This is a genomic window from Alloscardovia macacae, from assembly GCF_002259705.1.
Classification (GTDB): Bacteria; Actinomycetota; Actinomycetes; order Actinomycetales; family Bifidobacteriaceae; genus Alloscardovia; species Alloscardovia macacae.
In genome coordinates this window covers 460,621-518,291 of the sequence record NZ_MWWT01000005.1, presented here as the reverse complement: position 1 = coordinate 518,291, position 57,671 = coordinate 460,621, and the positions used below count along the sequence as shown (strand labels likewise).

The 57,671-nt window shown below is 54.9% G+C and carries 47 protein-coding genes and 4 tRNA genes (2 of these 51 only partly in view); 40 read left to right on the top strand and 11 right to left on the bottom strand.

Translation table 11 applies throughout. The features are described from left to right. The 5 genes from ALMA_RS04960 to ALMA_RS04935 form a co-directional block, all read left to right on the top strand. A protein-coding gene (locus tag ALMA_RS04960) for an ABC transporter ATP-binding protein (RefSeq protein ID WP_094726601.1) crosses the window boundary here: on the top strand, positions 1–1,097 show its 3' portion. Its footprint begins 667 nt before the window's first position; 1,097 of the gene's 1,764 nt are visible here — the last part of the coding sequence; its start codon lies off the left edge, out of view; it ends in the stop codon at positions 1,095–1,097. Between the two features lies 1 nt (position 1,098). Next, complete coding sequence (locus tag ALMA_RS04955; protein WP_094726600.1) at positions 1,099–3,063, top strand: ABC transporter ATP-binding protein; 1,965 nt, start codon at positions 1,099–1,101, stop codon at positions 3,061–3,063. 542 nt (positions 3,064–3,605) lie between these two features. Beyond that, positions 3,606–4,691 (top strand): tRNA (adenine-N1)-methyltransferase, encoded by a 1,086-nt coding sequence (locus tag ALMA_RS04945; protein WP_094726598.1) that lies wholly within the window; start codon positions 3,606–3,608, stop codon positions 4,689–4,691. 26 nt (positions 4,692–4,717) lie between these two features. After that, positions 4,718–5,272 carry a SixA phosphatase family protein gene (locus ALMA_RS04940; protein ID WP_094726597.1) on the top strand — a complete coding sequence of 185 codons (555 nt, stop codon included), beginning with the start codon at positions 4,718–4,720 and terminating at the stop codon, positions 5,270–5,272. A 28-nt stretch (positions 5,273–5,300) separates the two neighbouring features. Further along, entirely contained in the window at positions 5,301–8,399 is a 3,099-nt protein-coding gene (locus ALMA_RS04935; RefSeq protein WP_094726596.1) for a bifunctional [glutamine synthetase] adenylyltransferase/[glutamine synthetase]-adenylyl-L-tyrosine phosphorylase, read from the top strand. Positions 8,400–8,917: 518 nt separating this feature from the next. Here the strand turns inward: ALMA_RS04935 and ALMA_RS04930 are convergent. Next, positions 8,918–10,084 (bottom strand): hypothetical protein, encoded by a 1,167-nt coding sequence (locus tag ALMA_RS04930; protein WP_094726595.1) that lies wholly within the window; start codon positions 10,082–10,084, stop codon positions 8,918–8,920. A gap of 506 nt (positions 10,085–10,590) precedes the next feature. Further along, the gene (locus ALMA_RS04925) at positions 10,591–12,798 is read right to left on the bottom strand and encodes a cation:proton antiporter (RefSeq protein WP_158520659.1); all 2,208 of its coding nucleotides are present in this window, start codon (positions 12,796–12,798) and stop codon (positions 10,591–10,593) included. A 176-nt stretch (positions 12,799–12,974) separates the two neighbouring features. On the opposite strand from ALMA_RS04925, the gene pyrB reads away from it, so the two are divergent. From pyrB to ALMA_RS04890, 7 genes are read left to right on the top strand one after another with little or no spacing between them, the layout of a single operon-like run. Next, complete coding sequence (pyrB, locus tag ALMA_RS04920; RefSeq protein ID WP_094726593.1) at positions 12,975–13,982, top strand: aspartate carbamoyltransferase; 1,008 nt, start codon at positions 12,975–12,977, stop codon at positions 13,980–13,982. After that, the gene (locus ALMA_RS04915; protein ID WP_094726592.1) at positions 13,982–14,413 is read left to right on the top strand and encodes an aspartate carbamoyltransferase regulatory subunit; all 432 of its coding nucleotides are present in this window, start codon (positions 13,982–13,984) and stop codon (positions 14,411–14,413) included. The genes pyrB and ALMA_RS04915 overlap by 1 nt, the downstream gene beginning before the upstream one ends. Before the next feature lie 2 nt (positions 14,414–14,415). Then, on the top strand, positions 14,416–15,822 hold the full coding sequence (locus tag ALMA_RS04910; RefSeq protein WP_094726591.1) for a dihydroorotase: 1,407 nt from the start codon (positions 14,416–14,418) through the stop codon (positions 15,820–15,822). Continuing rightward, the gene (pyrF, locus tag ALMA_RS04905) at positions 15,810–16,748 is read left to right on the top strand and encodes an orotidine-5'-phosphate decarboxylase (protein WP_094726590.1); all 939 of its coding nucleotides are present in this window, start codon (positions 15,810–15,812) and stop codon (positions 16,746–16,748) included. Before ALMA_RS04910 ends, pyrF begins: the two co-directional genes overlap by 13 nt. Next, positions 16,745–17,563, top strand: coding sequence for an iron-sulfur cluster-binding protein (locus tag ALMA_RS04900; protein WP_094726589.1), 819 nt, complete (start codon positions 16,745–16,747; stop codon positions 17,561–17,563). Before pyrF ends, ALMA_RS04900 begins: the two co-directional genes overlap by 4 nt. Next, on the top strand, positions 17,564–18,544 hold the full coding sequence (locus tag ALMA_RS04895) for a dihydroorotate dehydrogenase (RefSeq protein ID WP_094726588.1): 981 nt from the start codon (positions 17,564–17,566) through the stop codon (positions 18,542–18,544). A gap of 31 nt (positions 18,545–18,575) precedes the next feature. Next, a complete protein-coding gene (locus tag ALMA_RS04890; protein ID WP_094726587.1) occupies positions 18,576–19,340 on the top strand; it encodes an orotate phosphoribosyltransferase in 765 nt (254 codons plus the stop codon). A 527-nt stretch (positions 19,341–19,867) separates the two neighbouring features. Here ALMA_RS04890 and ALMA_RS04880 read toward each other — a convergent pair. Beyond that, positions 19,868–20,050 carry a hypothetical protein gene (locus ALMA_RS04880; protein WP_094726585.1) on the bottom strand — a complete coding sequence of 61 codons (183 nt, stop codon included), beginning with the start codon at positions 20,048–20,050 and terminating at the stop codon, positions 19,868–19,870. Positions 20,051–20,224: 174 nt separating this feature from the next. On the opposite strand from ALMA_RS04880, the gene ALMA_RS04875 reads away from it, so the two are divergent. Then, complete coding sequence (locus ALMA_RS04875; RefSeq protein WP_094726584.1) at positions 20,225–20,410, top strand: hypothetical protein; 186 nt, start codon at positions 20,225–20,227, stop codon at positions 20,408–20,410. 87 nt (positions 20,411–20,497) lie between these two features. Here ALMA_RS04875 and ALMA_RS04870 read toward each other — a convergent pair whose 3' ends face one another. Both ALMA_RS04870 and ALMA_RS04865 read right to left on the bottom strand, forming a co-directional pair. Then, positions 20,498–21,424 carry a LysR family transcriptional regulator gene (locus tag ALMA_RS04870; protein ID WP_094726583.1) on the bottom strand — a complete coding sequence of 309 codons (927 nt, stop codon included), beginning with the start codon at positions 21,422–21,424 and terminating at the stop codon, positions 20,498–20,500. Between the two features lie 9 nt (positions 21,425–21,433). Continuing rightward, complete coding sequence (locus ALMA_RS04865; protein ID WP_094726582.1) at positions 21,434–23,035, bottom strand: ABC-F family ATP-binding cassette domain-containing protein; 1,602 nt, start codon at positions 23,033–23,035, stop codon at positions 21,434–21,436. 189 nt (positions 23,036–23,224) lie between these two features. On the opposite strand from ALMA_RS04865, the gene uvrA reads away from it, so the two are divergent. From uvrA to secG, 8 genes are all read left to right on the top strand, one after another. Beyond that, positions 23,225–26,116, top strand: coding sequence for an excinuclease ABC subunit UvrA (uvrA, locus tag ALMA_RS04860; protein WP_094726581.1), 2,892 nt, complete (start codon positions 23,225–23,227; stop codon positions 26,114–26,116). A gap of 62 nt (positions 26,117–26,178) precedes the next feature. After that, complete coding sequence (uvrC, locus tag ALMA_RS04855) at positions 26,179–28,599, top strand: excinuclease ABC subunit UvrC (RefSeq protein WP_094726580.1); 2,421 nt, start codon at positions 26,179–26,181, stop codon at positions 28,597–28,599. Further along, entirely contained in the window at positions 28,586–29,593 is a 1,008-nt protein-coding gene (locus ALMA_RS04850) for a shikimate dehydrogenase family protein (protein ID WP_148140259.1), read from the top strand. The genes uvrC and ALMA_RS04850 overlap by 14 nt, the downstream gene beginning before the upstream one ends. A gap of 84 nt (positions 29,594–29,677) precedes the next feature. Continuing rightward, a complete protein-coding gene (gene rapZ, locus ALMA_RS04845) occupies positions 29,678–30,550 on the top strand; it encodes an RNase adapter RapZ (RefSeq protein ID WP_420807210.1) in 873 nt (290 codons plus the stop codon). Between the two features lie 112 nt (positions 30,551–30,662). Next, complete coding sequence (whiA, locus tag ALMA_RS04840) at positions 30,663–31,622, top strand: DNA-binding protein WhiA (protein WP_086105795.1); 960 nt, start codon at positions 30,663–30,665, stop codon at positions 31,620–31,622. Positions 31,623–31,655: 33 nt separating this feature from the next. Beyond that, a complete protein-coding gene (locus ALMA_RS04835; protein WP_086105796.1) occupies positions 31,656–32,852 on the top strand; it encodes a phosphoglycerate kinase in 1,197 nt (398 codons plus the stop codon). A gap of 155 nt (positions 32,853–33,007) precedes the next feature. Then, positions 33,008–33,793, top strand: a complete 786-nt coding sequence (tpiA, locus tag ALMA_RS04830) for a triose-phosphate isomerase (RefSeq protein ID WP_275542027.1) — start codon at positions 33,008–33,010, stop codon at positions 33,791–33,793. A 65-nt stretch (positions 33,794–33,858) separates the two neighbouring features. Then, positions 33,859–34,110 carry a preprotein translocase subunit SecG gene (secG, locus tag ALMA_RS04825; protein ID WP_086105931.1) on the top strand — a complete coding sequence of 84 codons (252 nt, stop codon included), beginning with the start codon at positions 33,859–33,861 and terminating at the stop codon, positions 34,108–34,110. 144 nt (positions 34,111–34,254) lie between these two features. On the opposite strand, the gene ALMA_RS08360 is transcribed toward secG, so the two are convergent. Together ALMA_RS08360 and ALMA_RS04815 are read right to left on the bottom strand one after the other, a co-directional pair. Continuing rightward, positions 34,255–34,848, bottom strand: a complete 594-nt coding sequence (locus ALMA_RS08360; protein WP_094726578.1) for a transposase — start codon at positions 34,846–34,848, stop codon at positions 34,255–34,257. Continuing rightward, on the bottom strand, positions 34,739–35,509 hold the full coding sequence (locus ALMA_RS04815; RefSeq protein WP_094726577.1) for an ISL3 family transposase: 771 nt from the start codon (positions 35,507–35,509) through the stop codon (positions 34,739–34,741). The genes ALMA_RS08360 and ALMA_RS04815 overlap by 110 nt, the downstream gene beginning before the upstream one ends. Positions 35,510–35,803: 294 nt before the next feature. On the opposite strand from ALMA_RS04815, the gene ALMA_RS04810 reads away from it, so the two are divergent. Then, positions 35,804–37,039, top strand: coding sequence for a hypothetical protein (locus ALMA_RS04810; protein WP_094726576.1), 1,236 nt, complete (start codon positions 35,804–35,806; stop codon positions 37,037–37,039). 105 nt (positions 37,040–37,144) lie between these two features. On the opposite strand, the gene tal is transcribed toward ALMA_RS04810, so the two are convergent. Together tal and tkt are read right to left on the bottom strand one after the other, a co-directional pair. Beyond that, the gene (gene tal / locus ALMA_RS04805; protein WP_094726575.1) at positions 37,145–38,257 is read right to left on the bottom strand and encodes a transaldolase; all 1,113 of its coding nucleotides are present in this window, start codon (positions 38,255–38,257) and stop codon (positions 37,145–37,147) included. Positions 38,258–38,373: 116 nt separating this feature from the next. Further along, positions 38,374–40,476, bottom strand: coding sequence for a transketolase (gene tkt, locus ALMA_RS04800; RefSeq protein WP_086105799.1), 2,103 nt, complete (start codon positions 40,474–40,476; stop codon positions 38,374–38,376). A 252-nt stretch (positions 40,477–40,728) separates the two neighbouring features. On the opposite strand from tkt, the gene dnaJ reads away from it, so the two are divergent. Beyond that, positions 40,729–41,877: a molecular chaperone DnaJ gene (dnaJ, locus tag ALMA_RS04795; protein WP_094726574.1), complete on the top strand. Its 1,149-nt coding sequence runs from the start codon at positions 40,729–40,731 to the stop codon at positions 41,875–41,877. Positions 41,878–42,473: 596 nt separating this feature from the next. Here the strand turns inward: dnaJ and ALMA_RS04790 are convergent. Further along, positions 42,474–43,295: a fructosamine kinase family protein gene (locus ALMA_RS04790; RefSeq protein ID WP_094726658.1), complete on the bottom strand. Its 822-nt coding sequence runs from the start codon at positions 43,293–43,295 to the stop codon at positions 42,474–42,476. An 83-nt stretch (positions 43,296–43,378) separates the two neighbouring features. Here ALMA_RS04790 and ALMA_RS04785 point away from each other — a divergent pair, with 83 nt between their 5' ends. From ALMA_RS04785 to ALMA_RS04775, 3 genes are all read left to right on the top strand, one after another. After that, on the top strand, positions 43,379–45,130 hold the full coding sequence (locus ALMA_RS04785; protein ID WP_338023187.1) for a malolactic enzyme: 1,752 nt from the start codon (positions 43,379–43,381) through the stop codon (positions 45,128–45,130). 236 nt (positions 45,131–45,366) lie between these two features. Continuing rightward, positions 45,367–46,329: an AEC family transporter gene (locus tag ALMA_RS04780; RefSeq protein WP_094726572.1), complete on the top strand. Its 963-nt coding sequence runs from the start codon at positions 45,367–45,369 to the stop codon at positions 46,327–46,329. 83 nt (positions 46,330–46,412) lie between these two features. Further along, positions 46,413–47,651, top strand: a complete 1,239-nt coding sequence (locus tag ALMA_RS04775; RefSeq protein WP_244568867.1) for a multidrug effflux MFS transporter — start codon at positions 46,413–46,415, stop codon at positions 47,649–47,651. 86 nt (positions 47,652–47,737) lie between these two features. On the opposite strand, the gene ALMA_RS04770 is transcribed toward ALMA_RS04775, so the two are convergent. Continuing rightward, positions 47,738–48,622 (bottom strand): PAC2 family protein, encoded by an 885-nt coding sequence (locus ALMA_RS04770; protein WP_244568866.1) that lies wholly within the window; start codon positions 48,620–48,622, stop codon positions 47,738–47,740. A 180-nt stretch (positions 48,623–48,802) separates the two neighbouring features. Between ALMA_RS04770 and ALMA_RS04765 the strand changes: the two genes are divergently transcribed. From ALMA_RS04765 to sucC, 14 genes are all read left to right on the top strand, one after another. Beyond that, positions 48,803–48,875 (top strand) — tRNA-Gly (locus ALMA_RS04765). 26 nt (positions 48,876–48,901) lie between these two features. Continuing rightward, a tRNA-Cys gene (locus tag ALMA_RS04760) sits at positions 48,902–48,972 on the top strand. A 10-nt stretch (positions 48,973–48,982) separates the two neighbouring features. Further along, positions 48,983–49,055 (top strand) — tRNA-Val (locus ALMA_RS04755). A gap of 30 nt (positions 49,056–49,085) precedes the next feature. Then, positions 49,086–49,158, top strand: a tRNA-Val gene (locus ALMA_RS04750). A gap of 162 nt (positions 49,159–49,320) precedes the next feature. Further along, complete coding sequence (gene thrS, locus ALMA_RS04745; RefSeq protein WP_094726569.1) at positions 49,321–51,384, top strand: threonine--tRNA ligase; 2,064 nt, start codon at positions 49,321–49,323, stop codon at positions 51,382–51,384. A gap of 95 nt (positions 51,385–51,479) precedes the next feature. Continuing rightward, a complete protein-coding gene (locus ALMA_RS04740) occupies positions 51,480–52,136 on the top strand; it encodes an HIT family protein (RefSeq protein WP_338023182.1) in 657 nt (218 codons plus the stop codon). Between the two features lie 5 nt (positions 52,137–52,141). Beyond that, entirely contained in the window at positions 52,142–52,783 is a 642-nt protein-coding gene (pgsA, locus tag ALMA_RS04735) for a phosphatidylinositol phosphate synthase (protein ID WP_094726568.1), read from the top strand. A gap of 69 nt (positions 52,784–52,852) precedes the next feature. Further along, positions 52,853–53,608 carry a YebC/PmpR family DNA-binding transcriptional regulator gene (locus tag ALMA_RS04730; protein ID WP_086114592.1) on the top strand — a complete coding sequence of 252 codons (756 nt, stop codon included), beginning with the start codon at positions 52,853–52,855 and terminating at the stop codon, positions 53,606–53,608. 39 nt (positions 53,609–53,647) lie between these two features. After that, positions 53,648–54,229, top strand: coding sequence for a crossover junction endodeoxyribonuclease RuvC (ruvC, locus tag ALMA_RS04725; RefSeq protein WP_094726567.1), 582 nt, complete (start codon positions 53,648–53,650; stop codon positions 54,227–54,229). Between the two features lie 174 nt (positions 54,230–54,403). Then, a complete protein-coding gene (gene ruvA / locus ALMA_RS04720) occupies positions 54,404–55,072 on the top strand; it encodes a Holliday junction branch migration protein RuvA (RefSeq protein WP_094726566.1) in 669 nt (222 codons plus the stop codon). Then, complete coding sequence (gene ruvB / locus ALMA_RS04715; RefSeq protein WP_094726565.1) at positions 55,072–56,133, top strand: Holliday junction branch migration DNA helicase RuvB; 1,062 nt, start codon at positions 55,072–55,074, stop codon at positions 56,131–56,133. The genes ruvA and ruvB overlap by 1 nt, the downstream gene beginning before the upstream one ends. 42 nt (positions 56,134–56,175) lie before the next feature. Further along, entirely contained in the window at positions 56,176–56,568 is a 393-nt protein-coding gene (yajC, locus tag ALMA_RS04710; RefSeq protein ID WP_086105810.1) for a preprotein translocase subunit YajC, read from the top strand. Between the two features lie 81 nt (positions 56,569–56,649). Continuing rightward, positions 56,650–57,228 carry an adenine phosphoribosyltransferase gene (locus tag ALMA_RS04705; RefSeq protein WP_094726656.1) on the top strand — a complete coding sequence of 193 codons (579 nt, stop codon included), beginning with the start codon at positions 56,650–56,652 and terminating at the stop codon, positions 57,226–57,228. Between the two features lie 79 nt (positions 57,229–57,307). After that, positions 57,308–57,671, top strand: partial view of an ADP-forming succinate--CoA ligase subunit beta gene (sucC, locus tag ALMA_RS04700; protein ID WP_094726564.1) — the 5' portion only. The gene runs 851 nt beyond the window's last position; the window shows 364 of its 1,215 coding nt (coding positions 1–364); its start codon is at positions 57,308–57,310; its stop codon lies beyond the right edge, outside the window.

Sequence of the window (57,671 nt, the reverse complement as noted above, 5' to 3'; positions counted from 1 at the left end):
ACAAGGATCTCTATTCCATCGTTCTGAACATCGGACGCTGGATGGGCGTGGCCATTCCGTCCATGTTCTTCATCATTAACGTGTCCACCGTGGCCATCATGTGGTTCGGCGGCCACCGTATCGAATCCGGCGAGATGGGGATCGGCTCTCTGCAGGCCTTCATTCAGTACCTGCTCATCATGCTCATGGGCCTGATGATGGCCACCATGATGTCCGTGATGCTGCCGCGCGCCTCCGTGTCCGCGAAGCGCATTAACGAAGTTCTCGAGGCGACGAGCTCGATTAGCGCTCCTGAACACCCGTTCGTGAACGAGCATCCGCAGGGCGTCCTCGAATTCCGCCACGTGAGCTTCTCCTATCCGGGAGCCGAAGAGCCTGTACTGGAAGACGTGAGCTTCACCGCTCGCCCTGGCCAGACGACCGCATTCATCGGCGCGACCGGCTCGGGTAAGAGCACCATCATCCGTTTGGCATCCCGCATGTTCGACGTGACCAGCGGCGAGGTCCTCGTGGATGGTCATAACGTGAAGGAATACGACCCGGCCGCGCTCGCTCAGCTGTTCGCTCCGGTTCCGCAGAAGTCCGTCCTGTTCGCGGGAACCATCCGTTCGAACCTTCTGTATGGCAATTCTTCCGCTACTGACACAGACCTCTGGCATGCATTAGAGGTCGCTCAGGCTGCAGACTTCGTACGTGAGCTTCCTGACGGACTCGACTCCCACGTGGCGCAGGGTGGCACGAACTTCTCTGGTGGTCAGAAGCAGCGCTTGAGCATCGCTCGTGCCATCGTGCGCAAGCCATTCATTTACTCCTTCGACGATTCGTTCTCTGCTCTGGACATGGCCACGGATGCGAAACTTCGCGCAGCACTGGCACCTATTACCCAGAATGCCACGCAGCTTCTCGTCGCGCAGCGCGCCTCGTCCATTCGCCACGCTGAAAACATCATCGTGATGGATAACGGAAAAATTGACGCCATGGGAACGCATGACGAACTGATGGCCACAAACGATACGTATCGCGAAATCGTAGAATCTCAGGGCGGACAGGGTCCGGACATCGAATCCCTGAGCATAGACGCAGAAAAGGAGGCGTAACATGCCAGCAAATACCTCGCTGTCTTCACGCCTGAAAAAAGGTGAGCGCGCGCGCACGCTCGGCCGCCTCGTCGGCTATCTTATGCGCGACTCCTGGCGGATGATCATCATGATCCTCTCTGGCCTGATCGGTGTGACGCTCGTCGTCCTCGCACCGAAAGTCATGGCGCGCGGCACCGACGTGCTCTTCAGCGGCATCCTCGGATCCATGCTGAAAAATCAGATGCATCTGCCAGACGGAACGCCGATGAGTACTGTCGTGGACCTGCTCAAGCAGAACGGTCAGGGTAACCTCGCCTCCATGCTCAGCAACTACGATGTAACCGTGGGCAAGGGCGTGGACTGGACGCTCTTCGCACAGATTATGCTCATGACCGTGGGCATCTACGTCATCTCCATCATCTTCCGCTACGTGCAGAACTTCGTCATGGCGCGCATCACCACAAATGTGGTCTACACTATGCGCTCCGAGATCGTGCAGAAGGTGGACCGCCTGCCGCTGAGCTACTTCGACCGCGTGCCGCGTGGTGAAGTGATGAGCCGTACCACGAATGACATCGATAATGTGCAGCAGTCGCTTCAGCAGATTTTGGGCGAATTCTTCTTCTCGGTGTTCCAGTTCATCGCTACCGTGGTGATGATGCTCACCATCTCGCCACTGCTGACAGGCATAGCGATGATAGTGATTCCGGTCCTGCTGCTCATCATCGGCGGTATCCTGAAGCTTTCGCAGCCACAGTACGTCAAGCAGTGGGATAACACCGGTCGTGTAAACTCGCACGTGGAAGAAATGTTCTCTGGGCACATGGTGGTCCGCGCCTACGGGCAGGAAGCGTCTGCTGAGGAGAAGTTCGACGAGTATAACGAGGGGCTGTATAAGTCCAGCTTCTTCGCCTCCTTCATGTCGAGCCTGATGAATCCACTGACCTCCTTCGCAGGAAATATGTCCTTCGTGATCGTGGCCATCTTCGGTGGTTTGCGTGTGATTAACGGGCAGCTCACTCTCGGTGATCTCCAGGCCTTCACGCAGTACTCGCGCCAGACCACGCAGCCACTGGGGCAGCTGGCATCCATGGGGTCCATGCTTCAGTCTGCACTGGCGAGCTCGCAGCGCATCTTCGAATTCCTCGATGAGGATGAGGAAGAGCGCGAGAATGAGGGTGATACTGCGGTAGTGTCCGGCGATATGTCGGGTCATGTATCCGGACATGTATCCGGACATGTGGAGTTCGACCACGTCTCCTTCTCCTACACGCCAGACAAGCCACTGATTAAGGATCTGACTCTCGAGGCGCAGCCTGGTCAGACTGTGGCCATCGTAGGACCGACGGGCGCAGGTAAGACTACTCTCGTGAACCTGCTCATGCGCTTCTATGAGATTACTGGCGGCCAGATTCGACTGGACGGCACAGATACTCGCGGTATGACGCGGCATGAGCTGCGCAGTCACTTCGGTATGGTTCTGCAGGATACGTGGCTGTTCGAAGGAACTATCCGCGATAACCTCTTCTATGGTGTGCATGACCCAGCTCTGCGCACGGAAGAACGCTTGCTCGAAGCAGCACGTGCGACGCATGTGGACGAATTTGTGCGCCGCCTGCCGAACGGGTATGACACGATTCTGGATGACGACTCTACAGAGCTGTCTCAGGGTGAAAAGCAGCTGCTGACCATAGCACGTGCGTACCTCGCTAATCCAGATATCCTCATCCTCGATGAGGCGACGAGTTCGGTGGATACGCGTACCGAAGTGAAGGTACAGACTGCTATGAACACTCTGCGCACTGGTCGCACCGCCTTCGTCATCGCGCACCGCCTGTCCACCATCCGCGACGCAGACATCATCGTGGTGGTCAACCACGGCGACATCGTGGAGCAGGGAAGCCACGATGAGCTCCTGGCCAGCGACGGAGTGTACGCATCCATGTATAACTCCCAGTTTGCTGGGCAGAGCGAGGATAACTAAAGGAACTAAAGGCCTCAGAGAGCGGCTAGTATGAAATGTGCCCATCCATTCTGTCATCACGACGAATGGGTGGGCACATTTTTTGTACGATGGCGGGGCGGGCTGGGTGGCTGGGCAGGGCAGGGTAGGACAGGAGCGCGCAGAGGGGAGCGAAGTTTTGGGCGGAAGTGACTGGGGAGGCGGTCACTTCCGCCCAAAAAGTGCGGAGATAAGGATCCGTGTGGTCACTTCCGCCCAAAAGGCAGAGGTTTGAGCTCCTGAGTGCCCCTCTTCTCGAGTTTTGGGCAGAAATGACTACGCAGATAATCACTTCCGCCCAAAACCCCTCGTCTCCACGCCCTCGCTAGTCATTCTCGCCCAAAACTTCACAGTACGACTCTCAGAGCATCCCCAGCCGTGGTTTTTGCGCGAAAATGACCATATCGCCGAGTCACTTACGCCCAAAATCCGCGCCATCCGCGCCCCTCCAGCACTCTCATAAACCCCTGAGGGTAGAATGGCACGGTAGTACGATATCAAGCTAAAGAGGGGAGCGCGCACAGATGACTCAGGACCGCGACCACACCCGAGACCATACTCACACTCACACCCACGCCCGTGGCCCACTCGCTCCAGGCGAGAAAGTCCAGCTTACGGACCGCAAGGGGAACATGCTCACCTTCCAGCTGGTCGAGGGTGGCGTGACAGATACGCAGCATGGGCAGATTCACCACGATGACATTCTCGGCCAGGGTGAGGGACGTGTTATCGAGACACATGCGGGCAGTTCTACCCAAGCCCAGGATGCGAAGCGTGTGGATAAGCCGTGGAAAACGAGTCGAAAGATAGGTGGGTGGCAGTATGTGGTCATGCGTCCTCGCATGGCTGATTATGTGCTTTCTATGCCGCGTGGCGCGCAGATTATGTATCCGAAGGACATCGCCACGGTCCTCGAGCTGGGGGATATTCGCACCGGCCAGCGCGTGCTCGAGTCGGGCGGCGGCTCGGGTGCGATGAGTCTTCATCTGCTGGAGGCTGTGGGCGAGTCGGGCGAGCTGACGACTATCGAGATGCGCCCGGATTTTGCGCGAATCTGCGCGGCGAATGCGAGCTTGTTCTTCGGCTTTAGTCCGTCCTGGTGGCGCGTGGACGTGGGGGATTTTGATTCGCGCATTTCCGCGTATCCGGACGGGTATTTTGATCGCATCGTCTTAGACCAATTAGACCCCTGGAACCGCCTCGATGAGGCGTATCGTGTCATCGCTCCAGGCGGCGTTCTGACGTGCTATGTTACGACGACGACACAGCTGAGCCGTGTGGTGGAAAAATTGGCAGAAAGTGGACACTGGACTCAGCCGCACGTTCAGGAAAGCCTCGAACGCAGCTGGAAGGTGGACGGACTCGCGGTGCGGCCGGACCACAGCATGATAGGCCATACGGGATTCCTCGTCTTCGCGCGTGCGATGGCGCCCGGCTTTACAGCGCTGAAGAAGCGCGAAAAGCCGACGAAAGCGAACGCGACGGATATAGACGAAACGGGCATAAACGTCGAGGAGCTCGAGCTGCGAGACATGTCTGATCGGAAAATGAGAAAAGTGCTGCGCGATTTGGACTCCCAGCTGAATGTTCTGAACGAACGCAGCATGTAGCCGCGCGAACTGGTAGGATACGAAGTATGGCAGTAAATCTGACGAAAGTAGCGAAAAAAGCGCGTGACTACGAGTACATTCTGCTCATGATGCGACACGCTAAGACGGAAAAAGTCTCACATGATGGAGATGATGCGGCGCGCGAGCTGACTGACAAAGGGCGAAAACAGGCGAAACATGTAGCGAAAGCGCTGGATGGGCTGGGGCTCGTTCCGGATGTCATGGCCGTTTCGGGGGCGAAGCGCACGCGCCAAACTGCCGAGCGTATGCTGAAAGTGTTCGGGGATAAGCCAGAAGTCACCTACCATAAAAAGCTGTACACGGATGGGCTGAGCGAAGTGTCGAGCATTCTTTCCGCGCAGAAAAAGAAGAAGAAAATCCTCATGATTATCGGCCACGAGCCGACGATGAGTGAGGGGTCGCTGTGGTGGTCTGAGGGCAGCTCACATGCGCTCGAAGCGCTGGAGATAGGCCTATCTCCAGCATCCGTGGCGGTACTCGGTGCGCATAAGCCTTTCGAACAGTGGGATATCCATGAGGCGGATGTTCTGGCGGTGATAACAGCGAAGGATTGCGACTAGGTGGCCTAGATGGCCTAGGAGGACGACGATGAGCGAGGATACTGCCAGTCTGAGCACGAGCGATCTTATACGCGCCGGATTTACGTCTGTAAGCCGCGCAGGGCGCGATGTAGAGCGTCTTCGCTTAACGCTCGATGCGCTGGAAAAGACGGGGAACGCAGCATCCTGGTCCCTCGATGATTTCCTTCGCGTGTGCTCTCGCGTAGACGACCCGGACGGTGCAGTCTGGCATGTAGCGGACGTAGCGGAAAAACTCGCTGAAAAATTCGCTGAAAAAGGTCTGGACGCAGCTGGATCTGCAGCTTCGAGCACAGATCCTGCGCGTGCATTCTTCAGCGCCAGCATCGACGAACTCAGCCGTATCGTGGCCCTATGTGGTGTCTCCGACTTTCTCGGGCGTATACTCAGCGCTCGCCCAGAGCTTCTCTTCGATGTACTCGACGGTGCTTTGCCGCAGTTTGATTATGATATCGATTTTTCTGGTTCGTATGCCCAGCAGGTTCAGTACGTGCGCACTGTGTACTGGCGTAACCTTCTCCATATAGCCACGGATGATGCCGTCAGCGAGACGCCGCTGGAGATACAGCCTGTGATATCGAAGCGTCTTAGCGCCCTCATCGATGCCACTCTTCGCGCTGCTCTCCGTGTGGCATATGCGAAAGTGCCTGCTTCCGGTGGATGTCGTTTCGCAGTCTTCGCCATGGGAAAGCTCGGCGCACAGGAAATCAACTACATTTCTGACGTGGATCTCGTCTACATCGTGGACAAAAGTCCCGAATTCCAGGGCGACCTTACCGCTCTCGGCACGCAGATAGGGTCGGTTCTTCACACCGTGTGTTCCGGTATCGTACCGGGAGTAGATGTGCCCGCATTATGGGATATCGATACTGCGCTTCGCCCAGAAGGAAAAGCTGGTGCGCTTGTCCGCACTGTGGAATCTGCTCAGGCGTATTATGAGAATTGGGCAGAAAACTGGGAATTTCAGGCGCTGCTTAAAGCGCGATTCGTGGCCGGGGACGCAGACGTGGCACGTGCGTTCAGCCAGATGATAGAACCGCTTATCTGGTCAGCTTCCGCACGACCAAACTTCGTCTATGACTGCCGCGCCATGCGCACGCGAGTAGAGCAGCTCATTCCTCTCGATCAGAAAGACCGTGAAATCAAACTCGGCAAGGGCGGTCTTCGCGATGTGGAATTCACCGTCCAAATGCTCCAGCTCGTGCACGGTCGCACAGATGAGAGCCTGCGCATCCGTGGTACTCTCGACGCACTGAAACTCCTCGCACACGGAGGATATATTAACCGCCAGCAGGCTCGCGCACTGTCCGAAGATTACCGATTCCTCCGTGTCCTCGAACACCGTCAGCAGCTGAAATCTATGAAACGCACGCATCTGTTTCCGAAGATTTCGAGTGTTCAGGAGGACATTTTTACGCGCTCGCGGCATGTGTCTGAGCGTGACATCGCTCAAAATGCGGACATCGTGCGGCTCTCACGTGCTGTCTCACTCACGCCTGTCCAACTCGTGGAACGTTTCGATTCCGTACGTCGAGAAATCAGACATTTGCACATGGACATCTACTACCGTCCTATGCTGCCAAACATCTCTCAGCTCAGCGATGATGACATCACACTGTCGGAAGATGCGATGCGTGAACGCTTCGAATCTGTGGGATTCGCTGACCCGGAAGCTGCTATGCGTCATGTCGAGTCCCTCACCTCAGGTATTTCTCGCTCCAGCCGTATCAATCGTATCCTGCTTCCTACGGTGCTTTTGTGGATAGGCAGTGGTCAGAATCCGGACATGGGCCTGATGATGTGGCGCCGATGGGTGGACACTTTCGGCGGGTCGGGTCCCTACCTCGGATTTTTGCGCGATTCTCCCACAGCGCTACGCCGCATGTGTCACATTTTGTCGAATTCTCGCTATCTGAGCGACGCGCTCATGAAGTCCTCCGAATCCACGTTCTGGCTGGGGGACGATGTCGCTCTACAGCCTCGCAGCACTGCGAGTTTAAGAACCCGTACGAATGTTATGCTCACGCGCTTTTCGTCGCTCGACACGCAGAACGAATTCGCTACACTTTTGCGCGCACTTCGCCGTCGCGAGATAGAGCGCGTAGGCCTCGGCTGGATGAGTTCTGTCATCTCATCTGAGGATGCACTGCACGCCATGACTCGCGTATACGACGTCCTCATCGACGCTGCTGTCCGCTGGGCGGCTGCAGTATCCGGGCCGAGCGCGCCGGCTCGTCTGTCCGTCATCGCCATGGGGCGCTATGGCGGAGAAGAGGTCAATTTTTCCTCTGACGCCGACCTCATGTTCGTCTACGAAGCCTGTGAAGGGCATGACGAGGAGGAAGCACGCACTTTTGCGCTTCGCCAGGTGGACCTTATCAGGGCAGTGCTGATGGGGGTCGCTGGCACGGAGCAGAAACTCGAACTGGACATGGATCTTCGTCCCGAAGGGAAAAATGGTCCACTCGTCCGTTCCTTCGAATCCTACCGCGACTACTACGCACGCTGGTCAGAGACATGGGAGCGCCAGGCACTCCTGCGCGCTCGCTATGCTGCTGGCGATGAAGAACTCGGGACCCGGTTCATTCACGATATCGTTGATCCTTTGCGCTACAGCGAGAATGCTGTGAGTGATGCAGAAATCCAGAGTATCCGCAAGCTTAAAGCACGCATGGAAGCCGAGCGCCTTCCACGTGGAGTACGCAGTGACCGCCACATCAAGCTCGGCCGTGGAGGTCTATCCGACGTGGAGTGGACCATTCAGCTCCTCCAGCTCAAGCACGCTCACGAATGGTCTGACATTCGCACCACCCATACGCTCGACGCACTCACAGCGCTCGAGCATCATGGTGCAATGAGTGCTAAAGACGCTGCAGCCCTGCGCGACGCCTGGGCTCTGTGCACGAACCTTCGTAATGCTTCCTTCCTCTGGTCTGGTCGAGTAAGGCAGGCTGACATCATCCCCGATGACTTCTTCGACATGGGTGGGCTCGGCGTGGTCCTCGGCCACCCCGCGCACCGCGGAGCCCAATACCTCGATGACGTTATGGGCATCATGCGCAAATGCCGCGACGTCGTGGACCGACTCTTCTACGGGCAGGAGGAGTAGGAGCAGGAGGAGTAGCTGAGGTGGAGGAGGGGAGGACGAGGGAGCGGGATGCTGGTGTACTCTCGCGTGCTTTGTCTCTCGCGGTTTTTGGGCGGGAATGACTAGCTAGCTTATGAACGAGGCATATTTTGGGCGAGTATGACGAAGAGAATGGTCATTTCTGCGCAAAAGCTCATTAAGACTCCACGCGCATAGGATTTTGGGCGTATCTGACTGTATGGAGCGTCATTCACGCCCAAAAGAGTCATACAGAGAGCTCCGGATGGTCATTCTCGCCCAAAATCTTCAGATGTACGCATATGACCTCACATCGCACGGAAAGTACTCCCCCCTAGGGGGATATAAGATTCAGCTCAGTCATCACGCACGCGAGCATGCTACCGCGCAGGCCACCAGCCAGGAAAACAGATAAGAGACGCGGCTACTCAGGCACGCTTAGTGGCGCGCTCACTCTACAGAAAAGAGAGCAGGCTCATAACACGCCTAGCAATGGCTCGGGCTCACAGGACCCCCTCAGGTCATAAGATAAATCTCTTCAGCGTGGTATCGCGCATATCCCACGCCAGCCATTTCCGTCGCCGTGCCTGTTCGCGCGCATCCACCTTCGGCACCCCCAGCATCTCAAGCTTTGCTATCATGATACGCCCGAGCTCATCACGGACCTCATTAAACCTGAAGCGAGCAAACGCATATCCCACTGCACACAGAGCGGATTCACGATCCTTTTCTTTAAAAACCACATCCTCCCCAGTTCCGCCAGACGCAGCGAGAATCTTCGGATCAGTGTACTTGCCCTGGCCATCGAGCTCAGCTGCGAGGTGACGAACATTACCCGCAGGATCAGCGACATCCCAGCAAAAATCTGGCCGCACAGTGGCACTCGTCTGCACCGACGGTCCCGCAGTGCGCTCCAGCCCGGCATAGGGATTTGGCACGACGCGCTGCAGCTCCGGAGTTACAAACCCCGCTCGAATCATGCGCGCTCTGGCGAACGACTCGCCGCCATTCTCAGCGCGAGCATCGATAAAATTGGCCTTAAAGCGCGTAATTCGCCCACGCCATCGCCGGATATTCCCATCCATAAACGTATCGAGCTCGTCGCGCGCGATGCCGAACGCGCGGGCGAGGTCGTCACAGATGATCATGGCCTGCTCGAATACGATACTGCGCAAACACTCGAATATGGTCTGCAGCGGCGTTGTGACGAGTAAGCCGTTCACGAGCCCAAGCGTATCTGTCAGCGGAGTGTACGCGCGGACGCATGCGAGCGGGTCGTCGAGAATCTCACGTGGCGCGCTCGCGGATTCCATCGCCTGCGCGATGAGCTCTTTCGGCCTGGAATTCGGGATGTAATGCGAGGTATAGGGTACTCGCGTGCGCGGACTGCTGGACGTGTGTGCGTCATGCGCGAAATGCACATGCGTGTGATACCGTTCGTGCACGACTGATCCGAGCACCGCGGCTGCAGAGACGCCCGTGAGCGGTTTATCTCGGTGCATGCGGGCGACCGCGTAGATTTTCGCGAGAGTTTTCGCGGATTTGGACAATTTTTTCCACTCCTGCGCATCAGCGAAATTCATGGGAACGGGCTCGACAAGCTCGCCTGAGCTGACTCGTCGGCGTGCTTTACGACGCGCGTTCAAGTTCTGGGTTCCAGAAAGGTCCTGGAGGATATCCGTGTTCATGGTATGCAGCTCCCTGTTCTCTTCGTTTCTATGTCTGTCGCGATATCGCCGCGGACATGCATATCTCAGTCTTACCGCATACGTGGCTAGAAGGCTAGCGTGAAAAGCAATTGTGACCCGATGTGGATAAGCGTGTCGAACCATGGTGAATAACTATGTTTGTATCCACAACTCTGGGGATAACTGGGACAGATGGGATGTGTGAAGATGAGGGCGCGGGTTTTTGGGCGAGAGTGACCGTCTCTGTCCTCTCCTCTACATGTTTTGGGCGGAAATGACTGTTCTTCTGGTCACATCTGCACAAAACTAGGAATCCTTGAGATCCGTATGATCACTTTCGCCCAAAAACCAGGTGAGCGGAATTCCCGTCACTACTTTTGAGCGAAAGTGACTATGGCTCGTCAGAATACATAAACTTTTGGGCGGAAATGACCGCTCAGATGATCATTCCCGCCCAAAAGTTACTCGGATGTTTCTCCACGGCACTAGCGCACCGAGTCGCCTACTTACACAGCCGAGTCAGACTGCATAATGAAGACATTACGACGCATGGTCTTCGCCTGGTCGCGGGTAATCTCCTGATTTTCAGCCATGGTACGAATGGTCTCGAGCTCGATGGCGTACGCCTGCGAAAGCACAGTATTAAACTGATGAAGAACGGTATCGCGGCGCCCCGAAGTCCCGCCCACGCCAGCAGATGCCCCAGCCCCAGCCCCAGCACCTACGCCAGCCACTGGCCGCGATGGCGCCTGAAGGCTCCGCAGGATGGTGCGCAGCTCGCTCACGATGGTGGAGCCCACGATAGGTGGAATCTGGTCGTAGTTGATGAGAGTGAAGAGGTGGTGGATAGAGTCCTGCAGCATCTGAATCTGAATGCGCGTGATTTGCGAGCGACCATACTCCACATCATCGGAGCCAGTAGTCACTTCCACTGTGCGGTTCCAGGTAAAGCGCAGGGCAGCACGTGCAGCGCGCAAGGCCACAGTGATTTTCAGACGCATGAAGTACAGGCGCGTGCGCAGATGCTTCTTCCATCCAGCTTCATCATAAGACAGGGAAAACTCGATAGGGGCCAGGAGCCTCTGGCATGCATCCTTTGCTTCCGGATGGCAGCGCACATAGTTTTCCAGCCACAGACTCTGCCACTCGCGCATTTCTATACGCGCAGCCTGGAGGATAGCGAGCTCGTCCTGGGAGAGCACATTTCCACGCTGGCGAGCGATGCGCGAGTTATAGGAGCGCATGACTGCCTCGATGGCGAGGTGCTCCTCCGGCGACGACGAAGTATTATCGAGCCGAGAGATAGTTATGAGTGTGCGGTTCAGCATCTCGAGGTTCGCGAGCGCGAACTTGTGCCCATCCTCATCCTTTTCTGGAGGAGCGAGAATAGGAACGAGGATATTTGCCACGAGAAGCGACAGGACGATGTACACGGCTGCGATGAAGAGGCCAGCCGTGCGGACAGGAAAATTGGTCATAGTATCCAGCTCGGATGGAAGGCTGAACGCCAGAATGAGCGAAATGGTACCCTTCGCGCCGCCGAACGTCATCACGGCAGCCGAATGCCAGCGTTCACGCGTCATGCGGCGGCGCTCACCCGTATCTTCGGAACGAGCGGTGCGCAGCATGGCCGCTATCCAGAGGAACCGCACGAGAAGCAGTATGATGAAGACGATGGTGGCCGCTGCTATGGCTCCGAGTGTGTTAATCCGCGCACTGATGATGCTCTGACGCATGGCCAGAGGTAGCTCGATGCCCAGCAAGACGAAGACTGAGCCATTCAGAACGAAAGTAAAGACCTCCCAGACGGCACCAGAGACGCGGTTCACTTCGGCGAGGTCTTCGCCTACGCCCACGCGGTGGTAGACGGCCATGAGTCCCGCGCACACCACAGCGATAACGCCAGACACGCCGAGCTCCTGACCTATCCAGTACGTGGCGAACGGGAAAATAAGCTCGATGAGAATGCGGTTCGTCGTCGTTTCTAAGCGCATACGACGCAGCCAGCCGATGAGGCGGTTCATGCACCAGCCCAGTGCAGCTCCCACAAGTGCTCCGCCCACGAAACTGAGAGCCACATTTTCGACGAAGACCACGGGGGAGAAGACCCCGGTGGTCAGCCACACGAGCGCGAACTGGAAGCTGACGATGCCGGCCGCGTCATTAAAAAGACTTTCTGTCTCCAGCACCGTAGTCTGACGACGCGTGAGCTGCGCGTCGTTTCCCAGCTGCGCCACCGCTACTGCATCCGTAGGGCTGAGTGCTGCACCAAGTGCACATCCTGCTGCCACTGGTATAGCAGAGAAGAGAATATTTATGGTAAAACCGGATATGAAGACGCTGAGTAACACAAGTCCCACAGCTAGGGACAGGCTGATTCCGAAGTTTTTCCTCAGTCCCGAACGCGATAGATGCATGGCTTCGAAGTACAGCAGCGGTGCGATGAACAGCAGCAGGAAGAGCTCAGAATTGATGTTAATGATGGGCAGGCCTGGGATGAAGAACCACATGACGCCGAGCAGAATCTGCACAAGTGGCATGGACACGCGCGGAATATAAGGGCTAAGCAGTGACGAGACGACGACTGCGATGCCGATTTCGAGAATAAGCAGAAGTGATTCCATAATCCAGCGGTTCTCCGTAAAGCGTTCTGGCGCGACGAGGCGGCGCGACGGCGTGCGGTGTACGTTAGCGTTTCTTTTTTCTAGGGTCAATTTTAATGATACCTGAGCACGTCTCGCCCCGGTGAGCGTTTCGCCACGAGCGGTGGATAGAGGCGCACAGATGTCTGACGAAACGGCTAGGCTATATGAGGTCACGGCGTCCAGTTTTATGAACCCGCAGTGCCCGTACATTCCTTCATGTTCAGCGAATCCAGGAAGGCGTGCTTATGTCTGCACAGTTGAGCTCTTCTCTCGTAGGAAAGAGCGTCGTTACTCTCGATGATTTATCCGTTCCTCAAATCGATGACCTGCTACTGAAAGCCCGGTACATCGATTCCCACAGACGTGAGGTGGCCCACACATGCGATGGTCGTGTGCTGGCCACTTTATTTTATGAGCCATCCACGCGCACGCGCCTGAGTTTCGAGACGGCCATGCTGCGCCTCGGAGGACAGGTCATAGGCTTCGCTGGAGCGAATCAGTCTTCCGCGTCGAAGGGTGAGACCATAGCAGACACGCTGAAGACCGTGTCGAATTATGTGGACGTGGTGGCCATGCGTCACCCGAAGGAGGGCGCGGCACTGGTGGCCTCCCAGGCGGTGGATACTCCTGTGATTAATGCGGGAGATGGTGGCCATATGCATCCTACGCAGACTCTGGCAGACCTCGCCACCATTTATAATCGCTTCGGCCGCGTGCATCATCTCACTGTGGGGCTGTGCGGCGACCTCACGTTCGGACGCACTGTGCACTCGCTCATCGAGACACTGTGCCGCTTTGGGGACATCACGTTCGTCCTCATCTCTCCTCGTGAGCTGCGCACTCCGCAGTATGTCCTCGACCGCATTAACGACACGCCATCCTGCTCCTACGTCGAGGTGCAGGATATGACTGATGTCCTCGGAGACCTCGACGTTCTGTACATGACTCGAGTTCAGCAGGAACGCTTCTTTAACGAAGACGACTACCTGCGCCTGCGTGACACATACATCCTCGACCGCGAAAAGCTCGCGCTCGGAAAAGACAGCCTTGCGGTACTCCACCCTCTTCCTCGCGTAAACGAGATAGCCTTCGACGTGGATGAGGACCCACGCGCTGCCTACTTCGAGCAGGTGAAGAACGGTATGCTCATGCGCATGGCTCTCGAAAGCTCAGTCGTGGGCGATGAGCTTCCAGGCTATGACCCAGAAGTTATGGAAAACGACATTCAGACGATTCAGGAGGTGCACGCATAATGCAGGTGACGAGCATAACCGACGGCATCATCATCGACCATGTGCCAGCAGGGCGTTCTCTCAAAGTCCTCGACTTCTTAGGCATAGACCCACGAAAAACTCGCCTGGCGCTCATCATGAATGCGCAGAGCCCCACCTTCGGTACGAAAGATATCATTAAGATAGAAAGTGACGTGGTGGTGGATCTGAACATTCTGGCTCTCGTAGCGCCTTCTGCCACGGTAAATGTGGTGCGTGAAGGGGAGATTATCTCGAAGGAAAAGCCAGCGCTTCCTCTGCACGTGACGAATGTCATCACCTGCGTAAATCCGCGCTGTGTGACGTCCACGGAGCGCGGCATCAAGCAGCAGTTCCACCTCGTCAGGGGGCATGAGGACGCGCGCGGAATGCAGTACCGGTGCGATTACTGCGACGAAGAGGCTAAACTATAACCATGACCACTATAATTACAGACATCCGCATCTGGGATACCGGCGAGACCATCACGGTACGTATCCCAGATGAACACGCAGACGCGGAGCGCGTTCTCGACGGCAGCGCGTGGGTCATCGCCCCGGGCTTCGCTGACCCGCATGTCCACTTCCGCGACCCTGGCCAGACAGATAAAGAAACCATGGCTACGGGTGCCGCTGCAGCGGCTGCAGGCGGGTATACGAGTGTACTCATCATGCCGAATACACTGCCAGCACTCGATGGCGTGTCTTACGACGGCATGGACGCTCTCGAAGACCTCGAAAACCGTGAGGATCTGCCAGTGCGCTACGCTTTGTGCGCTTCAGCATCGAAGCAGCGGGAGGGCTCGGCAGCCTCTGACTTCGAGGACTGGAAAGACCGCCTGCGCAAAGGATCGAAGCACTATAAGCATCCTGTCGTGGCTGTCTCGGACGATGGTGCCGCTGTGACGAATTCTACGCTGGAGAGCGTGGTACAGAACTGCCTCGAGGCGCATATTCCGTTCATCGACCACTGCGAGCATCATACGACGGGTGTGATGAATGAGGGGCCAGTCTCGCGGAAGCTCTCACTTCCGGGGATTCCTGCCGATACGGAGCTGAACATCGTGGAACGGGACATCCGTATGGCACGTGCCACCGGAGTGCATCTCCACCTCCAGCATGTGTCCACTGCCGCCGCATTTGACGCTATTCGCCGAGCGAAGGATGAAGGTGTACAGGTGACGTGTGAGACCGCACCGCATTACCTCGCTCTGAATGATAGTGCTGTAGAAGAGTATGGCACGTACGCGAAGATGAATCCGCCTCTGCGTTCTGCTGCCGATCAGCTGGCTACCCTCGAGGCTGTGTGCGACGGGACCGTGGATATGATAGCCACGGATCACGCCCCACATACCGCTGAAGAGAAGGGATTCGGCGCGCTTGATGCGATGATGAGCGCTCCGAATGGCATCATCGGTCTCGAAACCGCATACCCGGTTCTGCGTCAGGTGCTCGTAGAGGAAGGCTACATCGACGACACTCGGCTTGTGGAGATGCTGTCTGTGGAGCCGCTGCGTCTTCTGGGCGCTCAGGCCTTCGACATCGCTGCGTTCGCTCGTGCTCATGACGGCGAGCTGGACTTCGCGTCGCCGGATATTCACGCTTTGGAGACGCATGAATTGTCCCAGACGGATATACCGGGCCAGCATCCGGACGTCGTCATCCTCGCGCCGTCCGAGCAGTGGACCATCGACGCCGAAAAGTTCGCCTCGAAAGCGCGGAACACGCCGTTCGACGGATGGCATGTGCGCGGACGGGTGGTCGCGACGCTCTGTAATGGTCAATTGACGCACTCGCGACTGAATGATTACGACGATAAAGGACTCACCTCGTGCGAAAACTGAGAGAAGCCATACGCGCTACCGGAAATCCCAGCGTCGTAGGACTGGATCCTACAGATGCTCTGCTACCAGCCGTTCTCCTGCGCGATGCGGGAAGTCTCGAGGATAAGGCAGAAGCGTACTATGCGTTTAACTGCGCGATTATCGATGCTGTGGCAGACATCGTTCCTGCAGTCAAACCGCAGATAGCTATGTATGAAGCGCTCGGACCCGCCGGTGTGGCAGTCTACGCGCGCACGAATGCGTATGCTCAGGCGCAGGGACTTTATGTTCTCGGCGACATCAAACGAGGAGACATCGGCAGTACAGCAGCAGCATACGCCGCTCATCTGAGTGTAGACGTGTGGCACGAGGACGCGGTGACGGTGAATCCGTATCTCGGCTCGGACGGCATCACGCCGTTTGTGGATGCTGCTGAGGAGTACGATAAAGACATCTTCGTGCTCGCGAAGACGAGTAATCCGAGCTCGAGTGAACTGCAGGATCTGCCAGTTTCCGATGGGGGGATGACGCTGGCTGAGCACGTGGGGGGTCTCATCGAGCAGTGGGGCGGAGCGTCTTCATCTTCTTCGTCGTCTTCATCGACCGGATACTCGCGCGTGGGCGCAGTCGTGGGCGCCACGCATCCTGAAGCGGGTGCACAGCTGCGCGCTCTCATGCCACATACCTTCTTCCTCGTACCGGGGTACGGTGCACAAGGGGGAACTGCTGCAGGACTTGCTGGATTCTTCGACTCGGCGGGCTCGGGAGCACTGATTAATTCCTCGCGTGGCATTATAGGAGCGTGGCGTGCTCGGCCTGAAGCGTTCGACAGCCTTTCGACATCGGCAGCACTTGAGATGGTCGGTACTGCTGCACGAGAAGCAGCAGTCGCTATGCGCGAGGACATCACGACGGCTTTACGAGAAAGGACTAAGGAGAGCGCATGAGCTGTGCGAGGACATTTCTTCAGACAAATCCTGAGGGGCGCGCATACCTGCCATCGCGGCGTACCGTGGAGATAGTGGGACATGAACTGCTGACGGAGAGCATCGTGCAGCTGACGGTGCGTGACGAATACATCGCTCAGCATGCGCAGGCTGCACAGTTCGCAAACCTCTACAGTTCAAACTCCTTGCAGATCTCTCCACGTCCCTTCGGCGTGGCCGAAGTGCATGATGACGAGGTGACGTTCCTTTTTGCAGTAGTGGGGCGCGGTACTGAGGAATTTCGGGATAAGCAGGTAGGGGACACTATCGACATCTTAGGACCTCTCGGAAAATCTTTCGACCTGTCTGAACCGGGGCGCTATCTGCTCGTGGGTGGCGGTCTCGGTATACCTCCTATAGCTCACGCTGCGCAGAAGCTTTCTGGGCGTTCAGATGTTCAGGCCACTGCGCTGCTGGGCTACCGTGATGTTCACTTCGCCGATGAGATGCTTATGCGTCACTGCTCGGATGTCCGCGCGATAGAAAATGAGCAGGGTAATGTGATTACTTTGCTGGACCAGTGGCTGGCCGAACAGGACGGGGATGCACGTAATCTTTCGGACGTCCACATCCTGACCTGTGGGCCACATCCGATGATGAAGGCCGTCGCATCCTGGGCTTTTAAGCGTGACGTGAAAGCGCAGATGAACCTCGAAGAGCGCATGGGCTGCGGCTACGGCACCTGCGTGGTGTGCATTACGCCGACCATTCATGGAAACCAAAAGGTGTGCATAGAAGGACCTGTCTTTACTCGAGAAGAATTAGGGTGGGAGTAGATGAGCGCGAGAGAAACGACGACTGAGCTGCAGCACGTCCACTTCGATGCGACTGAGCCTCGTACATTTCGGCATGGTACCGTGGTGGCAGGCGTGCCGTGGAAGAGTCCTATAGGCACGGCAGCAGGAACCTATAATCTCGATGCCTGCTCCGTCTACTATAACCCAGCCATTCTCGGAGCAGTGTCCACGAAGGGCGTCTCTCCCGTACCCTGGGAGGGGAATCCTGCGCCCCGCACTGCGGAAACCCCTGCGGGGACAGTGAACTCTGTGGGTCTGCAGAATCCTGGAGTGGACCACTACCTCGAGGATGACCTGCCTCGTCTGAAGGCTATGGGCGCTACAGTCGTCTCGAATGTGGCGGGGCATAGTGATGATGACTTTGCCGAAGTAGTGGAAAAATTGGCAAAATCTGAAGCAGACATGCTCGAAATAAACGTCAGCTGCCCGAACGTGAAGTCCGGAACGTCCGTGGGAAAAGATCCCGTGGCGCTCTGCACGCTGCTCAAGCGCCTGCGGCCACTGACCGACAAGCCACTCATCATCAAGCTCACACCAAACGTGGATGATGTGGTACCCATCGCGCGTGCTGCCATAGAAAACGGTGCGGATGCTGTCTCACTCATTAATACTTTCGTGGGAATGCGCATCGACACGCACACCGGTCGGCCAATTCTCGCGAATGTGACGGGCGGCGTGTCCGGGCCGGCTGTCCACCCGATGGCCGTGGCCATGGTCTATAAGATTCGTCAGGCATTCCATGATTTTCCTATCATCGCCATGGGAGGAACGTTCAGCGGGGACGATGCGCTGGAGTTCCTCTACGCTGGGGCAAATGCGGTAGAAGTGGGCTCTGCAGCTCTCGTCGATCCAGCAGCGCCAGTGCGCATAGCGACAGAACTCGACGAACTGCTCGACTCTCGACCTGAGCTGGCTGACGCGCTAGCTGTGGGGAAGAACTGGATACACGTACAGGACTAAGACGACTACAGGATAAGAAGGGGATAGAACCATGACACAGAACTTTACGCGCGACTTTACAGCTTTTCTGCTGGAGAGCGAAGCACTGAAATTCGGCAGCTTCACGCTGAAATCTGGACGACAGTCACCTTACTTTATTAATGCTGGGTCCTTTAATACGGGCTCTCGCGTAGCACGACTCGGCTCCTTCTATGCGCAGGCTATTCGCTCCGCGCAGGAGCGGGGGATTTTGGGCGAGTTTGACACGGTGTTCGGGCCAGCCTATAAGGGCATTCCTCTGGCGGTGACTACGGCGATGGCCCTGAGTGAGGCTGGGGGAGAAGCTGGGTCAGGGGCGTCTGACAGTGGAGCTGACGGTGAGTCTGTCAGTGAATCTGGGGGCGCTGCACGAGCGGAGGTGGGATACACCTTCGACCGCAAGGAAGTCAAAGACCACGGCGACGGTGGCATGTTCGTGGGTACGCAGCTGACGGATGGTATGAAAGTACTTCTCGTCGATGATGTGATGACTGCCGGAACTGCTGTACGCGAAGTGGTACCGAAGCTTCAGGCTGCAGCGAATGTGGAGATAGTGGGACTGGTTCTGTCTGTAGACCGCATGGAAAAAACGAAGGACTCGGATATGTCTGCCGTGGCTGCCGTGCAGAAAGAGTTTGGTTTCCCTGTGCTCGCCATAGCGAACATCCACGATATCATCGATGCTGCGCGAGGCATGAGAGATGAAGATGGGCAGCTACTCATCGACGCTTCTCGAGACGAGCATATTCGCGAGTACTTTGAGAAGTATGGGGCGTAGGAGCGAGCTCAGGGAGTGGAGTAGTGGCGAAAGGCCATGTCGACCTTCTGAGGTTTGAAGTTCATACGTTTTCAAGGGGCTGGAGCGATAGTTTCCAGCCCCTTTTTTCTATGCTCTGCGAGGGGGGGGCGGGGGAGTGGAGGTGGAGCTGGGGATGAGCTTCGGGAGTGGCGGGTGTGGGGNGGAGGATAGGGGGGTGATGCGCGGATGGTCAATCCTCAGCCGAGGCAGATTTTGGGCGGAAGTGACTGTCCGAAGTCTCAGAACGGATTATTTTGGGCGGAAATGACTACGGGGATGGTCATTCTCGCCCAAAAAGATATGGAGAGTATTTCCTCTCCTCGTTTTGTGCGAGAATGGCTGGAGTTCGACCAGACGAAACGACTTTTGCGCACAAATGACTATGACGTACGCGGGTCAACCTACTTTTGGGCGGAAATGACTACCTTCACAGTCATTTTCGCCCAAAAGCCGAGCATCACAGCCCTCTATCACGCCGAATAAAGTCAGACGCTCACCCTCCATAATTAGTCCTTAGCTCCAGTCATCGTCCAGGGCGTAACTGCCTGCGTGGCCGCTGCATACTGCGTGAGAACGAAGTCGCTGTCTGTAGATATGCTGCAGACAGCGCGGATAGTCGGCAAGTCTTCGAAGAGGGCGAGTCTTCGAAGTGGGCGTGGCGCGCACTGCATGGAGTGCTGATCATACATAGGTCTCGTGCCTTTTAGCCTCGCTCTCGTTCCGAATATCTCGCTCGTCATCATGAATAAATTCTCACCGATCTACGGAGGGAAGAGGCCATCGCGCGCATCACCACGGCGAGCCTGTACGCTACAGAACAGACGACGCTCGCGTATATACTGACGGCCGTCGAGCCTGCGTTCATGCTGGCTCTTATGCTCGTTTTTCCTGGCTTTGCTGTCAATTCTTCCATGAACGATTCGGCGGCCTCAGACGCAGCGCAGATGATGATCTGGTGGAGTACTGTCCTAGCGCGCATTCTCACAGCAGTGCTGGCCCTGATTTTCCAAATATATGCTGCCCGTAAGGAGCGGGATGGGATAAGGTAAGGTAGGATCCTGAACATAAAAATCGAGGGTGTGTGCACGACTGCTGAGAACTGTGCACACACCCTCGATTTTTACCGTAGCAAAATCTTAGCCTTCTATCGTGCTATACCCATGCTTACGTACCACTTCTTTCAGCTTCGAAATGTACGTCTCAGCAGCATGAGAAAGATTCGACCGCTCATTCGTAATCCAGCCCACGAGCATACGGTCATCAGTATCCAGAGGAACAGTGACTATCTTCTCCGTATTCAGGTCTTCATTATCGATACCCGTGGAGATGGTATATCCGTTCAGTCCTACGATGAAGTTCAGATTCGTTGCACGGTCTGTTACATTAATCTGCTTCGACGCATACTCGGGCCATACTGCTTCTTCAGCGAAATAGAAGCTTCCTTCTTCACCTTGTTCGAACTGGATAAACGGGTATGGCTTCAGATCCTCCATGGTGAGGCGATCTTTCACAGCGAGCGGATTCTCACGCGAGATGAACACGTGCAGCCCGGCATTAAATAACGGATGGAACTCGAGATGCTTTTCACGCAGAAGCTTATTAATCACGTTTCGATTAAAATCCGAGGTGTACAGGATGCCTATCTCGGAGCGCATGTTCGCCACAGATTCGATAATCTCACGTGTTCTGTCCTCTCGTATAGAGAACTCGTATTCTTCCGAATCCGACGAATTAATCATCTCGACGAACGCTTCTACGGCGAACATGTAGTGCTGCGTGGACACCTGACAGAGCTGCTTACGTGGCTTCGTATGCTTATAGCGCTCATTCATGAGCTCGGTCTGGTCGAGAATCTGACGCGCATACTGAAGGAACTCCACTCCATCTACAGTCAGGGCGATGCCCTGAGAGGAGCGTGTGAAAATCTCTATGCCCATCTCTTTTTCCAGCTCTTTAACAGCGGAGCTCAGAGCTGGCTGGGAGATGTACAGAGCGTGGGATGCCTCGTTCATAGAGCCGCATTCCACGATCTTCACGATGTACTGAAGCTGTAAAAGTGTCATATCTGTATCTTACTCCAATGCCACCAAGTCTAAGTAGGAATCATTCCAGAGGTCCTCATCCCCATCCGGTAAGAGAAGTACGCGCTCCGGTTCAAGCGCTTCCACAGCACCTTCGTCATGTGTGACGAGAACTATAGCGCCTTCATACTTCGAGATGGCATTCAAAATCTCATCTCGCGAAGCTGGGTCGAGGTTATTCGTCGGCTCATCGAGCAGAAGCACATTCGCCTTCGAGGAGACAAGCGTAGCGAGAGCAAGTCTCGTTTTTTCACCACCTGAGAGTACTTTCGTCTGCTTATAGACGTCGTCCCCGGAAAAGAGAAAACTACCGAGAATAGTGCGAATCTGTGTATCATCGAGTTCAGGAGCTACAGCCTGCATATTCTCGAGAAGAGTTTTCTCCGTATCCAAAGTATCGTGCTCCTGTGCGAAGTAGCCTATCTTCGCTCCATGGCCGTACTTTACTTCTCCCGTATCTGGTTCATCCTGACCTGCGAGAATACGTAGCGTCGTGGTCTTACCTGCACCGTTATATCCGAGAATAACCACGCGAGAACCCTTATCCACGGCGAGGTTTATTCCCGCGAAGACGATATTCGAACCAAATGCTTTCGAGATGTCTTCTGCCATGATAGGGGTGCGACCGCATGGTGCAGGAGTAGGGAAGCGCAGGTCTGCCACTTTCTCCTTCTTCTGCTCAGGTTCTGTGGACTCCAGCAGCTTTTCGGCGCGACGAATCATGTTCTGAGCTGCTACTGCCTTCGTAGCCTTCGCATGAAGGCGTATGCCCTGCTGCATCAGACGCTCGGCCTTCTTCTGAGCCACTTCACGCTCGCGGCGGCGACGTTCCTCATCGACTGCTCGTTGCTTCAAGTATGCTGCCCATCCCAGTGAATACATGTCTATTTGGGCGCGCTGCGCATCCAAGTGCCAGACTTTATTCACCGTCTCGCCGAGAAGCTCTGTCGAGTGGGAGATAACGAGGAATCCACCTGCATAGCTTTTCAGATACTTCTTCAGCCACTCGATGGAGTCTGCATCCAAGTGATTCGTCGGCTCGTCGAGGATAAGGGTATCCGCATCCGAGAAAAGAATGCGCGCGAGCTCGATACGCCTACGCTGACCACCTGAGAGCGTGCCGAGCTGGCGGGGAAGTACATCCTGACTTATGCCGAGACTTTCCGCCATGACTGTGGCATCTGACTGCGCAGAGTAGCCGTTCGCATTTTCGAAGTCCTGCATAGCTTTATCGTAACGTTTCATGGCTTTGGTCATGACGTCCGGGTCAGGGTTCGTCATCTCGCGTTCAGCTTTACGTATCCGCGCGACGATAGACGCGATGTCTCGAGCAGACATAATCCGGTCGAGTGCTGTCTGCTCAGGATCTGCTGCATGCGTATCCTGAGGAAGATATCCCAACTTTCCCGAGTAGCTTACTTTTCCCGCCGACGGAAGCATTTCTCCAGTAATAACACGTGTAAGTGTGGTCTTCCCAGCACCATTTCGTCCGACGAGACCGATGCGGTCCCCGGGAGAAACATGAAAATCTGTCGGCGCGAGCAGCTGCCTCGCTCCGATACGAATTTCCAATCCTTGAGCTGAAATGGCCATGCGGTCCTCATTCTACGGGTATGATGCTATAGGAATGGGTACACGTGCGTGTACTCGTGTTTTATAGTGTACCCGACAGGGTGGAACATTCGAAAATTTGTTCGAATGTTCTGATAGACTACTCATCAGAGAAAACTCAAGCGAATAGTCTGGAATAGAACGCGGAAAACCGCGCAGAAGGGGAGTGTCGTGGCGAACGAAACTATCATCGAGGACCTCCATGGTGTACCACTCACGGAGAAAATAGTCATTCAGGGTGCCCGAGAGCATAACCTGAAAGACGTGGACCTCGAGATACCGAGAAACAAGATGGTCGTCTTCACAGGGCTTTCGGGTTCTGGAAAGTCATCCCTTGCTTTCGACACGCTTTTTGCAGAAGGGCAGAGGCGATATGTAGAGTCCCTTTCTGCATATGCTCGCCAGTTCCTCGGACAGATGGATAAGCCTGATGTGGATCTCATCGACGGATTAAGCCCAGCCGTATCTATCGACCAGAAGACGACGAATCGTAACCCTCGCTCCACTGTGGGAACCATCACAGAAGTGTACGATTACCTTCGTCTCCTCTATGCACGCACAGGCATTCCTCACTGTCCTGAATGTGGAGAGGTTATCACCGAACAGACACCTCAGCAGATAGTAGACTCCCTTCTCACCCTTCCAGAGAAGACCCGCTTCCAGCTGCTCGCTCCCGTAGTTAAGGGACGCAAAGGGGAATTTGTCGAGCTCATCGAGACGTTGCGTACCGACGGTTATGCCCGTGCGCTTATCGATGGAAAGCTTACCCAGCTGAACTCGGAGATAACACTCAAGAAGCAGAATAAGCACACTATCGAGGTAGTCATAGATCGTCTCGCTGTCCGCGATGGTATGCGTCAGCGTCTCACCGATTCCGTAGAAACTGCCCTACGTCTCGCTCATGGCGTGGTTATAGCGGACTTCGTGGATCTCGATGAGAAAGATCCTGCGCGCCGCCGCCCGTTCTCAGAGAACCGTAGCTGTCCAAATGGTCATGAGCTCGAACTCGAGGAGATAGAACCACGTACATTCTCCTTTAACGCTCCCTACGGAGCCTGTCCTGAATGCACCGGCATAGGCTTTAAGCTCGAGATAGATCCTGAACTCATCATTCCTGATTCATCAAAGTCCCTTGCTGATGGAGCTATAGAACCATGGAACGGTTCGAAAACTCAGACGCAGTATTACCAGCATCTGCTCGAGGGACTTGCTGATGAGCTGGGCTTTAGCATGGATACGCCATGGGGAAAGCTTAGTAAAGATGTGCGCGATGCCATCATGTATGGGCATGACTTCAAGGTAAAAGTAAGCTACCGAAACCGCTGGGGGCGCATGCGCGAGTATACATCCGGATTCGAGGGTGTCGTGCGCGCGCTTATGCGCCGTCACGACGAGACTGATTCTGATGCTATGAAGCAGTACTATGAGTCATACATGCGTGAAGTACCATGCCAGGTCTGTGGCGGAAAGCGCCTCAAACCTGAAGTTCTTGCTGTGACTGTAGGGGATGAGTCTATCATCGACGTGTGCGATATGCCTATATCCCGTGCTTACTCGTGGGTGCAGAATCTCAAGCTGGAAGGATCCTCAGCACAGATAGCAGTGGAGATTCTGAAAGAAATCCGTGCACGCCTCGGGTTCTTGAACGATGTGGGACTGACATACCTCACTCTTTCTCGAGCGGCAGCCACACTTTCGGGCGGTGAAGCACAGCGCATTCGCCTCGCCACGCAGATAGGTTCCGGACTCGTAGGCGTCATGTATGTCCTTGATGAGCCTTCCATAGGCTTGCATCAGCGCGACAACGAGCGTCTCATTAAGACTCTGCATAATCTTCGTGATTTAGGAAATACTCTCATCGTCGTGGAGCATGATGAAGACACTATTAAGACAGCAGACTGGCTTGTCGATATAGGTCCTGGTGCTGGCGAACACGGCGGAGAAATTATCTTCTCTGGGAATGCGAAACGCATTACAGAGGCTACACGTTCCATCACGGGCGCCTACATCAGCGGCCGCAAGAAGATACGCATTCCTGAGAAGCGTCGTCGCGTTTATAAGACGAAGAATCTACGTGTGGTAGGAGCTCGAGAAAATAATCTGAAGAATATAGACGTCCAGTTCCCACTAGGCGTCCTTACAGCAGTAACTGGCGTGTCCGGATCTGGAAAGTCCACCTTAGTGAACTCTATCCTCTATCCTGTTCTCGCAGATAAACTGAATGGTGCTCGCATCGTCCCAGGCAAGCATACGCGCGTGGAAGGCGTGGACCAGGTGAAGAAGGTTATTCACGTGGACCAGAACCCTATAGGTCGTACTCCACGTTCGAATCCTGCCACATATACAGGCGTGTGGGATAAGATTCGCACTCTTCTGGCGAAAACTCCTGAGGCGCAGGTGCGTGGATACGGCCCCGGACGTTTCTCTTTTAATGTAAAAGGAGGGCGCTGCGAAGCGTGCCATGGTGACGGTACCATAAAGATAGAGATGAACTTCCTGCCAGACGTGTATGTGGACTGTGAAGTATGCCATGGACGCCGTTATAACCGAGAAACTCTCGAAGTGAAGTATAACGGAAAGTCTGTAGCGGATATCCTTGAAATGCCTATAGAAGAGGCTGCTCGCTTCTTTAAAGCCTATCCATCGATTTCGAGATATCTGCAGACGCTCGTCGATGTAGGACTCGGGTATATCCGTCTCGGTCAGCCAGCTCCTACACTTTCTGGGGGAGAGAGCCAGCGAGTAAAACTCGCCACTGAGCTGCAGAAACGTTCTGATGGTAAGACGGTGTATATCCTGGACGAGCCTACGACAGGTCTCCATTTCGAAGATGTAAATAAACTTATGGTCGTTCTTCAGGGTTTAGTCGATAAAGGGAATACTGTTATCGTTATCGAACATAATCTCGATGTCGTTAAGTGCGCAGACTGGATTATAGATATGGGTCCTGAAGGAGGCGATGGCGGTGGTACTGTAGTTACCGAGGGAACACCAGAATCCGTGGCAGCTGAAGCGAATAGCTGGACTGGCAGATTCCTTAAGCCGCTCCTGAATGTGAAGTAACACGAATGTGAAGTAACACGATACTGAAATAAAAGAGCATCTCAAGAAGAAAGGATGACGTAATGGATACCGCCCCTGAAAAATATACACAGGGCGCATGGCGCAAAACTGTGCGTCTCCTTCATGATGCGCAGAGCGACGGCTCCCTAGCAGTCCCAGCTTACGATACCACCAGTAGTGAAGCCCCTGAAGAAGTAGGGGTAGAGGCTAAGACAAATGTGAACGGAGCCCCACTCCTAGGAGACACCCGAGACCTCTTCCGTCCGAAAACTTCGGACATTCCGACGAATCCGGGAGTCTATAAATGGCGTGACGGTGACGGGCGCGTTATCTACGTAGGTAAGGCGAAAAATCTCAGGAATCGCCTGACGAACTACTTTCAGCCCCTGGAAAGACTCCATCCGCGTACTCAAAATATGGTGCTCACCGCGCGGAGTCTCGAATGGACTGTAGTCGGCACTGAGCTCGAATCCCTGACACTCGAGTACACGTGGATTAAGGAGTTCGACCCTCGTTTTAATGTCGTCTTTCGAGATGATAAGACGTATCCCTACGTGGCTATCTCCGTTAAAGAAGAGATACCGCGTGTATGGGTCACGAGAAATAAGAATAACCGTAAAGCACGCTACTTCGGCCCGTATGCGAAAGTATGGAATATGCGCCAGACTCTGGATTCCATGCTTCGCGCATACCCAGTACGTACGTGTACGCCTGCCGTGCTGAAGCGCGCTCAGGAAACTGGACGCCCCTGCTTACTTGGTCATATAGGCAAGTGCTCAGCACCATGCGTCGGCTGGATTTCGAAGGAAGAGCATCGCTCTATGAGTGAGCGTCTCGTCGCTATACTGACGGGACGTCTCGGAGATTCTTTCCGCAAACAGCTCGAATCTCAGATGAAAGAGGCAAGCGCGGAACTTGAGTTTGAGAAAGCAGCAAAGATTCGAGACCAGATTCAAGCTCTCAGCTCTGTTCTCGAGCAGAATTCCGTCGTCTTCTCTACAGATGTAGATGCAGACGTCATAGGCATCGAAACGGATGAGCTAGAAGCTAGTGTTCACTCGTTTTTCGTGCGTGCCGGCACTATCCGTGGTGAACGTGGGTGGTCTGTAGAACGCGTGGAGGATGTGGATGATGCGGAGCTTCTCGCTGACCTCATTACACAGGTATATTCTGCTGCTGTAGAGGAAAATGACTCGGAAAACATTATGGGGATCAGCAGCACAGAAAAAAGTAGCGAATCCATTTCAGTGACGGCTAGTCGTGATGCTCTCGCTCCGACGCAGCAGACCACGGCTACAGATGCTGTGCGCCGAGCTCAGGTAACTCGGCACCGCAAAGAGCGAGAAGACATGACCGGACGTAGCGATCTCCTCGCGCCTATATCTCCCATACCGCGTGAGATTCTCGTACCTTTTGAGCCAGCACGTCTGCATAGCCTCGAAATGTGGCTGTCTGGCTTGCGTGGAGCCATCGTGACTATCCGAGTCGCTGAACGCGGCGAAAAAAAGACTCTCCTCGACCGCGCGAACGCGAACGCACAGCAGAGTCTTCAGCGCAGTAAGCTCAGTCGTGTTACTGACCTTGCCGCACGTTCACAGGCACTTCACGATATCGCTGATGCGCTCTACCTCGATCAGGCTCCACTACGCATCGAATGTTACGATATCTCGAATGCTACGGGCGGCGGATTCCAGGTGGCATCCATGGTCGTCTTCGAAGATGGTATGGCGAAGAAGAACTTTTACCGTCATTTCGCCATTCGCGGGAAAGATGGAAAAGGCGCTATCGACGATACTGCTGCCATCTACGAGACTCTTACTCGGCGCTTCAGCCATGGAAATATTTCTGGAGATACGGGGGATAGCCTCGAGGACGAAGCGCGCCTTGAGAAACTGGAGCAGACGCAGAACGCCGATAGCGTTTCCGACATCGTTCAGCAGGATACATCCCGCCGCCGCTTTGCTTATAAGCCGAACCTCATCGTCGTCGATGGTGGGCAGCCTCAGGTGAAGGCAGCCCAGCGCGCACTCGATGACTGTGGGATAAACGATGTGGCCGTGTGCGGACTCGCGAAAAAGCTAGAAGAAGTGTGGGTAGCAGATGATGACTATCCTATTATCCTTAAACGCCAGTCTGAGGGGATGTACCTGCTCCAGCGCGTACGCGATGAATCACACCGCTTTGCCATCACGTATCATAGAAAGACGAGACGAAAAGGCGCTTTACGCTCTGCCCTCGATGATATCCCGGGCATAGGCCCGAGCTTCCAGAAGAAGCTCCTGAATCATTTCGGTTCCGTAAGAGCCATGCGCGAGGCTACTGTCGAAGATTTTCTCGATGTACCGGGAGTAGGCCACGCAAAAGCAGACGCTCTGTATGCTGCTCTTCACTCTCACAAGGAAGACGTGAACGAACATACAGCTAGCCATAACGACATAAACAGCACGAACGATACTAAGGACGGTCAGAATGATGCACACTAATGTACAGGACACATCGATACGGCATCGTGCTGCAGTGCTCGGCTCTCCCATACGGCACTCGTTATCCCCAGTGCTCCATTCAGCTGCATATGCTGCTTTGGGGCTCACGGACTGGGAGTATAGCCGCCACGATGTGAAAGAAAAACAGCTCGACTCTTTCTTTACACACCTCGACTCGACATGGGCTGGGGTCAGTATGACGATGCCGCTGAAGAAGGAAGCTCTTCGCTTTGCTGACACGCAGGATTCGAGAGTATCTTTCCTCGGCGTAGCGAATACGGCGGTCTTCGACTGGACTCGAAAGAGTGCTCAGCATTCTAGTCTTCCTCACGTTAGCCTCTATAACACGGATGTGGATGGCATTAAGCTTACATTCGCGGATGAATTCGGAGTAGTCGCTACCTGTGAATCGAGCGTACATGCGCAGTCACATCCGTATCCGCTCCCGCAGTCACGGCCGCAGCCGCAAAGTCAGTCACAGAGCTTCTCCGCTCTCGTTATAGGTTCGGGATCGACCGCGACATCCGCCGTAGCGGCTCTCATCGAGATGAACGTGAGTGACATCACCATTTGCGCTCTGAACACTCTTGAGGCTGCGCAGATGGCCCGACGCATGGAGCAGTATCCTGGCGCAGAGTCATCCGTGAACTTCACCGTGAAACCTTGGAGGACTGCCGTCGAAGAGATTCTCGCAGCAGATATTATCATCGCTGCTGTGCCCGCCCACGCTACGGATGAATTGGCCCAGGAAATCCAGAAGCTTCCTGAGTCCGTCCGCTTCACGGAAAAACGAATGCTCGACGTCATCTACGACCCTCGGCCGACGCAACTGATGGCGCAGATGGACGCGCGAGACGCAGACGTCAGGGGAGGTGAGCATATGCTCTTGAGACAAGCCCTCGCACAGGTAGCATACATGACCAGAACTCCTGTACAGAACGTTCTCGAGGTGGCATTCGAGCCCATGAAGCGCGCTCTGTTCGCCAGTTTGTAGAGGGATACACGCACGTATATAGCCAGAAGCTGAAATGTTCAGAAGACCAGCTCTGGGGCTATGCTAGAAGACATGGAGAAGAACGTGGCAGAAGATTTCGAAGTTTTGCTCATTACCGGTATGTCCGGTGCGGGTCGAACGCGCGCTGCGGATAGTGTCGAGGACATCGGATGGTATGTCGTGGATAATCTTCCTCCGAAGCTGCTTATTCCGCTCGTGGATATGATGACGTCATCTGGTTCGAAGGTTCATAAGCTCGCTGCTGTCATCGACGTTCGTTCACGTTCGTATTTCGATGATCTCGCTGAAGTTCTCGCGCATCTCGAAGATCTTGGCGTGAAAACGCGCATATTATTCCTCGATGCGAGCGATGAGGTGCTCATTAAGCGTTATGAGTCCGTTCGACGCCCGCACCCTCTGCAGAATGGGCGTCGGCTTATCGATGGCATAAATGAAGAGCGTGAGCTTCTTCAGGTTCTGAAAGAGAAGGCGGACGTTATTCTCGATACGTCGCGTACGAGTATTCATCAGCTTTCGACGCAGCTCTATGAGTCGCTCGTGGGCACCGGTCCGCAGACCGTGAACGTTCACATCTTCAGTTTCGGTTTTAAGCATGGCGTTCCTGCGGATGCTGATTTCGTCCTCGACGTTCGTTTCCTTCCGAATCCGTTCTGGGTTCCGGAGCTTCGCACGCTGACTGGGAAAGATAAGGCCGTGAGCGACTATGTTCTCGAGAGCTCTGGAGCGCGAGAGTTCCTCGACTCGTATGAGCGTGCGTTAGAGGTAGCACTTTCTGGATACGCGCGCGAGGATAAGCATTTCGTTACTATAGCCGTGGGGTGCACGGGTGGTCAGCATCGCTCGGTGGCTATGAGTGCGGAGCTCGCTCGGCGCTTGAAAGAGCATGGTTTTACTGTAACCGTATCTGCACGTGAGTTAGAGCGTATGAACCGTTAAGAAGTTTTTTGTATCCAATTTTTCCATTTCCGGGCAGATTTCCGTATTCTATCCATGGTTATCGTTACACTAAATTCTCGGATAATCTGCATTTAACCCTCAAGGAGGCGCCGTGTCACTGCTCGACGAGGTCAAAAACGAACTCGCAGCGATTACTGATGACTCGTCATTAGCGAAGCAAGCTCAGGTTTCGACCATGCTCCGCTTCGGCGGAGGAATCCAGCTGGTGAAGAATGTACCAGTAGTGTTTGCGAAGCTCACTAATCGTTCTTCTGCTGCTTGGCTGAAGAGTTCCATCATGGAAATCTGGGGCTACGATGTGGAGCTACGTAAAGCATCCTCCACGCTAGCTACTGGTGAGACGATGGAATATGATCTCGTCGCCGTTACGCGCGAAGGAAAGCGTCTCGCACTCCAGTGTGGTCTTCTCGACCAGCGTTCTCATGAAATTACGGGCATCGCTCCTGCGCACATTCAGGGAAATATAGCCCAAGTGAAGGCAGCATGGCGCGGGGCATTCCTCGCGAAGGGTCGCCTCAGTGACCCTGGTAAGTCCAGCATGATGGAGATAGTCTGCCCGAGCGTGGACTCTGTAAACGATCTCATTATGGCAGCACGCCGACTCGGTGTTACCGCGAAGCCACACCGCGTGAATAGTTCCGTCCGCGTGCGTATTACCGATCCAGACGTCATCGAGCGTATGCTCATCCTCATGGGGGCACATACCACTGCTCGCGAATGGAGCGGAAAACGCGTTGAGGGCGAGACTCGCGGTAAGGCGAACCGTCTCGCGAACTTCGACGATGCGAATATGCGTCGTAGCGCGAAGGCTGCAGTGGAGGCTAGCCAGAAAGTACGCCACGCCTTCGAAGTACTCGGCGAAGACATTCCGGAGAATCTTCGTGCGGCAGGCCAGCTGCGTCTGGATCATGGAGATGCTAGTCTAGAAGAGTTGGGTCGTTTGGCAGACCCTCCTATAACGAAGGATGCCATCGCCGGCCGAATCCGCCGTTTGCTCCAGCTGGCCACGAAAGTGGAGAAACAGCGTGCAGCAAACGCGGAAAAGAACTAAACTTCATATATAGCGACACAAGAAAGGAAGCTCATGAAGACACTCAAAGATTTGGGTAACGTAAGCGGCAAGCGCGTGCTTGTACGTGCGGACTTTAATGTCCCACTCGATGGTACGACTATCACCGATGATGGCCGTATCCGCGCTGCTCTGCCGACCATTAACGCTCTGCGTGAAGCAGGCGCGAAGGTCATCGTTATGGCACATCTCGGCCGCCCTAAGGGACAGGTCGTTCCAGAGCTGAGCCTGGCACCAGTGGCAGCACGCCTCGGTGAGCTGCTTGGCGCACCAGTAACTCTCGCAGCAGACACCTATGGTGAGGATGCTCAGGCGAAGGTAGCAGCTATGGCTGACGGTGACGTCGTTCTCCTCGAGAACGTGCGCTTTAACCCAGAAGAGACTTCGAAGGATGCTGAAGAGCGCGCTGCATACGCGAAGAAGATCGCCGCTCTCGGCGACGCTTTCGTCTCGGATGGTTTCGGAGTCGTCCACCGCGCACAGGGTTCGAACTATGACGTGGCTACCGACCTTCCAGCAGCAGCAGGCCTGCTCGTAGAGAAGGAAGTAACTGCACTGTCGAAGACGAATGATCCTGAGCGTCCACTGACCGTCGTTCTCGGTGGTTCGAAGGTGTCTGATAAGCTCGGCGTCATCTCGAACCTGCTGAATAAGGCAGACCGCCTCGTCATCGGCGGCGGCATGGTCTTCACCTTCCTCAAGGCTCTCGGCTACGAGGTAGGAAAGTCCCTGCTGGAAGAAGATCAGGTAGCGACCGTCCAGGGCTACCTCGAGAAGGCGAAGGAGAACGGTGTAGAGATAGTTCTTCCTACGGATATCCTCGCAGCAGACAGCTTCGCTGCAGATACTGCGTACGAAGCAGTGCCAGCAGATGCTATTCCAGCAGATAAGATTGGTCTGGACATCGGTCCAGATTCCCAGAAGCTCTTCCACGATAAGATCGTGGATTCGAAGACTGTGGTCTGGAATGGACCTATGGGCGTCTTCGAGTTCCCTAACTTCGCGGGGGGTACTCGCGCTGTAGCACAGGGCCTCATCGACGCTACTGCTGAGAATGGTGCATTCTCCATCGTGGGTGGTGGAGACTCCGCTTCTGCAGTACGTAACCTCGGCTTCGACGAGAGCAAGTTCTCGCACATCTCCACTGGTGGTGGCGCATCGCTCGAGTTCCTCGAGGGTAAGACTCTTCCAGGTCTGAGCGTTCTCGACTAAGAGAGAAAAATCCAGAGCGGTCACCACTTCATGTGTAAGTGGTGACCGCTCTGCTATCGAAGGATACCATCGTGAGCATTTTCTCATTCCCACATCACAGCACCCCGCAGAAGGCGGAGCCCGTAGCTGAGCCTCAGTCTGCGCTACGCACACCTTTGATTGTGGGAAATTGGAAAATGAATCTGAACCACCGCGAAGCCGCACAGTTCATGCAGCAGCTCGCGTGGATACTGCGCGACGGGCGCTTCGACCCGAGCGCGTGCGAGATAGCCATACTGCCGCCGTTCACGTCCATCCATAGCGTGCAGGTGCTCGTACAAGCGGATAAACTCAGCATCTGTTACGGCGCACAAACCGTCTCCGTCACGTCTCAAGGCGCATTCACGGGCGACGTCTCCGCGGACATGCTCTCCGCGCTCGGCTGCACATACGTTCTCGTGGGACATTCCGAACGCCGACGCTACCATTCGGACGACGATGCGAATCTCGTAGACCAGGTACGCGCTACACTCGCAGCCGGCATGCAGCCTATCCTGTGTGTGGGGGAGGGCTACGAGGAACGTCGAGAAGGAATAGAACTCGATTACGCTGTAGGTCAGGTCGATGACATTACGCGTGACCTGTCCGAAGAGGACGCACGAAAGCTCATCATCGCGTATGAGCCGGTGTGGGCCATAGGCACCGGCCTCGTAGCCACGCCGCAGTCTGCTCAGGATGCCGCTCACGCCATTCGTACACACCTCGAGCGCACGTATAGTGCGGATCTTGCTGCTCAGGCGCGCATTCTGTACGGCGGCTCTGTGACTTCGGCAAATGCACTCACCCTTCTCACGCAGGCGCGAGATATGGACGGCTTCCTCATCGGGGGAGCGAGCCTCGAAGCTGAAGAGTTTTCGGCCATTATTCAGCAGATAACACGTTTCCGAAGCGGGCGCTCCTGAGCTTGAATTTTCTGGGGTATCGTGTATTCTATAAGTAGTTTCGCATGGGAGGTGTCATGAACTGGTTGTTCGTGCTGAAGGTCACTCTGGAAGTGATCGTCGTGATTTTGAGTATTATGCTGACCGCACTTATTCTGATGCATAAGGGTAAGGGTGGCGGCCTGTCGGATATGTTTGGTGGCGGCATTTCTGCTAACGCTGGTACGTCTGGTGTCGCTGAACGTAACCTGAACCGCATCACCGTCTTCGTGGCGTTGCTGTGGATAGCCATCATCATCGGTTTGGACTTCATGGTGAAGTACGGGCTGGGTGCGTAAGGTTCGGTTTATACGGTAGAATATCTGGAGCGTTCTCTCTGGCGGGAGCGTTCCAGATTTTTTTGTTAAGGTCAATTTTTCCTTTGTCGCACTACTAACTACTTATAGAAGATATCCCATCATATTTCATTTTACTGGCTCTTCTCATTTTTGTGTGTATGGGGTGTGGAGTGTGGTGCGGATGTGTGCTCGGATGGTTTGTGTGAATCCTCCAGAGTGGAGAAGGCTTCTGAGTCGATAGTTTTCTGGCTGTCTAAAGCCTAACGCGATTCCTCGCAGGGTTTCGAGTCTACCGTTAATGGCTTCGGTGGGACCGTTACTGGATTTCGCAAACGTGAAATACGCTAAAACATCGTCACGGCGTTTAGCAAGAGTACGACCAAGAGTAGCAAGTTCCGGGCAGTGTGGGCTGCTCCCTTTCTGAGCGAGAGCATCGATCAGTTCACGCAGAGCGCGACGTGCTTTCTTCCGGTTTTTCTCACGGTAACAGTCAATAATACGCTGGTATACATCATGCGCGAGTTTCAACGAGGGATACGCGTTTAAGAGTTTTTTAACTGCGAGGGCTTGTTTGTCGGTACGTAACCATTGGCTTTTTAAAAGGCTTCTACGATGCCGATATAACGGGTCATTTTTTTGTTCCTCGCTGGCCTGTTTCTTCGCGTTGGAGTCGGCAGCGTACCTGAGAGACTTTATCAGCTGCGAGTTTAACAACGTGGAACGGGTCCATGACGTCACACGCGTGAGGAAGCTGAGCTGCAGACGCGTTCTTAAAACCTGTAAACGCGTCCATAGCCACGACCTGAATATTATCGCGAAAAGCACGCGACTGGCCAGCAAGCCACGAGCTGACCACATGCTCACTACGCCCCTCTATCATATCGAGCAAGCGCGCACTTTTGCCACTACGCAACCCGGTTAAGTCCACAAGAACAGTCACATAGCGGCTACCCGTAGATGTATGACGCCACACGTGTTCATCAACACCTAAGACTCTCACCCCGTCTAATCGTGTAGGGTCTGTAACCAGAATGCTGTCTGTTGTTTCTAATACAGCCGTATTCACCGTGGCCCACGAGCAATACAAATCTAACGCGCACGCGCGTATACTTTTCGATTTCCACGAGATTTCTGCTATAGCCCACCAGATGGCAGCGAACGAGAGTTGACGTCCAGGAGCAGCAACCCTATCGAGGTTTTCACTCCATGTTGACCAGCAATGCACGCACTCATACAAACGAACTCGGATACGCAGTACTACACCACACTGACCTATAGGCGTGTGAGTAATCCACCGTATACGAGAACTACGAATACGGGGCTCGAGACAACCACACACTCCACACGCTCGATCACGCTGAGTTTTCTGGCAATCAATAACCCATAAACCAGCACGCATCCCGCCTCGGATAAATGCTTGACCTAATGCTTCTAACCCTATCTGGTCTAACCCCAGTAGACTATCGACACTACATGGGGTAAACTTCGTAATGGACCGTGCTGATTTTATTATTTTTTTGTTCACATATCACATAAAACAGCACGGTCTCTACAAACCCCAACCCCCACTCCCGTAAACACTCATACACACCAAAATGAGAAGAGCCACTTTACTTTTCCTTTGTTTCCTTATAAAATAAGGTGGGATTATAACAAACGCAGAGAAGCACCATGGAAGATACATGAATATCCTGTGGTTCTCTTACTTATTAAGGAGATGAAAATATGGGGGGTTATAGACCGTCTCGATAGGATATCGAATCAAATATCTACATCGAATGCCATAGGTGTGGCACATGTCGCACAAAATGCTGTCCAGACTGCAGCACTTTATGAGATGAATGATGCTCTCAGATACCAAGTCAGTGAACTTGAAGAAACGAATGGTCATTTAGCGGATATAGAAGCAAATGTAGCCGATATAGCACAAACCACGAGATTAATTTCTGAGCAGTTCACATATGAGCTCAAGCTTCATGAGAGAACTAATGATTTACTTTCTGGTTTTATAGAGCTTACTGATGAAGGATTCAGAAAACTGACTCGCGAAGAGCAGATTAATAATAACTTTAATTGGGAAGCATGGCTCGATACCAGTACGGGGAAGGTCTTCCAGAACTGGCTCCCTCACGCACAGGACTATCTGTCTCAGTATTTTTCTAACACAGATTCTATGCAAGCAGCACGCGAGACCGATTTCATGAGGAACCTCCGTTTACGACTCACGCCTTATCCAGATACGATGAATCGCCGAATCGTTAACTTTGTACCGAAGGATATTCCTGAGTTCCCTCCTTATGCTCCAACCGACAAGAAGTTTAATCTTGGAATCCGGATTGGTCTCGGCATCGTCGGTGTAGTTCTAACGATAATCCTCTTCGTTATATGGGACATAGCCAATCTAGCCTTCCACCTTTTTGATCCATTCATTAGAATCGTCGGCTATGAACTGTTTTCAAACGTATCTGTTATTACCTTCATAGCCTTATTTTACTTCATCCCATATTTCGTCATAAAATATGCATGGTATCGTACTTATGAAAAACCACACAGGCTCGAGTATGATTCTATCAGACTGGAATACGAGCAGAACGCACACGAGGCTGCAGAGCTAAACTCGCTTCTTCTCGAAAGAAAACGTGTCGCTCTCTCGATACGCTCTCAAGTTATCGACTCGCTTAATGTAGATCTTCCTAGTGCTGAAAGCTGGTCATCAGCTCAAGATAGAACACGAGTAGAGGACATACTCCATGTCTTAAATACTATACGTTCAAAGCCTGAAATAGTTCGTGATGGCTTACCTGAAATAATAGATTTTCACTATAGTACACCCAGCGCATATCCTGAGATTTCTACGAGCATGAAGTCTATTCTTCCACAGCTCACTCTGAACAGTAAAGAGAAGATGAAAGATATCATCATGCACTAGATGCGAATTCTTACCTAAGAAAAACTGTGGCGCTGCACCTCCCGAAGGAGATACAGCGCCACAGTTCGTATTCTCACGAAAGAGTAATCGCTTTAGAGCACAGTCTTACTCAGCGTTCACGCGGTCGATACCAGCCTGAACATCAGCGATCACCGAATCCCAGGACTTGATGAATGCTGCTACACCATCAGCCTCGAGCTTGTCAGTCACCTGCTTGATGTCGATGCCGAGCTCAGCGAGCTTGTTCATCACAGCGTGGGACTCTTCGTAGGTGCCCTTGATGGAAGGAGCGCCGTCACCCTGCTCTGCGAGAGCGTCGAGGGTCTTCTCTGGCATGGTGTTCACCACGTCTTCAGCCACAAGTTCATCCACATACTTCGATGGGGAGTATGCTGGGTTCTTCGTACCAGTGGAAGCCCAGAGTGGACGCTGGCGCTTAGCACCTGCTGCCTCGAGCTCAGCCCATGCTGGATCGTTTGCGAACTTGTTCTCGAACAGTTCGTAAGCGATGCGAGCATTCGCCACAGCTGCCTTACCTTCGAGAGCCTTAGCTTCTTCGGAGCCGTTCTCTTCGAGGAGCTTGTCTACTGCAGAATCCACGCGGGAGACGAAGAAGGATGCTACGGAAGCGATCTTGGTGAGGTCGTGACCGTTTGCGTGTGCCTGCTTGATACCTTCGATGTACGCGTCGATAACCTGCTCGTAACGCTCGATGGAGAAGATGAGGGTCACGTTCACAGAGATACCCTTAGCGAGGGTAGCGGTGATAGCTGGGAGACCTTCGAGGGTAGCTGGGATCTTGATCATCGCGTTTGGACGATTCACCTTTTCCCACAGCTCCACTGCCTGCTTCGCAGTGTTCTCGGTGTCGTGTGCGAGGCGTGGGTCCACTTCGATGGACACGCGGCCGTTCACGAAGTCGGTAGCTTCTGCGATCTCGCGGAAGATATCCGTCGCGTTACGCACGTCGGTGGTGGTGAGCTCGCGGATAGCGGTCTCTACGTCTACCTTACCGAGTTCCTTCAGCTGAGCGTCGTATGGACCGACCTGGCTCAGAGCCTTCTGGAAGATGGATGGGTTCGTGGTGACGCCTACTACGTTCTTATGAGCGATGAGGTCCTGCAGCGAGCCAGACTCGATGCGGGTACGGCTCAGGTCATCCAGCCAGATGGATACGCCAGAGTCACTGGTCTTCTGAGTGTGCACGTTCTGTGCCATAATTTATTCCCCTTTTGTACGGAGTAGCGCGAAAACCTCTACAGCTTTCGCACTGATAAAAAGGGCGGCCGGCTGTACAGTCAGCCGCCCTTACACCTGTTCTATTCTAGCGGAAACTAGCGAGCAGCCTTTACTGCAGCGATGGAAGCCTTCGCTTCTTCTGCTACGTGCTCAGCAGTAATGCCGAGAGCCACCATGTTCTCCGAGCCACCGCCCTGAAGGCCGAAGGACTCGATGGATACAGCCTTACCGTAAGAGCCGAGGTACTTGTACCAGGACAGTGCCAGGCCAGCTTCTACGGAGACGCGAGCCTGTACAGCTGCTGGGAGTACAGATTCCTTATACTCTGCAGACTGCTGCTCGAACCACTCCATGGAAGGAACGGAGACCACGCGAGCCTTCACACCTTCGCCAGCGAGGGTCTTTGCTGCTTCTACAGCGTGCTGTACTTCGGAACCGGACGCCATGAGGATGACATCTGGAGTACCCTCGGTGTCTACGAGCACGTATGCACCATGCTTCACGCCATCCTTAGCCTTCTCGATGGTCTCTGCCAGGGTAGGAACGTTCTGACGAGTCAGAATCATAGCTACTGGAGCAGTGGACTCACGCTTAAAGGTGTAGCGGTATGCTTCAGCAGTTTCGAACTCATCTGCTGGGCGTACGACCTCGAGGTTCGGGATAGCACGCATGGAAGCGAGGTTCTCTACTGGCTGGTGGGTAGGACCATCTTCGCCCACTGCCACGGAGTCGTGGGTCCAGACGTAGAGGTTAGGAATGTTCATCAGAGCTGCGAGGCGCACAGCTGGGCGCTCGTAGTCAGAGAACATGAAGAAGGTGCCGTTAAATGGACGGGTGTGAGATCCGAGGATCATACCGTTCGTGATAGCACCCATGGCGAGTTCACGTACGCCGAAGTGCAGCACGCGGCCGCCTTCAGATACGTTTGGCCAGGTCTTCGTAGCATATTCTGCTGGGAGGAAGGAAGGTGCACCCTTAATGGTGGTGTTATTCGAACCACCGAGGTCAGCGGAACCACCCCAGAGCTCTGGCATGACAGCTGCGATAGCATTCAGAGCTGCACCAGAAGCCTTACGAGTAGCCACAGAAGCGCCAGCAGTGATGCCTGCTTCGAGCTCGTCGATAGCCTTGTCGAAGTCTGCAGGAAGCTCACCAGCTGCCATACGGTCGAAGAGGGCTGCCTTATCTGGGTTTGCTGCACGCCAAGCTTCGAACTTTTCGTTCCATGCCTTGTGTGCTTCTGCACCGCGGTCAGCTACCTCGCGAGCGTGTGCGAGAGCTTCTTCGTCGGTAGGGAAGGCCACTTCTGGGTCGTAGCCGAGAACCTTCTTCAGGCCAGCTACTGCCTCAGCACCGAGCTTCGAACCGTGGGAGGACTCGTCGTTCGTCTTACCTGGGGTAGGCCATGCGATGAGAGTGTTCACCTTAATGAAGTGTGGACGGTCAGTGACCTGCTCTGCCTTATGGAGAGCTGCTGCGAGAGCCTCGGTGTCTTCCTTATAGGAACCATCTGGCTGAACGAAGGATACTTCGTCGGTGTACCAGCCCTGAGCTTCGAAGCGCTTGAGAACGTCTTCGGAGAAGGTCAGGTTCGTGTCACCCTCGATCTGGATGTGGTTCGCGTCGAAGATAACCGTGAGGTTACCGAGCTTCTGTCCGCCTGCCAGAGATGCTGCTTCAGAGGACACGCCCTCTTCCACGTCACCTTCACCGCAGATGACCCATACCTTGTGGTCGAATGGGGAGGTGCCTGCAGGAGCTTCTGGATCCAGGAGGTTACGCTGGTAACGCTGAGCCATAGCGAAGCCGACGGAGGAAGCCAGACCCTGGCCCAGAGGACCCGTGGTCATCTCGATGCCTTCGGTCAGGCCATACTCTGGGTGACCAGGAGTGCGCGTACCCATGGTACGGAACTTCTTCAGGTCGTCGAGGGTCAGGTCATAACCAGAGAAATACAGCTGGACATACTGCGTCAGCGATGCGTGACCGCCGGAAAGGATGAAGCGATCGCGGCCTTCCCACTGAGGATCCTTAGGATCATGCTTCATGAAGTGCTGATACAGGGTGTAAGCGATAGGTGCCAGAGAAACAGGCGAACCTGGGTGACCAGAGCCAGCCTTTTCTACTGCATCTGCCGAAAGAACCTTAGCGAGCTTAACTGCGCGCTCGTCAAGTTCAGTCCATGTGAAATCGGACATGTAGACCAACTTTCCTTCCTTGAGATAAAGGCGCTGACCGCTCTACGTAGTGCGCTCAGCGACCCGTTTACATCTCCTATATTAGTAAGGCATAGAGACCTTTGAGAGACGTCCGCGCGTTCGTTCGCACAGCGGTTTGTCCGTTTTATGTGTCAATTTTCGTTCATCCCCAGCTAAGCCACCCCACGACGTGGAGTCCACGTGCTTAAATAGAGGGAGAAAAATAGACAAAACGAGAATAAAAGGAAGCCGATGGCAGATTATTACGAGACTCTGGGTGTGGCGCGCGATGCGAGCGATGACGAGATAAAAAAGGCGTATCGTAAGCTCAGCCGCAAGTACCACCCAGATCTGGCAGGCCCTGAGTTCGAAGATAAATTTAAAGAAGTAAATACCGCGTACGAAGTCCTTTCAGACTCCCAGAAGCGCGCCATGTATGATCAGGGCGTAGACCCTATGGCTCCAGGCGGTGGTGCACCAGGAGCTGGAGCGGGCGCAGGATTTGGAGACTATGGAGACATCTTTAGCGCCTTCTTCGGTGGAGCAGGATTTGGCTCAGGTCAGGGGCCTACGCCACGCACCCAGCCAGGACGCGACTCCCTGGCGAGCCTGACGGTAGACCTCAAGACCACAGTCTTCGGTGGAAAAGAAAGCCTGAGCGTCACTCTCTACGCTGTATGTGATACCTGTACAGGTAAGGGCAGTGCAGATGGCTCTGAGCCAGTGACCTGTCCAGAATGCCACGGAAGCGGCTCCGTTCAGCGCGTCGTGCGTACTATGCTCGGCCAGATGATGTCCTCCCAGCCATGCGAGCGCTGCGAAGGCCATGGCACCATTATCCAGAATCCATGCGCATCCTGCATGGGACATGGTCGCGTGCGCAAGCAGCGCACCATCACCGTCTCTGTTCCTGCAGGCATTCAGGATGGTACACGCCTGCGCCTGAGCGGTCAGGGTGAAGTGGGCGAGGGAGGCGGTCCAGCCGGCGACCTGTACGTGGACATTACTGTGCGCCCGGATGACGTCTTTACTCGAGACGGGAATGACCTCCACTGCTGGATTAAGATTCCTATGACGTGGGCAGCTCTCGGACACTCCACAAGCATCGGCACTTTCGACGGCGACCGCGAGATTAACATCCCAGCGGGAAGCCAGCAGGAAGATGTGCTCACCCTGGATGGCCTCGGCGTCACACGTCTGAACCGTACAGAGCGCGGAAACCTCGTGGTGCACCTCGACATCACCATTCCGAAGAAGCTGAGTAACCAGGAAAAGAAGCTCCTGAGCGACTTCGAAGCACTGAATAAAGAGGCGCGTGTCGAGGGCAAACCTCAGCAGAGCGCGAAGAGCATGAAGCAGAATAAGGGCTTCTTCGAGAAGCTGCGCCACGCCTTCTCGTAAAACGCACGCGCACTCACGACATCCACAGTACTCAGGCCGGGGAGCACATATGCGTTCCTCGGCCTGGATTCTCGCTTATTCTTCGCATTTTCTCCCTCATCTTCGGCTTACGCCGCGGTATCTGGCAGGAGAGTAGGGACTTTTCACCGTAGCATGTGCGGTAAGCCTGATTCTTCGCGCCGATTCCTCGTCGTCACGGTCATCACAGCTCTCTCCCTGCTGGCCGTGGAGCTCCACTTTGAAGCATTCTTATGTACCACGTGAAGAGCCACCGCCAGAGGAGGGCGATATTATGCCGTGGATGTAAGGCGCTAAGGCTGGAAGAAGGTTTTGGGCGGAAGTGACTATAGCTATGGTCATTTGCGCCCAAAAAGGCGTACCCCCGGGATGCGTCACTCACTCAAAGCAAGTTTTGGGCGGAAATGACCGCGTAGGCCTTAATCTCTTCTCCTTTTGGGCGGATGTGACTACGTATATGGTCATTCTCGCCCAAAACGCCCTCACCAGCCCTCAGGCACACAAAAAGGGGCCTAGCGCCTCAGCTAAGCCCCTCCCAGAAGGAACGAAATCGCCCCCCCCTAAAACCCAAACCCCTCCTACAGCCGCGCGAGCAAATCCCGGCACATGGACCGGTACTGGCTCACATACCCTCCACCGAAGAAGACACAGTGTCCAGCGATAGGGTAGAGCTGCCAGAGTGTGCGACGCTCTTCGAAGCCTTTCTTCAGCGGATGGACACTCTGATATCCACGCAGGATGTCACTCATGAAGCTCATACCGAAGAGGGAAAGCATGGACAGGTCTTCCTCGCGGTGGCCGCCATGCGCAGCAGGGTCGATGAGTACAGCTTCGGACTGTTCGAGTGAAGCGCCATTCACTCCTGTGCGCGTCCACATCACGTTACCACTCCAGAGGTCTCCGTGCACTCGAGCAGCCTTATCCGCCGCAGCAGCCCCCATGAGCTCAGGAAGCGCCGCGCAGACTTCTTCCGTCAGAGACAGATCTGCCCGCGTCAAAAGTCCCCGTGAGATACCCAGCGAAACCATAGGAATCAGACGCCCCTCGGCATAGTACGTCGCTGCATCATCCCACGAGCCACGGTCCATAACCACAGGATCTTGCAGAGGGCCGAAGTAGCACTGGCCGTCATACCCGCTTGGCGCCTGACCATACACCACAGACCCGCTTCCGAAATCATGCATGTGTGCCAGAGCTCTGCCGAAGGCATAGGCAGCATCAGGCGTGGCACTGGCTGGCGAAATGCGCTCGATGTCCAGATAATCCGTTCCCCACGAGTCCACATTCACGACACGCGGACCTCCCGCATTCTCTGCTTCCTTCAGCCACAGCAGCCCTTTCGCTTCGGCTTCAAAGAAGCCCTCAGGCGAGTAAGAGCGCGACTTCCTGTGCAGTGCCATCGTGGTCATGATATACCTCCTTAGCGGTAGAATTGACCCCACTAAAAACCATTCTACTCGTCACGCGCTCGTAACACAGAAATATAAACGAAACACAAACCGAGCACCGGCGAAACATAAAAGAGCGTACCGTTAAGCACGCAAAACAAAAGAACAGTAAGAACAGTAAGAACAAAAAAGAAGAACAAAGAGGCATAAGAATGACACAGAAGACCGCACGCGAGATCTTAAACGATCCGTTCCTGAACAAGGGCACCGCGTTTACCGAGGAAGAACGCGCACAGCTCGGGCTGACGGGCATGCTGCCGGCACACGTCCAGACCATCGACGAGCAGGCAGCTCAGGCGTACGCCCAGATGGAGACGAAGACGAGCATGCTCGAAAAGCGCCTGTTCCTCATGGAGATTTTTAACACGAACCGCACGCTGTTCTACCGCATGTTCAGTCAGCACGTGGAAGAGTTTAACCCTATCGTCTATGATCCGACCATCGCCGAAACCATCGAGAACTACAGCGACCTGTTCGTAGACCCTCAGTACGCAGCATATCTGGATATTAACCATCCAGAAAACATCGAAGCCACGCTGAAGAATGCAGCAGGAGACCGCGAGATTCGCCTCGCCGTGGTTACGGATGCAGAAGGCATCCTCGGCATCGGAGACTGGGGCACGAATGGCGTGGACATCTCCGTCGGCAAGCTCATGGTGTACACGGCGGCAGCGGGCATCGACCCAGCCAGCGTCATGCCTATCGTCATCGACGCGGGTACGAACCGTCAGAGCCTGCTGGATGACCCGAACTATCTGGGTAACCACCACGAGCGCGTGCGTGGCGAGAAGTATTATGACTTCATCGAGCAGTTCGTCCAGACTATCGAAGGTCTCTTCCCGAAGCTGTACCTGCACTGGGAGGACTTCGGCCGTGGAAATGCCGCGAACATTCTGAACACCTATAAGACGAAGATTCCTACTTTTAATGATGACATTCAGGGCACGGGCATCGTCACCCTCGGCGGCATCTTCGGCGCTCTGGACATTACGGGCGAAAAGCTCACTGACCAGGTGTATCTGTGCTACGGCGGTGGTACTGCTGGAGCGGGCATCGCTTCTCGCGTCCTGGCAGAGATGGTGTCGGAAGGTATGCCGGAAGAGGACGCCTATAAGCGCTTCTTCATGGTCGATAAGCAGGGCCTGCTCTTCGATGACATGGATGACCTCACTGACCAGCAGCGTCCATTCGCGAAGAAGCGTTCCGACTTCCCGAACGCCGAGAAGCTCACTGATTTGCTCGAAGTAGTGAAGGCGGTGAAGCCGACTATCCTCGTGGGTACCTCTACACAGCCGAAGACCTTCACGAAGGAGATCGTGGAGGCTATGTGCGAGATTACTGAGCGTCCTATTATCTTCCCTATCTCGAATCCGACGAAGCTGGCTGAAGCGAGCGCGGAGGACCTCATTCGCTGGTCGGATGGTAAGGCATTCGTGGCCACTGGTATTCCGTCGGATACCGTGAGCTATAAGGGCGTGGATTACATCATCGGTCAGGCGAATAACGCGCTCATTTATCCAGGCCTCGGTCTCGGTATGCTGGCTTCGGAAGCTTCCCTGCTGACTGACGAGATGATCGGCGCTGCAGCACATTCGCTCAGCGGCATCGTAAATCCAGGTGAGCCGGGAGCGCCTGTGCTTCCGCCATTCAAGTACGTGGCCGACGTATCCATTAAGGTAGCTGAAGCTGTGGCGAAGAAGGCTCAGGAGCAGGGCCTCGCCCGCGCTGAAGAGAAGGATATGGCGAAGGCTGTCCGCGACTTTAAGTGGTATCCAGAATATAAGTAAGGCTTCAGCGGGCTTTTACGCCTGAGGCTGCGGCTGAGTCTAAGGCTGAGTCTCGTGTACTGCCTGCGCCGTCACACGTACGTTCTGACGTGCCGTATGGTGCAGGCAGGTTTTCGCACGCCTGAGCGCTGCGTTTTATTACATTTTTGTTTTATTTCTGTTTTATTTTTCCAATTTTCCCCCGAGCAGAGTATTCACTTCACTCTCCTCGAATCATCAGGAAAGGGGGAGGTGCCATGACCGCATTCCTCACCTCACTTCAGAGCATTATTCCTATCATCGTGATCATCGTTCTCGGATACGCGCTGCAGGCGCGTGGATGGTTTGCTGATGCTTTCGCACCAAACCTCTCACGCCTCATTATGAATGTGGCGCTTCCATGCTCCATCTTCGTGTCTGTCCTGCGTTATCTGACGCTCGACAAGCTCGTATCCCTCTCCAGCGGGCTGCTCTACGTCTTCCTCGCCTTTGCGGGAAGCTACATTCTGGCATTCCTCGCTGTGTGGATTTTTAAGGTCCGCCCAGGGCGCCGCGGCACCATGATAAACACCTTCGCGAACGCGAACACCATCTTCATCGGTCTGCCGCTGAACATCGCACTTTTCGGGAATAATGCTCTGCCATTCTTCCTCGTCTACTACATCATGAACACCATCTCCACATGGACTCTGGGCGTCTACCTCATGACCACGGACAGCACGAGCGGCCAGAAGAGCACGGGCCCCGCAGCGAAGTTTAACTGGAAGAAGCTACTTCCGGCACCACTGGTCGGTTTCCTCATCGCACTGGTCTTCCTCGTGGCACGTATTCCTGTACCAGCATTCGCCACGAATACACTGACCTACATCGGGAACCTCGTGACCCCTCTGTCGCTGCTCTACATCGGTATTACTCTGCACAAGGCAGGACTGAAGACCATTCGCTTCGACTGTGATACCATCATCACCCTCGTGGGGCGCTTTATCCTGGCTCCAGCAGTCATGTTCGGCATTCTCTATGTGGCAGGCTTCCTGACTCCAGGCATGCCAGTGCTCGAGTCGAACACCTTCATTATCCAGTCTGCAGCTCCAGCGCTTGCCGTCCTGCCTATCCTGGCGAACCAGGGTGATGGAGATGTGGAATTCTCCACAAATGTCGTGACCATCAGTACTATACTGTTCGTCATCGTCGTGCCAGTTATTATGGTACTTCTCGGCTAAGCCAGAATCCACCGATACGTATGGCTCTCCTCACGCAGGGGAGCCATACGTTTTCCATCAGACGACCACGAAGAAAGAGAAAATTGACTACAGAAGAACACAAAAAGCCCACTCTCGCTTTTATTCTCATTCTCAGTGCGTTCATGGCCTTCACCTCGCTGGCCACGGACGTGTATCTGCCTGCCATGCCGGACATGCAGCATGATCTCGGCGGACATGCAGAGATGACCATCACCGGCTTCGTGGGAGGATTCGCTCTTGCGCAGCTAGTCTGGGGGCCTATCAGCGATAAAATCGGCCGCAAAACGCCGCTGTTCATCGGCACGCTCCTGTTCATCGCCGGAGCTGTGGGATGCGCACTGGCTCCATCCATGCACGCGGCCATCTTCTGGCGTATGATTCAGGCCTTCGGTGCCTGCACGGGTCCGATGATTAGCCGCGCCATGGTGCGTGACCTCTATGATGGGACAAACGCTGCACGCGTGCTCACCACGCTCATGCTCATTATGGCGGCCGCTCCGCTTGTGGGGCCACTCATCGGCGGAGGACTGCTCGCTGTCGGGCCTGTCTTCGGCCTCGAGCCACGCGCTGCATGGCGCCTGTCCTTCTGGTTTATGGCTGTAGCTGGCACCATCCTGTTCTTCTTCATCTTCGCCCTTCCCGAGACGCTGCACCGTGGGGAACCTGGTAGCCAGTGCGAGAATCCGTCCTCGCTGAGAAAGAACTTCGCCGCGTACGCTACGCTGCTGAAAAACCATGCGTTTATGATCTATACGCTCAGCGTCACGTTCTTCTACCTCGGTGTCTACGCCTATATTTCCGCATCCTCGACCATCTACATAGACCACTTCCATGTGCCTGCTGAAGTGTATTCCGTACTGTTTGGCGTGAATATCCTCGGCGTCATGATCATGAGTACAGCGAACCGTCAGCTCGTTCTGCGTTTCGCTCTGAAAGATTTGCTCGCTGTGGCCACGGCTGTGGCGTTCGGCTTCTCCGTAGTGCTCATGATCGTAGGCCTGACGCATGTGGGCGGTCAGAGTGTGTGGGGTCTGGCAGCCATCGTGGTGTCCATGTTCTTCGTCTTTAGCATGAATGGTATCGTGGCGGCCTGCTCGAATGCGGCAGCACTGAACTGCGTTCCTGAGTCTATGGCTGGTTCGGCTGCAGCTCTGCTCGGCGCGCTCCAGTACGGCAGTGGGGTAGTGCCGTCTCTCATTCTGTCCGTTTTCGCTGACCCGACGGCTGGCGTGATGTCCGTTATCATCTGCGTGTCGATGCTCTGTGCGGCGACGATGGGACAGCTCGGTCGTCGCATATAAGAGGCGAGAGGTCAATTCATCCTCTTCTTCACAGAAAGGGGCTTCCCCGTCATCCGGGGAAGCCCTTTCCATGTCTCGAGAGGCGTTTATTCCTCTGCAGTGTCCTCGCCGTTAAATCCGCGCAGGAACTTCTCGGTCTCACTGATGAGCTGGAGAGTGGCATCGGGGGAGAGAGCCTGACGCTTCTGCTCGTCATCGTAGTACTTTTCCGCATTCTGAATATACGTGGCCACGTCCTCATGGACGGTAGCGAGCATATCTGCCTGCGTCTTCCACTTGAGAGCAAGCACGGGAAGTGCGCCTGTCTTCAGCTCCACGCCCAGATACTCGCCGAGCGCTTCTATCACGCGCAGCATGCCCAGAGGATTCTCCTGCGCATCGATATACTGCGCATAGGAGGGCACAGAGACCCACAGAGAGTGTGTGGTAAAGCCATTATCTACGGCAGCGAAGTTCAGCACACTCGGGATGCCTATAGGTCCTGTATAGGAGTTCTCATCTGCCGTATTATTCGCAGAATTCGAGAAATAAGTAGGTAGAGGACGCGTGTGCACACAGTCAGCAAACATCGATCCGAGAGTGATGACTTCGTCTACCTCGCGCTCTTCGGCCAGAGCCAGAGAGCGCTGAGAGAATTCAGTCCACTTAAAGTTCGGTTCTGGGCCTATCTCCACGAGGAGAGTGAGAGACGGATTCACCTGGATCTCAGTGAAGGTGATTTCTGGCCACATAATCTTGCGGCGTCCCTGGACGTTCACCATGACGGGCCGCGTGGTCGTGTAGTCGAAGAAGGTGCCACAGCAGATGTGTCCCACTTCCTGCGACGTATCCCCATACATGCTGACCAGATGATTCAGCGCGCCTGTGGCCACCTGTCCAGCATCATTCCAGCCTTCGAAGGCTGCCAGCATCACGGTACGGTGACGCTGAGGCTGAGCCTCGTCATACATAAACTCTTCACTATCTGTCATAGTCACCCAGCTTACGGGAGTACAGCTACGAAAGGGAGCGTTCTCGCCACCGGCTTATTTTCGGCGTATTTTACGAGATTTTTCGCGAGCGACACGCCATACTTGCGCCACCGCCCTCACCTCGCTATATTTATATCTCGTGCTCAGCACAAAGCCTTCTGGCTGACATGCAGAGAACATGCGGACATAGCTTAGTTGGTAAAGCGCGACCTTGCCAAGGTCGAGACCGCGGGTTCGAGTCCCGTTGTCCGCTCGGGTCAGACGAGAATGACCTCTTACGGTGAGTTAGCCAAGCGGTTAGGCAGCGGCCTGCAAAGCCGTATAGACGAGTTCGACTCTCGTACTCACCTCTCTATCCTCGGGCGGTTGGCGCAGGGGCTAGCGCACTTCCCTGACACGGAAGGGGTCACAGGTTCAAATCCTGTACCGCCCACACGCATGGGTAGAGAAAACTGAATAGCTCGGGTGATTGGCGCAGGGGCTAGCGCACTTCCTTCACACGGAAGGGGTCACAGGTTCAAATCCTGTATCACCCACGACACATCGCGAAAACCCAGCCGAAGCTGGGTTTTCGCATATCGGCAGAAGATGAACACGCGAAGAAGCGGATGAATTGACCATACGTACGCCTACTCTTACAGTGAACATATCCAGCGGCCTGCACCTGTAACGCGGACCCACGAGAAAAGGAATGAACTGTGTCAGCAGCTTCTCTTCACATCACTGTAAATGGCGAACCACGCGAGATCAGCGCGGACGAAACGGGCGTCGAGCTCTTCGCCGAGGATAAGAACATCATAGCCGTACGCATTAACGGTAACCCACGCGACCTGTACACCCCGCTGAACGAGGGGGACGCTGTCGAATCCATCGCACTAGACAGCGAAGACGGTCTGGCCATTATGCGCCACTCAGCCACGCACGTCATGGCTCAGGCAGTCCAGCAGGTGCGCCCAGGCGCGAAACTCGGCATCGGCCCAGTGATTAAAGACGGCTTCTACTACGACTTCGACGTGGACGAGCCATTCACGCCAGACGAGCTTAAAGAGATAGAAAAGCGCATGCAGCGCATCATCAAGGAAAGCCAGCGTTTCGTGCGCCGCGTGGTGACGGAAGACGAAGCTCGCGCTGAAGAAGCGGACCAGCCATATAAGCTCGAACTCATCGGGGCTGCAGAAGACCAGATCAGCGCGGAAGAAGCCATCGAAGTCTCGCAGGGCGAGCTGAGCTTCTACGATAACGTGGACCGCGACGGAAACGTGGTGTGGAAGGACCTGTGCCACGGACCACACCTGCCAAACACGCGCTACATTAAGGCATTTAAGATTCAGCGCGCCGCTGCAGCATACTGGCGTGGTAACGAGCATAATCCTATGCTCCAGCGCATCTACGGCACCGCTTGGGCCTCGAAGGAGGACCTCAAGGCATACATGACGCGTCTGGAAGAAGCTGCCAAGCGCGACCACCGCAAGCTCGGCGCTGAGATGGACCTCTTCTCCTTCCCAGACGAGATCGGCTCGGGCCTGGCCGTCTTCCACCCGAAGGGCGCGGCCATCATTAACGCGATGAAGGAATACTCCACTCAGCTGCACCAGCAGCATGATTACTCCTTCGTGCAGACTCCACACATCACCAAGGGCGGCCTGTACGAAACCTCCGGCCACTTGCAGTGGTATAAGGACGGCATGTATCCTCCGATGCATCTGGATGAAGAGCGTGACGAGGACGGGAACGTCACGAAGGAAGGCTTCGACTACTACCTGAAGCCGATGAACTGCCCGATGCATAACCTCATCTTCAAGTCCCGCCAGCGCTCCTACCGCGAGCTGCCACTGCGCCTCTTCGAATTCGGTACGGTGTACCGCTATGAGAAGTCTGGCGTGGTACACGGCCTGACCCGCGTGCGCGGCCTTACTCAGGATGATTCCCACATCTACTGCACGCGTGAGCAGATGCGCGATGAGCTTAAGAGTCTCCTGAGCTTCGTCCTGAACCTTCTGCGCGACTTCGGCCTGAATGACTTCTACCTGGAGCTGTCCACGAAGGATGAGCACAAGTACGTGGGCTCGGATGAGATTTGGGAAGAGGCCACAAGCACGCTGGCATCCGTCGCGAAGGAATCTGGCCTCGAGCTCGTGGATGACCCTGCAGGCGCTGCATTCTATGGTCCGAAGATCTCCGTGCAGGCGCGCGACGCTCTGGGCCGCACCTGGCAGGTGTCCACCATTCAGCTGGACTTTAACCTGCCTGAGCGCTTCGACCTCGAGTACATCGCGGCGGACGGCTCGCGTCAGCGTCCAGTGATGATCCACCGCGCACTCTTCGGCTCCATCGAGCGCTTCTTCGCTATCCTGCTCGAGCACTATGCGGGTGCTTTCCCAGCATGGCTGGCTCCTGTACAGGTGCTCGGCGTGCCTGTGGCAGAAAACTGCCTCGATCATGTGAACTCCGTGCTGGCGAAGCTCGACAAGTCCATGGTGCGTACTGAGGTGGATGCTTCGAATGACCGTTTCGGTAAGAAGATCCGTAACGCGTCGAAGTCGAAGGTTCCGTTCATCCTCATCGTGGGTGAGGAGGACATGAATAATAACGCTGTGTCCTTCCGCTTCCGTGACGGCAGCCAGCTCAATGGCGTGGCTGTGGATACGGCTGTTCAGTGGATTAATCAGGCCATCGCCTCGCATGGTTTGATTAACTCGGCTGCAGACTTCGCGCAGTATACGGACGCTGAGCTTCCAGAGGCTGCTGCCGTCGAGGCGTAGGCTTCTGTTCTCTGTTCGTTCTGGCCGCGCGTGGCTTGAGGTCAATTCTTCCTCAGCTTCGCGCGGTCTTTGTCATCGAGGAAAAGGGGAGTGTTTTGTCCTATTCTGAGAAATCTTCTGCTGCAGACGCACAGGTGCGTGTGGATGATCCGCGCGAATTTCCGGCGCAGGAAGACCACTATGAGCGCTTGTGGACGCCGCAGCGCATGAGCTATGTGCTGCGCGATAAAAGTGCGGAGAGTGCTGAAAGTACTGCGGACTCGCAGAGCGCCGAGACAAAGGAGAAGGGGTGCCCGTTCTGTGCAGCACTGACGAAAAGCGATGAAGATGGACTCATCGTGTGGCGCGGTCGCGATGTGTTCATCATCATGAACCTTTATCCTTATAACTCGGGTCATGTGATGGTCTGCCCGAAAGAGCATGTGGCCATGCTCACCGATGTCACGCGCGACCAGGTACTGCTCGAGTTTGAGAAAGCCACACAGATGGCCATGCAGGTCATGACGAACGTGTCTCACCCGGATGGTTTTAACCTCGGCATTAATCAAGGCGAGGCTGGGGGAGCAGGCGTGGCTACGCATCTCCACCAGCATCTGGTCCCGCGCTGGAATGGCGACTCGAACTTCATGCCCATCGTGGCGCAGACCCGCACCATGCCTATCCTGCTGGAAAACCAGCGTGCAGCCTATGCGGCAGAAGCGGCACGGATATGTGGCGAGTTCGGCTTAGTCGCTGAGGAGCGAGGAGAGTAGCAGCCATGCTCGAAAAGATTCGTGGCCCCTTTAAGCGCTCTCTGGACCCACTGGCACGCCTTCTCGTGCGCTGTGGGGTGAGCGCGAATGTGATTACCTTCGCAGGCGCTGTGCTCACGAGCGTGGTGGCTCTGGCTACGGGCGTGACAGGGTGGCTTTTCGCAGGAGTGCTGGTCATGACTGCGCTCGTTCTGTGTGATGCCCTCGATGGGTCTGTCGCAGCACTGACGACGGGGCCCACAGTCTTCGGCGGGTTCCTCGACTCAACCATGGACCGGGTGGCAGACTGGGCCATTCTGACAGGAGTGGGGCTGTTCTATCTACTCCACACGGATATGAGTTCGGTGGTTAACCAGGTGGGGCTGGCAGCTGCGGCTGTGGCCATGATGACGTCCTTCGTCACTCCGTATGCTCGGGCTCGAGCTGAAGCTGCGGGCTTTGAGGCGAAAAATGGCATCGCATCACGCTCCGACCGCATCCTCATCACCTTCGTGGGGATGGGGATTACGGGACTGGGGCTTCCCGTCGTCACACTTAGCGGATTTATGGTGCTGCTGGCCATCTTAGGGCTCATCACCGTGTATCAGCGTATGCGTACGGTGTATGTGCAGTCGGTAGAGGAAGAATTGACCTCAGACAAAGCGTAAAAGCGCGGTCTGTCTGCTGCACCGCATAAAATATCACAAGGTTTATTAGTACAAGTAACGAGGAGAGTCATGTCAGGACATTCCAAGTGGGCTACCACCAAGCATAAGAAGGCAGCTATCGATGCTAAGCGTGGTAAGCTCTTCGCTAAGCTCGTGAAGAACATCGAAATCGCGGCACGAAACGGCGGCGGAGATCCAGACGGAAACCCAGCACTGTACGATGCTATTACCAAGGCAAAGAAGAACTCGCTTCCAGCCGATAACATCACCCGTGCAGTCAAGCGTGGTTCCGGCGAAGAAGCAGGCGGCGCGAACTATGAAGAGATCACGTATGAAGGCTACGCACCAGGCGGAATCGGCCTGATCATTAACTGCCTGACGGATAACCGTAACCGTGCAGCTGCAGACGTGCGCTCCACTCTCTCGAAGAACGGCGGATCTCTGGCAGAAAACGGTTCTGTGTCCTTTAACTTCGAACGCAAGGGTCAGATCGTGGTTCCAGCTGATGGCGTAGACTTCGACGCACTCTTCGAAACTGCTGCAGAAGCAGGCGCAGAAGATGTGACCGAAGATGGAGACGTCTTCACTGTCACCACCCAGCCAAGCGACGTGGTAGCAGTCCGTAAGGCTATCCAGGACGCAGGCTTCGACTATGATTCTGCAGAATCCACTCTGCTTCCTCTGAACGAGGTCGAGCTGGACTATGATTCCGCAGTAAAGGTGAACCGTCTCATCGACGCTCTCGACGAGCTCGACGACGTACAGGATATCTTCGCAAACTGGACCGCCTCGGATGAGGTTATGGCTCAGCTGGACGAAGAGTAGTTCGAGTACACACGAAAGTATAGGCGCACTGAAAAACCTATGATTATCTTAGGCGTAGACCCCGGGCTCACTCGCTGCGGAGTCGGTGTGATAGAAGCCGGCCATTCGCGCCGGCTTTCTTTTATGCATGTGGATGTAATCCGCACGAAGCCGAATACTCCGCAGGATGCACGACTCCTGACCATTTTTAATGGGCTGAGCGCGAAACTCGATGAGTTTGCACCCGATGTCGTGTCCATCGAACGCGTGTTCGCTCAGGAGAACAGGAATACTGTGCTCGGGACGGCGCAGGCCGCAGGACTGGCCATGGTCACTGCCGCGCAGCGGGGGATACCAGTGGCCCTGCACACACCGACCGAAGCGAAACTGGCTGTGACGGGAAATGGCTCAGCGGGCAAGGCACAGGTTCAGACCATGGTCACGAAGATTCTCGGGCTGAATGCCATCGTGAATCCACCAGATGCTGCCGACGCCCTCGGTCTGGCTATCTGCCATGCCCTGCGTCCGGCTGGGGCCATCGAGGGCGGAGAACGTGAGCAGCACCTCACCTCGGCGCAGAAACAGTGGGCTGACGCGCAGAGGCGGGTGCGCCCTGGACGCGGGCTGCGGCGCGATATGTAGCGTGTGTGCATGGGGGGGCACGGCGCGAGGCTACGCGGTGGGCAGCACCTGCGTCGTGGTGTGCAGTGTCCGGTTCACCATGTAAGCTGAAATCACATCTTCGAACATATGTTCGAAATGCATGGTGTGCATTATTCGCGAAGAGTTTTCGCGAGATGAGCTCAGGAGGCTGAGATGATAGCGAGTCTGCATGGAGAGGTACTCTCCGTAACTGCCAGTCAGGCAGTGATAGAAGTGGCTGGCGTGGGCTATAGCGTGCGCATGTCTGGAAAAGACCTCGCATCGCTTCATGCTGGACAGGATGTACGCGTACTCACCACCATGTCTGTCTCGCAGGATGCCATCACCCTTTTCGGTTTCCTGCACCATGCCAGCCAGGAGCTTTTCGCTCAGCTTCAGAAAACCAGTGGCATAGGCCCGAAAGTGGCCATGGCCATCCTGTCCACGCTCAGTCCTCAGGAGCTTCTTCAGGCTATACGGGAGAATAATGTAACTACGCTCACGCGTGCTCCAGGACTCGGGAAAAAAGGCGCACAGAAGATTATCGTGGAGCTCAGTGGCTCAGTGAATCTGGATGCGCTTATCTCTGAAGAGGGCGAAAGTGACGAGAGTGCTGCTCTGGGAGCTTCACGCGCGAAGACTGCAGAGGATGACTTCGCAGACTCTGGCACTCACCAAGTCCTCCAGGGACTCATGTCGCTCGGCTGGCAGCAGCGCGATGCCGTCGACGCCATTACACTCGCACTTGAAGACCTCGGGCTGGATGCAGATACGCCACTGGATTCTGCTCAGGTTCCTGTGGTGCTGCGCCACGCACTGACTCGACTGGATAGGGGACGCTAATGCCAGATACACTTCAGGCCCAGGGTTTTAATGACGCTCAGGAAGAGTCGCTACGTATCATCTCCGCCGAGCCACAGAATAACGAACAGATCAGCGACGAAGAGCTTCGCCCGGACACACTGGATACTTTCATCGGTCAGCCTCAGCTGAAGGCTCAGATGAAGCTCTTCCTCGATGCTGCCCAGCTCAGGGGAGTAGCACCTGACCATATCTTGCTCGCAGGCCCTCCAGGACTCGGGAAGACCACATTATCCATGATCGTGGCACATGAGCTGGGGGTTCCTATCCGCGTGACCTCAGGGCCAGCCATCCAGCACGCGGGAGACCTCGCATCCATCGTGTCCTCGCTCGAAGAGGGGGAAGTTCTCTTCATCGATGAGATCCACCGTCTTCCTCGCGCAGCAGAAGAGCTTCTCTACATAGCTATGGAGGACTTCCGCGTCGATGTCATGGTGGGTAAGGGGCCTGGCGCTTCATCTATTCCGCTGACGCTACCGCGCTTTACTGTGATAGGCGCTACCACACGTGAGGGCATGCTTCCGTCTCCTTTGCGTGCGCGCTTCGGCTTTACAGCACACCTGGATTACTATCCGACCAGTGAGCTCGAAAAGCTTATCCTGCGCTCGGCGGATGTCCTCGGTATTCACGTAGACACAGAAGCAGCCTATGAACTCTCGTTGCGTTCCCGTGGTACACCTCGTGTAGCGAACAGACTTCTGCGTCGTGTACGAGACTGGGCCATAGTCCACGGACTTACTGAAGTGAATGCAGATGCAGTCCGCGATGCGCTCGAGCTCTACCAGATAGATTCCGAGGGCTTGGACCGACTCGACATCGCAGTGCTGAATGCCATCTGCCGTCAGTTTAACGGGGGACCAGTGGGCCTGAATAACCTCGCTGCTATGGTGGGTGAAGAATCAGAAACTGTAGAAACAGTCTGTGAGCCTTACCTCGTCCGCGAAGGATTCCTGGCACGTACACCGCGCGGTCGTATAGCTACAGGTAAAGCGTGGTCACATCTCGGCTTGACGCCTCCTAATGATGTCACCTCACTGTTTTAGACTTTAACAGTATTTCCATTTTATTATGTGAGGAGTTTCCCTATGGGTACACCATTCATGATCGTTATCCTCATCGCTATGGTCGGCTTTATGTGGTGGAGCACTCGTCAGCAGAAGAAGCAGCAGGAAAAGGTGAACGACTTCCGCCAGAGCCTCCAGCCTGGTATGGAAGTGGCCACTCATTCTGGCCTTCTCGCTACCGTAGAGTCCGTGGACCTCGACCGTGATATCGTCATCCTGAATTCTGAAGGTAGCCTGTCGAAGTGGCGCATCCAGGCCATTACCGAACCACCAGTCATCCCTGCATACGTCAGTGATGATGAGGTAGATGAGAACGGTAATCCGCTCGAGCAGAAGGACGTCGAGTCTGAGGTTCCAGCTGCAGCTGATGCTGAAGCGACCGAAGCTCCTGAATCTCAGGAAGAGACTAAGTAAGTCAGTCATTTACCCGTCTGTGTATGTGCCGTGCTCTGTGCAGGGCACATACACAGCACCACACGCGAGGTTCTCCTTTTTATGACCACCGATATATCCCTGGCTCGCCATGATATCCTCTCCGTCGAAGACGAGCAGTATCTGTGCTCCCTGATTCGCACCATCCCGGACTTCCCGGCGAAGGGAATACTTTTCCGCGATTTCATCCCAGTCTTCGCAGATGCTCGCGGCATGGATCTTCTTCTTGAAGCATTCGTACGCGCACTTCCCGTGAAGCCTGAGGAATTCGACTACATCGCTGGTCTCGAAGCGCGAGGTTTTCTTCTCGGTACTGCGCTAGCACGTCAGCTCGGAAAAGGATTCATAGCGGTACGTAAGGCTGGTAAGCTTCCACCGAAGACCGTGTCTCAGAGCTACGAGCTCGAGTATGGTACAGCTACTGTGGAGATAGAAAAGAATCTCGTTCCCGAAGGCTCGCGCATACTCATCGTCGATGATCTCATCGCCACCGGTGGTACTGCATGGGCAGCTATGAAGCTCTTTGAAGAAGTAGGCTGCACTGTGGCGGGTTTCAGCTTCGTTATGGAGCTCGATGGTCTGCATGGTCTTGATCAGCTCAGCCACTATCCTACGTCCTCACTCATGGTGATGCCAGCATAAGACACCCTCAGAACGCCAGTATCATTCGTATCAGCTCTTCCTTCCATAAGAAGAACGATGTCGCACAGAAAGGCCTTTCATGGATCTCTACGAATATCAAGCACGCGAACTGCTTGCAGAAAATAACGTCCCTATCCCAGAAGGCATCTTTGCGGCTACGGCAGATGAAGCTGTAGAGGCTGCAGACCGCATAGGATATCCTTGTGTTCTCAAAGCTCAGGTGCGCATCGGACACCGCGGTCAGGCCGGTGGCGTGAAGATAGTCCATGATGCAGAAGAGGCGCGGTACATGTCCGAGCACATTCTCGGCATGACCATCCACAGCCATAAGGTTCGTGGCCTTCTCGTCGTGGAAGCTGCATCCATCCTCCACGAGTACTACGTGTCTATCTCCGTCGACCGCTCCTCGCGGGACTATGATGTCCTCGCCACAGCTGCGGGCG

What these genes read in the sequence shown, in the direction of transcription:
- ALMA_RS04955 (WP_094726600.1), top strand. Translation starts at nt 1,099, where the DNA reads ATGCCAGCAAATACCTCGCTGTCTTCACGCCTGAAAAAAGGTGAGCGC.
- ALMA_RS04945 (WP_094726598.1), top strand. Translation starts at nt 3,606, where the DNA reads ATGACTCAGGACCGCGACCACACCCGAGACCATACTCACACTCACACC.
- ALMA_RS04940 (WP_094726597.1), top strand. Translation starts at nt 4,718, where the DNA reads ATGGCAGTAAATCTGACGAAAGTAGCGAAAAAAGCGCGTGACTACGAG.
- ALMA_RS04935 (WP_094726596.1), top strand. Translation starts at nt 5,301, where the DNA reads ATGAGCGAGGATACTGCCAGTCTGAGCACGAGCGATCTTATACGCGCC.
- ALMA_RS04930 (WP_094726595.1), bottom strand. Translation starts at nt 10,084, where the DNA reads ATGAACACGGATATCCTCCAGGACCTTTCTGGAACCCAGAACTTGAAC.
- pyrB (WP_094726593.1), top strand. Translation starts at nt 12,975, where the DNA reads ATGTCTGCACAGTTGAGCTCTTCTCTCGTAGGAAAGAGCGTCGTTACT.
- ALMA_RS04915 (WP_094726592.1), top strand. Translation starts at nt 13,982, where the DNA reads ATGCAGGTGACGAGCATAACCGACGGCATCATCATCGACCATGTGCCA.
- ALMA_RS04910 (WP_094726591.1), top strand. Translation starts at nt 14,416, where the DNA reads ATGACCACTATAATTACAGACATCCGCATCTGGGATACCGGCGAGACC.
- ALMA_RS04900 (WP_094726589.1), top strand. Translation starts at nt 16,745, where the DNA reads ATGAGCTGTGCGAGGACATTTCTTCAGACAAATCCTGAGGGGCGCGCA.
- ALMA_RS04895 (WP_094726588.1), top strand. Translation starts at nt 17,564, where the DNA reads ATGAGCGCGAGAGAAACGACGACTGAGCTGCAGCACGTCCACTTCGAT.
- ALMA_RS04890 (WP_094726587.1), top strand. Translation starts at nt 18,576, where the DNA reads ATGACACAGAACTTTACGCGCGACTTTACAGCTTTTCTGCTGGAGAGC.
- ALMA_RS04880 (WP_094726585.1), bottom strand. Translation starts at nt 20,050, where the DNA reads ATGTATGATCAGCACTCCATGCAGTGCGCGCCACGCCCACTTCGAAGA.
- ALMA_RS04875 (WP_094726584.1), top strand. Translation starts at nt 20,225, where the DNA reads ATGCTGGCTCTTATGCTCGTTTTTCCTGGCTTTGCTGTCAATTCTTCC.
- ALMA_RS04870 (WP_094726583.1), bottom strand. Translation starts at nt 21,424, where the DNA reads ATGACACTTTTACAGCTTCAGTACATCGTGAAGATCGTGGAATGCGGC.
- ALMA_RS04865 (WP_094726582.1), bottom strand. Translation starts at nt 23,035, where the DNA reads ATGGCCATTTCAGCTCAAGGATTGGAAATTCGTATCGGAGCGAGGCAG.
- uvrC (WP_094726580.1), top strand. Translation starts at nt 26,179, where the DNA reads ATGGATACCGCCCCTGAAAAATATACACAGGGCGCATGGCGCAAAACT.
- ALMA_RS04850 (WP_148140259.1), top strand. Translation starts at nt 28,586, where the DNA reads ATGATGCACACTAATGTACAGGACACATCGATACGGCATCGTGCTGCA.
- ALMA_RS04835 (WP_086105796.1), top strand. Translation starts at nt 31,656, where the DNA reads ATGAAGACACTCAAAGATTTGGGTAACGTAAGCGGCAAGCGCGTGCTT.
- ALMA_RS04815 (WP_094726577.1), bottom strand. Translation starts at nt 35,509, where the DNA reads ATGCGTGCTGGTTTATGGGTTATTGATTGCCAGAAAACTCAGCGTGAT.
- tal (WP_094726575.1), bottom strand. Translation starts at nt 38,257, where the DNA reads ATGGCACAGAACGTGCACACTCAGAAGACCAGTGACTCTGGCGTATCC.
- tkt (WP_086105799.1), bottom strand. Translation starts at nt 40,476, where the DNA reads ATGTCCGATTTCACATGGACTGAACTTGACGAGCGCGCAGTTAAGCTC.
- dnaJ (WP_094726574.1), top strand. Translation starts at nt 40,729, where the DNA reads ATGGCAGATTATTACGAGACTCTGGGTGTGGCGCGCGATGCGAGCGAT.
- ALMA_RS04790 (WP_094726658.1), bottom strand. Translation starts at nt 43,295, where the DNA reads ATGGCACTGCACAGGAAGTCGCGCTCTTACTCGCCTGAGGGCTTCTTT.
- ALMA_RS04780 (WP_094726572.1), top strand. Translation starts at nt 45,367, where the DNA reads ATGACCGCATTCCTCACCTCACTTCAGAGCATTATTCCTATCATCGTG.
- ALMA_RS04770 (WP_244568866.1), bottom strand. Translation starts at nt 48,622, where the DNA reads ATGACAGATAGTGAAGAGTTTATGTATGACGAGGCTCAGCCTCAGCGT.
- pgsA (WP_094726568.1), top strand. Translation starts at nt 52,142, where the DNA reads ATGCTCGAAAAGATTCGTGGCCCCTTTAAGCGCTCTCTGGACCCACTG.
- ALMA_RS04730 (WP_086114592.1), top strand. Translation starts at nt 52,853, where the DNA reads ATGTCAGGACATTCCAAGTGGGCTACCACCAAGCATAAGAAGGCAGCT.
- ruvC (WP_094726567.1), top strand. Translation starts at nt 53,648, where the DNA reads ATGATTATCTTAGGCGTAGACCCCGGGCTCACTCGCTGCGGAGTCGGT.
- ruvA (WP_094726566.1), top strand. Translation starts at nt 54,404, where the DNA reads ATGATAGCGAGTCTGCATGGAGAGGTACTCTCCGTAACTGCCAGTCAG.
- ruvB (WP_094726565.1), top strand. Translation starts at nt 55,072, where the DNA reads ATGCCAGATACACTTCAGGCCCAGGGTTTTAATGACGCTCAGGAAGAG.
- yajC (WP_086105810.1), top strand. Translation starts at nt 56,176, where the DNA reads ATGGGTACACCATTCATGATCGTTATCCTCATCGCTATGGTCGGCTTT.
- ALMA_RS04705 (WP_094726656.1), top strand. Translation starts at nt 56,650, where the DNA reads ATGACCACCGATATATCCCTGGCTCGCCATGATATCCTCTCCGTCGAA.